Annotated in this window: 55 protein-coding genes and 1 pseudogene; 23 read left to right on the plus strand and 33 right to left on the minus strand. The window is 71.6% G+C overall.

From position 1 onward, the window contains the following. Positions 1–126 precede the first annotated feature (126 nt). Positions 127–555 (minus strand): VOC family protein, encoded by a 429-nt coding sequence (locus ABZ880_RS03055; RefSeq protein ID WP_361255917.1) that lies wholly within the window; start codon positions 553–555, stop codon positions 127–129. A 67-nt stretch (positions 556–622) separates the two neighbouring features. Next, positions 623–1,417, minus strand: a complete 795-nt coding sequence (locus ABZ880_RS03060) for a methyltransferase domain-containing protein (protein ID WP_361255920.1) — start codon at positions 1,415–1,417, stop codon at positions 623–625. A 257-nt stretch (positions 1,418–1,674) separates the two neighbouring features. Between ABZ880_RS03060 and ABZ880_RS03065 the strand changes: the two genes are divergently transcribed. Beyond that, positions 1,675–2,802 carry a magnesium and cobalt transport protein CorA gene (locus tag ABZ880_RS03065; protein WP_361255923.1) on the plus strand — a complete coding sequence of 376 codons (1,128 nt, stop codon included), beginning with the start codon at positions 1,675–1,677 and terminating at the stop codon, positions 2,800–2,802. A 54-nt stretch (positions 2,803–2,856) separates the two neighbouring features. On the opposite strand, the gene ABZ880_RS03070 is transcribed toward ABZ880_RS03065, so the two are convergent. The 3 genes from ABZ880_RS03070 to ABZ880_RS03080 form a co-directional block, all read right to left on the minus strand. After that, entirely contained in the window at positions 2,857–3,285 is a 429-nt protein-coding gene (locus ABZ880_RS03070; protein WP_361255925.1) for a CBS domain-containing protein, read from the minus strand. 207 nt (positions 3,286–3,492) lie between these two features. After that, entirely contained in the window at positions 3,493–3,924 is a 432-nt protein-coding gene (locus ABZ880_RS03075) for a PPOX class F420-dependent oxidoreductase (RefSeq protein ID WP_361255927.1), read from the minus strand. A 47-nt stretch (positions 3,925–3,971) separates the two neighbouring features. Next, the gene (locus ABZ880_RS03080) at positions 3,972–4,613 is read right to left on the minus strand and encodes a uridine kinase (protein WP_361255929.1); all 642 of its coding nucleotides are present in this window, start codon (positions 4,611–4,613) and stop codon (positions 3,972–3,974) included. A 132-nt stretch (positions 4,614–4,745) separates the two neighbouring features. On the opposite strand from ABZ880_RS03080, the gene ABZ880_RS03085 reads away from it, so the two are divergent. The 3 genes from ABZ880_RS03085 (at position 4,746) to ABZ880_RS03095 (ending at position 8,316) form a co-directional block, all read left to right on the plus strand. Continuing rightward, entirely contained in the window at positions 4,746–5,441 is a 696-nt protein-coding gene (locus ABZ880_RS03085; RefSeq protein ID WP_361255932.1) for a DUF2293 domain-containing protein, read from the plus strand. A gap of 741 nt (positions 5,442–6,182) precedes the next feature. Continuing rightward, positions 6,183–6,662: an anthrone oxygenase family protein gene (locus ABZ880_RS03090; protein ID WP_361255935.1), complete on the plus strand. Its 480-nt coding sequence runs from the start codon at positions 6,183–6,185 to the stop codon at positions 6,660–6,662. Between the two features lie 166 nt (positions 6,663–6,828). Next, on the plus strand, positions 6,829–8,316 hold the full coding sequence (locus ABZ880_RS03095; protein ID WP_361255938.1) for a glutamate synthase subunit beta: 1,488 nt from the start codon (positions 6,829–6,831) through the stop codon (positions 8,314–8,316). A gap of 38 nt (positions 8,317–8,354) precedes the next feature. Here the strand turns inward: ABZ880_RS03095 and ABZ880_RS03100 are convergent, their stop codons facing one another. After that, the gene (locus tag ABZ880_RS03100) at positions 8,355–8,858 is read right to left on the minus strand and encodes a carboxymuconolactone decarboxylase family protein (protein ID WP_361255941.1); all 504 of its coding nucleotides are present in this window, start codon (positions 8,856–8,858) and stop codon (positions 8,355–8,357) included. Between the two features lie 47 nt (positions 8,859–8,905). Here ABZ880_RS03100 and ABZ880_RS03105 point away from each other — a divergent pair, with 47 nt between their 5' ends. The 4 genes from ABZ880_RS03105 to ABZ880_RS03120 all read left to right on the plus strand — a co-directional run bounded on the left by ABZ880_RS03105 (position 8,906) and on the right by ABZ880_RS03120 (position 14,542). Beyond that, positions 8,906–10,351: a PLP-dependent aminotransferase family protein gene (locus ABZ880_RS03105; RefSeq protein WP_361255944.1), complete on the plus strand. Its 1,446-nt coding sequence runs from the start codon at positions 8,906–8,908 to the stop codon at positions 10,349–10,351. Between the two features lie 313 nt (positions 10,352–10,664). Continuing rightward, on the plus strand, positions 10,665–12,794 hold the full coding sequence (locus ABZ880_RS03110) for a PEP/pyruvate-binding domain-containing protein (RefSeq protein ID WP_361255947.1): 2,130 nt from the start codon (positions 10,665–10,667) through the stop codon (positions 12,792–12,794). Further along, positions 12,791–13,708 carry a hypothetical protein gene (locus ABZ880_RS03115; protein WP_361255950.1) on the plus strand — a complete coding sequence of 306 codons (918 nt, stop codon included), beginning with the start codon at positions 12,791–12,793 and terminating at the stop codon, positions 13,706–13,708. The genes ABZ880_RS03110 and ABZ880_RS03115 overlap by 4 nt, the downstream gene beginning before the upstream one ends. Positions 13,709–13,837: 129 nt before the next feature. After that, the gene (locus ABZ880_RS03120; RefSeq protein WP_361255953.1) at positions 13,838–14,542 is read left to right on the plus strand and encodes a dual specificity protein phosphatase family protein; all 705 of its coding nucleotides are present in this window, start codon (positions 13,838–13,840) and stop codon (positions 14,540–14,542) included. A gap of 7 nt (positions 14,543–14,549) precedes the next feature. On the opposite strand, the gene ABZ880_RS03125 is transcribed toward ABZ880_RS03120, so the two are convergent. The 3 genes from ABZ880_RS03125 to ABZ880_RS03135 form a co-directional block, all read right to left on the minus strand. Beyond that, positions 14,550–15,338, minus strand: a complete 789-nt coding sequence (locus ABZ880_RS03125; protein WP_361255956.1) for an SAM-dependent methyltransferase — start codon at positions 15,336–15,338, stop codon at positions 14,550–14,552. 63 nt (positions 15,339–15,401) lie between these two features. Continuing rightward, positions 15,402–15,656: a DUF397 domain-containing protein gene (locus ABZ880_RS03130; RefSeq protein WP_361255959.1), complete on the minus strand. Its 255-nt coding sequence runs from the start codon at positions 15,654–15,656 to the stop codon at positions 15,402–15,404. Then, positions 15,657–16,517 (minus strand): helix-turn-helix transcriptional regulator, encoded by an 861-nt coding sequence (locus ABZ880_RS03135; RefSeq protein ID WP_361255962.1) that lies wholly within the window; start codon positions 16,515–16,517, stop codon positions 15,657–15,659. 219 nt (positions 16,518–16,736) lie between these two features. Between ABZ880_RS03135 and ABZ880_RS03140 the strand changes: the two genes are divergently transcribed. The 3 genes from ABZ880_RS03140 (at position 16,737) to ABZ880_RS03150 (ending at position 19,928) form a co-directional block, all read left to right on the plus strand. Next, positions 16,737–17,372, plus strand: a complete 636-nt coding sequence (locus tag ABZ880_RS03140; RefSeq protein WP_361255965.1) for an ATP-binding protein — start codon at positions 16,737–16,739, stop codon at positions 17,370–17,372. Next, positions 17,369–17,803, plus strand: coding sequence for a hypothetical protein (locus ABZ880_RS03145; protein ID WP_361255968.1), 435 nt, complete (start codon positions 17,369–17,371; stop codon positions 17,801–17,803). The genes ABZ880_RS03140 and ABZ880_RS03145 overlap by 4 nt, the downstream gene beginning before the upstream one ends. Before the next feature lie 160 nt (positions 17,804–17,963). Next, positions 17,964–19,928 carry an ABC transporter ATP-binding protein gene (locus tag ABZ880_RS03150; protein WP_361255970.1) on the plus strand — a complete coding sequence of 655 codons (1,965 nt, stop codon included), beginning with the start codon at positions 17,964–17,966 and terminating at the stop codon, positions 19,926–19,928. Between the two features lie 39 nt (positions 19,929–19,967). On the opposite strand, the gene ABZ880_RS03155 is transcribed toward ABZ880_RS03150, so the two are convergent. The 4 genes from ABZ880_RS03155 to ABZ880_RS03170 all read right to left on the minus strand — a co-directional run bounded on the left by ABZ880_RS03155 (position 19,968) and on the right by ABZ880_RS03170 (position 23,461). Next, positions 19,968–20,153 carry a hypothetical protein gene (locus ABZ880_RS03155; protein ID WP_361255973.1) on the minus strand — a complete coding sequence of 62 codons (186 nt, stop codon included), beginning with the start codon at positions 20,151–20,153 and terminating at the stop codon, positions 19,968–19,970. A 206-nt stretch (positions 20,154–20,359) separates the two neighbouring features. After that, positions 20,360–21,541 (minus strand): cytochrome P450, encoded by a 1,182-nt coding sequence (locus ABZ880_RS03160; protein ID WP_361255976.1) that lies wholly within the window; start codon positions 21,539–21,541, stop codon positions 20,360–20,362. Between the two features lie 212 nt (positions 21,542–21,753). Beyond that, positions 21,754–22,017, minus strand: a complete 264-nt coding sequence (locus ABZ880_RS03165; protein WP_361255979.1) for a hypothetical protein — start codon at positions 22,015–22,017, stop codon at positions 21,754–21,756. Positions 22,018–22,093: 76 nt separating this feature from the next. Continuing rightward, the gene (locus ABZ880_RS03170; RefSeq protein ID WP_361255982.1) at positions 22,094–23,461 is read right to left on the minus strand and encodes an amidohydrolase; all 1,368 of its coding nucleotides are present in this window, start codon (positions 23,459–23,461) and stop codon (positions 22,094–22,096) included. 316 nt (positions 23,462–23,777) lie between these two features. Here ABZ880_RS03170 and ABZ880_RS03175 point away from each other — a divergent pair, with 316 nt between their 5' ends. Further along, positions 23,778–24,731: an endonuclease/exonuclease/phosphatase family protein gene (locus ABZ880_RS03175; protein WP_361257056.1), complete on the plus strand. Its 954-nt coding sequence runs from the start codon at positions 23,778–23,780 to the stop codon at positions 24,729–24,731. 11 nt (positions 24,732–24,742) lie between these two features. Here the strand turns inward: ABZ880_RS03175 and ABZ880_RS03180 are convergent, their stop codons facing one another. Continuing rightward, a complete protein-coding gene (locus tag ABZ880_RS03180; protein ID WP_361255985.1) occupies positions 24,743–25,516 on the minus strand; it encodes a class I SAM-dependent methyltransferase in 774 nt (257 codons plus the stop codon). Between the two features lie 167 nt (positions 25,517–25,683). On the opposite strand from ABZ880_RS03180, the gene ABZ880_RS03185 reads away from it, so the two are divergent. Both ABZ880_RS03185 and ABZ880_RS03190 read left to right on the plus strand, forming a co-directional pair. After that, positions 25,684–26,889, plus strand: coding sequence for a sensor histidine kinase (locus ABZ880_RS03185; RefSeq protein WP_361255987.1), 1,206 nt, complete (start codon positions 25,684–25,686; stop codon positions 26,887–26,889). Then, positions 26,886–27,530 carry a response regulator transcription factor gene (locus ABZ880_RS03190; RefSeq protein ID WP_361255990.1) on the plus strand — a complete coding sequence of 215 codons (645 nt, stop codon included), beginning with the start codon at positions 26,886–26,888 and terminating at the stop codon, positions 27,528–27,530. Before ABZ880_RS03185 ends, ABZ880_RS03190 begins: the two co-directional genes overlap by 4 nt. 71 nt (positions 27,531–27,601) lie before the next feature. Here the strand turns inward: ABZ880_RS03190 and ABZ880_RS03195 are convergent, their stop codons facing one another. The 5 genes from ABZ880_RS03195 to ABZ880_RS03215 form a co-directional block, all read right to left on the minus strand. Next, a complete protein-coding gene (locus tag ABZ880_RS03195) occupies positions 27,602–29,500 on the minus strand; it encodes an FUSC family protein (RefSeq protein WP_361255993.1) in 1,899 nt (632 codons plus the stop codon). 595 nt (positions 29,501–30,095) lie between these two features. Beyond that, positions 30,096–30,827, minus strand: coding sequence for a hypothetical protein (locus ABZ880_RS03200; RefSeq protein ID WP_361255996.1), 732 nt, complete (start codon positions 30,825–30,827; stop codon positions 30,096–30,098). Between the two features lie 349 nt (positions 30,828–31,176). Further along, on the minus strand, positions 31,177–31,941 hold the full coding sequence (locus tag ABZ880_RS03205; protein WP_361256000.1) for a nucleotidyltransferase domain-containing protein: 765 nt from the start codon (positions 31,939–31,941) through the stop codon (positions 31,177–31,179). A 49-nt stretch (positions 31,942–31,990) separates the two neighbouring features. Beyond that, a complete protein-coding gene (locus ABZ880_RS03210) occupies positions 31,991–32,380 on the minus strand; it encodes a hypothetical protein (protein ID WP_361256003.1) in 390 nt (129 codons plus the stop codon). A 3-nt stretch (positions 32,381–32,383) separates the two neighbouring features. After that, entirely contained in the window at positions 32,384–32,767 is a 384-nt protein-coding gene (locus ABZ880_RS03215; protein ID WP_361256006.1) for a hypothetical protein, read from the minus strand. A 300-nt stretch (positions 32,768–33,067) separates the two neighbouring features. Here ABZ880_RS03215 and ABZ880_RS03220 point away from each other — a divergent pair, with 300 nt between their 5' ends. Genes ABZ880_RS03220 through ABZ880_RS03230 form a run of 3 tightly spaced genes read left to right on the plus strand, consistent with a single transcriptional unit; the run spans position 33,068 to position 34,673 of the window. Beyond that, positions 33,068–33,475 carry a RidA family protein gene (locus ABZ880_RS03220; RefSeq protein ID WP_361256009.1) on the plus strand — a complete coding sequence of 136 codons (408 nt, stop codon included), beginning with the start codon at positions 33,068–33,070 and terminating at the stop codon, positions 33,473–33,475. Between the two features lie 60 nt (positions 33,476–33,535). After that, a complete protein-coding gene (locus tag ABZ880_RS03225) occupies positions 33,536–34,135 on the plus strand; it encodes a gamma carbonic anhydrase family protein (RefSeq protein ID WP_361256011.1) in 600 nt (199 codons plus the stop codon). A 49-nt stretch (positions 34,136–34,184) separates the two neighbouring features. Further along, complete coding sequence (locus ABZ880_RS03230; protein WP_361256013.1) at positions 34,185–34,673, plus strand: GNAT family N-acetyltransferase; 489 nt, start codon at positions 34,185–34,187, stop codon at positions 34,671–34,673. On the opposite strand, the gene ABZ880_RS03235 is transcribed toward ABZ880_RS03230, so the two are convergent. The 3 genes from ABZ880_RS03235 to ABZ880_RS03245 are packed head-to-tail and all read right to left on the minus strand — an operon-like array spanning position 34,670 to position 37,940. Beyond that, positions 34,670–35,692: an MBL fold metallo-hydrolase gene (locus ABZ880_RS03235; RefSeq protein ID WP_361256016.1), complete on the minus strand. Its 1,023-nt coding sequence runs from the start codon at positions 35,690–35,692 to the stop codon at positions 34,670–34,672. The two genes, ABZ880_RS03230 and ABZ880_RS03235, sit on opposite strands and share 4 nt — an antisense overlap. A gap of 5 nt (positions 35,693–35,697) precedes the next feature. Then, the gene (locus ABZ880_RS03240; RefSeq protein WP_361256019.1) at positions 35,698–36,474 is read right to left on the minus strand and encodes an aspartate/glutamate racemase family protein; all 777 of its coding nucleotides are present in this window, start codon (positions 36,472–36,474) and stop codon (positions 35,698–35,700) included. A gap of 5 nt (positions 36,475–36,479) precedes the next feature. After that, complete coding sequence (locus ABZ880_RS03245; RefSeq protein ID WP_361256022.1) at positions 36,480–37,940, minus strand: NCS1 family nucleobase:cation symporter-1; 1,461 nt, start codon at positions 37,938–37,940, stop codon at positions 36,480–36,482. Between the two features lie 182 nt (positions 37,941–38,122). On the opposite strand from ABZ880_RS03245, the gene ABZ880_RS03250 reads away from it, so the two are divergent. After that, on the plus strand, positions 38,123–38,785 hold the full coding sequence (locus ABZ880_RS03250) for a GntR family transcriptional regulator (RefSeq protein WP_361256025.1): 663 nt from the start codon (positions 38,123–38,125) through the stop codon (positions 38,783–38,785). Between the two features lie 15 nt (positions 38,786–38,800). Next, complete coding sequence (locus ABZ880_RS03255) at positions 38,801–40,144, plus strand: LamG domain-containing protein (protein ID WP_361256028.1); 1,344 nt, start codon at positions 38,801–38,803, stop codon at positions 40,142–40,144. Positions 40,145–40,169: 25 nt separating this feature from the next. Here ABZ880_RS03255 and pip read toward each other — a convergent pair whose 3' ends face one another. Both pip and ABZ880_RS03265 read right to left on the minus strand, forming a co-directional pair. Beyond that, positions 40,170–41,132, minus strand: coding sequence for a prolyl aminopeptidase (gene pip / locus ABZ880_RS03260; RefSeq protein ID WP_361256031.1), 963 nt, complete (start codon positions 41,130–41,132; stop codon positions 40,170–40,172). Positions 41,133–41,169: 37 nt separating this feature from the next. Then, positions 41,170–41,874: a uracil-DNA glycosylase gene (locus ABZ880_RS03265; RefSeq protein WP_361256034.1), complete on the minus strand. Its 705-nt coding sequence runs from the start codon at positions 41,872–41,874 to the stop codon at positions 41,170–41,172. A gap of 38 nt (positions 41,875–41,912) precedes the next feature. Between ABZ880_RS03265 and ABZ880_RS03270 the strand changes: the two genes are divergently transcribed. Then, positions 41,913–42,446, plus strand: a complete 534-nt coding sequence (locus ABZ880_RS03270; protein WP_361256037.1) for an RNA-binding S4 domain-containing protein — start codon at positions 41,913–41,915, stop codon at positions 42,444–42,446. Between the two features lie 66 nt (positions 42,447–42,512). Here the strand turns inward: ABZ880_RS03270 and ABZ880_RS03275 are convergent, their stop codons facing one another. Continuing rightward, positions 42,513–42,947 (minus strand): DoxX family protein, encoded by a 435-nt coding sequence (locus ABZ880_RS03275; RefSeq protein ID WP_361256040.1) that lies wholly within the window; start codon positions 42,945–42,947, stop codon positions 42,513–42,515. A gap of 113 nt (positions 42,948–43,060) precedes the next feature. Continuing rightward, the gene (locus ABZ880_RS03280) at positions 43,061–43,960 is read right to left on the minus strand and encodes an acyltransferase domain-containing protein (RefSeq protein ID WP_361256043.1); all 900 of its coding nucleotides are present in this window, start codon (positions 43,958–43,960) and stop codon (positions 43,061–43,063) included. Positions 43,961–44,037: 77 nt separating this feature from the next. Between ABZ880_RS03280 and ABZ880_RS03285 the strand changes: the two genes are divergently transcribed. Then, positions 44,038–44,304 carry a DUF6343 family protein gene (locus tag ABZ880_RS03285; protein ID WP_361256046.1) on the plus strand — a complete coding sequence of 89 codons (267 nt, stop codon included), beginning with the start codon at positions 44,038–44,040 and terminating at the stop codon, positions 44,302–44,304. Between the two features lie 7 nt (positions 44,305–44,311). Here the strand turns inward: ABZ880_RS03285 and ABZ880_RS03290 are convergent, their stop codons facing one another. The 4 genes from ABZ880_RS03290 to rpsA form a co-directional block, all read right to left on the minus strand. Then, complete coding sequence (locus ABZ880_RS03290) at positions 44,312–44,692, minus strand: tetratricopeptide repeat protein (RefSeq protein WP_361256049.1); 381 nt, start codon at positions 44,690–44,692, stop codon at positions 44,312–44,314. A gap of 50 nt (positions 44,693–44,742) precedes the next feature. After that, on the minus strand, positions 44,743–45,372 hold the full coding sequence (gene coaE, locus ABZ880_RS03295; protein ID WP_361256051.1) for a dephospho-CoA kinase: 630 nt from the start codon (positions 45,370–45,372) through the stop codon (positions 44,743–44,745). A 45-nt stretch (positions 45,373–45,417) separates the two neighbouring features. Continuing rightward, the gene (locus ABZ880_RS03300; RefSeq protein WP_361256054.1) at positions 45,418–46,356 is read right to left on the minus strand and encodes a PAC2 family protein; all 939 of its coding nucleotides are present in this window, start codon (positions 46,354–46,356) and stop codon (positions 45,418–45,420) included. Between the two features lie 171 nt (positions 46,357–46,527). Next, complete coding sequence (rpsA, locus tag ABZ880_RS03305) at positions 46,528–48,024, minus strand: 30S ribosomal protein S1 (protein ID WP_351705100.1); 1,497 nt, start codon at positions 48,022–48,024, stop codon at positions 46,528–46,530. A gap of 380 nt (positions 48,025–48,404) precedes the next feature. Between rpsA and ABZ880_RS03310 the strand changes: the two genes are divergently transcribed. Then, positions 48,405–49,217, plus strand: a complete 813-nt coding sequence (locus ABZ880_RS03310) for a class I SAM-dependent methyltransferase (RefSeq protein WP_361257059.1) — start codon at positions 48,405–48,407, stop codon at positions 49,215–49,217. Positions 49,218–49,221: 4 nt separating this feature from the next. Continuing rightward, positions 49,222–51,701, plus strand: a pseudogene (gene hrpB, locus ABZ880_RS03315) (ATP-dependent helicase HrpB). Here hrpB and ABZ880_RS03320 read toward each other — a convergent pair. The 3 genes from ABZ880_RS03320 to ABZ880_RS03330 all read right to left on the minus strand — a co-directional run bounded on the left by ABZ880_RS03320 (position 51,691) and on the right by ABZ880_RS03330 (position 54,706). After that, on the minus strand, positions 51,691–52,683 hold the full coding sequence (locus ABZ880_RS03320) for a DUF3068 domain-containing protein (protein WP_361256060.1): 993 nt from the start codon (positions 52,681–52,683) through the stop codon (positions 51,691–51,693). The pseudogene hrpB and the gene ABZ880_RS03320 sit on opposite strands and share 11 nt — an antisense overlap. Positions 52,684–52,704: 21 nt before the next feature. Then, positions 52,705–52,839 carry an SPW_0924 family protein gene (locus ABZ880_RS03325; protein ID WP_361256064.1) on the minus strand — a complete coding sequence of 45 codons (135 nt, stop codon included), beginning with the start codon at positions 52,837–52,839 and terminating at the stop codon, positions 52,705–52,707. Positions 52,840–52,999: 160 nt separating this feature from the next. Beyond that, positions 53,000–54,706, minus strand: a complete 1,707-nt coding sequence (locus ABZ880_RS03330; protein ID WP_361256066.1) for a lytic transglycosylase domain-containing protein — start codon at positions 54,704–54,706, stop codon at positions 53,000–53,002. Between the last annotated feature and the right edge of the window lie 148 nt (positions 54,707–54,854).

The following is a 54,854-nucleotide window of genomic DNA, read 5'->3' on the forward strand; positions in this document are numbered from 1 at the left end:
CCCACGGCCTGGTGGCCGTTTGGGGGGTGCCCCCCGTTTTCTTCGTTCACCTGGTGTGGGGGGGGTTTTCAAACTGCCTCGGGGGGCCCCCGGGTCCGGGGGGCCCACCCCTTTCTCCACCCCCGGCTAGTCGTAGTGCCGGGCCTCGAAGACGTTCCCGTCCGGGTCGCGGAAGTAGAAGCTGCGCCTGGCCTTTCCGCGGGCGCCGTAGGAGTCGTACGAGAACTCCGAGACGGGGACGGCGCGTTCCTCGAGGCGGCTGTGCAGGGTGTCGAAGTCGTCGCCGGGCAGGGCGAGGCAGACGTGGTTGACCGGGTGGCCCGAGCTGTCGGCGGCGCCGGGGAGCATCTTCATGCTCTCCGCCATGGAGTGGGGCATGAGGTCGAGGATGGTCTCGTCGTTGAGCCGCACGGAAGGGAAGGAGACCTTCCCCGCGGCGAACTCGGTGAGCCTCAGGGGCCGCAGCCCGACCGCCTTCTCGTAGAAGTCGGCCGCGGCGACCGGGTCGTGTACCCACAGGACCACATGATCCAGACGTGTCGTGTTGTCCGTCATACTCCCCAGGCTGGTGTCGTCCGCCACGGGCCGCAAGGCTTCGGCCGGGTACCGACGCCCCGCACGACTACGCCTTGCGGCCCCAGGCCGAGATCATCGGAGCTGTCGCCAGGTCCATCCCCCCGGCCTCGACGTTCGCCAGGTGGCGGTCGATGTCCTCGTCCGTGGCGAGGTCCGCGGCGACGAGCTGAGCGCGGATCTGGCGGACGGTGGCGGATTCGAGGGCGGCGCAGGCCGGGGAGGCGAGCGGGAAGTAGGCGTCGGCCTGCACCTGGCGCAGCCCGGCCTCCCGGAGCAGGCGTGGCGCGCGGCGGCCGTAGGAGAGGTCGGCGCCCCGGTCGGCGAGCAGCCGGCGGAAGCCGTTGCGCAGGCGGTTGGCGAGCTGCTGCTCGGGGCCGTGTTCGTCCGGGCAGACCAGGGGCTGGAGGGCGGGGTCGGCGTCCTCGATCAGGATCCGGCCGCCGGGGCGCAGTGCCTTGATCATCGACCGCAGCGCCCGTTCACGGTCCGGCACATGGACGAGCACCAGCCGGGCGTGCACCAGGTCGAAGCCCTCCCCCGGCGGCTCCTCGGCGCCCACATCGTGGACGCGGACGTCCACCGGCGGTCGGGCGACGGAGGCGAGCAGGGACGTGTCGATGTCGCTGGCGACGACCTTTCCGGTCGGACCTACCTTCTTGGCCAGCCAGGACACCACCGAGGTGCCGCCCGCGCCGACCTCCCAGCAGCGCCAGCCGGGGCCGACGCCGAACCCGGCGAGATGGCGGAAGGTCGTGGGGTCGAAGAGGGTGGCGAAGGCGTCGAAACGCTCGTTCGCCTCGCGCTGCCCGTTGTCGAGGAGATACCCGTCGGATCGCGTCATGCCGCGATCATCCCAGTTGCCCGCCTTGTCGGGAGGGGGCGACGCGGCGCCGGGACGAGACGGCGGCGACGACACGGCCGATGTCTTCGCCGGCGAAGCCCGTTGTCCACAGGCGGGAACCAAGCGGAATGCTCTGTTCCCACAGGCTCACCTGCCGCTTACGTGGAACTGGCAGACTGATCCGCCAAGACGCAGGAACACGGCACAGTGCGCCGGATCACGCGTCAGGTCCGGGAGATCCACGCAAGGAGATCCAGATGTCCATGGCAGGGAATCTGCGGAAGGTCACGAGCCTCGGCGGGGTCGGCGGCCTTCGCAAGGTGGCACGGCTGGCCCGGCGACGCCCCCGCGTCGACCTGAGCCACCCGGCCAGGTCCCCGCTGGGCTCCTCGGTGGTCAACTGCGTGACGTACCGGGAGGGTGTGCGGGTGCCCGGCGGCAGCGATCTCGTCGACGCCGTCGAACGGGTGCGCAAGAACGGGGACGGGTTCGTGTGGCTCGGTCTGCACGAGCCGACGGACCAGGAGTTCGCGGGCATCGCCGAGCTCTTCGACCTGCATCCGCTGGCGGTCGAGGACGCGGTCGAGGCTCATCAGCGCCCGAAGCTGGAGCGCTACGGCGAGACGTTGTTCGCGGTGTTCAAGACGGTCTGCTACGTCGAGCACGAGCAGCTCACGGCGACGAGCGAGGTGGTGAACACCGGTGAGATCATGGTGTTCGTCGGCGAGGACTTCGTGATCACGGTGCGGCACGGCAGGCACGGCTCGCTGGGCCCGCTGCGCGAGGGGCTGGAGGCCGACCCCGATCAGCTCGCGAAGGGGCCGGCGGCGGTGCTGCACGCGATCGCGGACCACGTGGTCGACGACTATCTGAACGTCACCGACTCGGTCCAGGCGGACATCGACCAGGTCGAGGCGGACGTGTTCGCGGAGAACGGCGCGCGGGCCGACCCGGGGCGGATCTACCAGATGAAGCGCGAGCTCCTCGAGCTGAAGCGGGCCGTGGTGCCGCTCGCCCGCCCGGTCGAGGACCTGGCGACCCGGCCGATCCGGGTGATCGACCCGGAGATACAGGCCTACTTCCGCGACGTCCTCGACCACCTGATGCGGGCGAAGGAACAGATCGCCTCCTTCGACGAACTTCTCAACTCGATCCTGCAGGCCCACCTCGCGCAGGTCACGGTCGCGCAGAACGAGGACATGCGGAAGATCACGGCGTGGGCCGCGGTGATCGCCGTGCCGACGATGGTCTGCGGGGTGTACGGCATGAACTTCGATCACATGCCGGAGCTGCACTGGAGGTTCGGCTACCCCCTGGTCATAGGCGTGATATCCGTGGCGTGTCTGGCGCTGTACCGCGGCTTCCGGCGCAACGGCTGGCTGTGAGGCGTCGGGCCGACCGGTTCAGCCCGTCCGAGCGGTTCAGCCCGTCCGACCGGTTCAGCGCGTTGTCGTCCTGGCGTAGACGCTGTGAGCGAAGTCGGCGATCTGGTCCTCCGTCAGATGCCGGGCCAGGTCGGCCTCGCTGATCATGCCGACCAGCCGCTTGTTCTCGATGACGGGGAGCCGGCGGATCTGGTGCTCCTGCATCTCGTGGAGCACGTCGCTGACGTCCGCGCCCGCGTCGATCCAGCGTGGGGTTCCGTGGGCCATCTCGCCGGCGGTGACCTTGGCCGGGTCGTGGCCCATGGCCACACAGCCGATGACGATGTCGCGGTCGGTCAGAATGCCGCAGAGCCGCTCGTTCTGGTCGCTGATGGGCAGGGCTCCGACGTTCAGCTCGCGCATCAGCTGGGCCGCGCGGTCCAGCGTCTCGTGGGCGGGGATCCACTGGGCGCCACGGTGCATGATGTCTCCGGCGGTGGTCATGGAATACCTCCCGGTGCCGGGCGGCCGGCGCGGCGCGGGACGCACCGCTGAAACCGGCGCCCTACATTCTCGCCGCGCGGCACGCGCGGTGCACCCGGAACTCGGCGGTAGCAGCGGGGGGGCCGAGAGAGTCTCGCCCCGACGCCCCGACGCCCCGACACCCCGACACCCCGACGCCCACGCGCCAGATGCCCAGGCGCCAGGCACTCAGGCCGAGAACCCCACGATCTTCCGCGGGACGATGCGGATGATCACGCGGACCTCGTCGTCCTTCTCCGCGGGCGGGTCGATGCCGAGGTACTTGTGCGAGAGCTCGTACGGGAGCCGCTTGCCCTCGTCGGGGAGGATCTCGGCGGTGCCGCGGATCTCGACCGAGGTGTAGGGGTTGGCGAGGTCGAAGACCGAGAGGCTGATGCGGGGGTCGCGGCGGAGGTTGCGCACCTTCTGACGTCCGTCGGTGGAGGAGAAGAGCACGGTGTCGCCCTCGCGCTTGATCCAGACCACCGAGTTCTGCGGGGCGCCGTCGGGGCCGAGGGTGGCGACGCTGGCGAAGTTCTTGCCGTCGAGGAGGACGCGGACCGAGTCGGCGAAGGGGACGGGATCAGCAGCGGGGACGGGATTGCTCGGGGAGGTCGTCATGGGACCAGGTTAACTACATGCACGCGCATACAAAAGAGGTTTTCCGATCAACCCCTCCACGCCGGGTGACGCGGATCGTCGGTGCGCACCAGGACGTCGGCCGCGGCGGCCGGGTCGGTCTCGGCCTCGTAGCGCTCGTAGGCGGGGAGGGTCCAGTGGTCGGACTCGGGGGTGCGGCGGCGCAGCGCGCCGGGTGAGAGGAGGAGATGGACGGTCAGGTCGAAGGGGAACCAGTGGCGCAGCAGGAGGGGGCCGTGCAGCAACAGGAAGCCGCCGGGCGGGAGTTGGACGTAGGGGCTGCGGGTGGCGCGGTCGGTGACCGGGTCCCACAGGTCGGGCAGGACGCGTCCGTCGCCGCCCGGTTCGAGGGGGCCGAACACCTCGCGCCACAGGGCGCCGGTGTCCAACCAGCCGTCGTAGAACGAGTCGATGTCCTGGTGGCCGTATTCCAGACGGAGCGAGGCGGGTCGCAGGAAGCCTTCCGCACCGACGGTCAGCGAGGGGCGGCCGCGTATGCGCAGCGCCTCGGCGACGCGCTCGGCGAGGTCGCCCGGGCGGGCCGCGGGAGCGCCGTCGAAGGCGATGCGGGGCCAGGGACTGCCGTCGGCCGGCTTCAGGTCGAGCAGACGCTCGGCCAGGAGGTCGCCGAGCCGGTCCCAGGTGATCGCTTCGAGTCGCACACGGCCCATGATGCGTCAGCCGCAGGCCGGGGTGCGCCCCGGCCCGGCGGTGGGGCGATGTGCGGGAGTGGTGGCAGCCGAGGACGCAGAGGGCGTGATTTCGCGGTAGTCCGGAGTGCCTGCAGGGGGAAGGAAACACCTATGGCACGTCTCGCAATTCCCCCGCCGCGCACCGGGATTCTTGTCTTTCAGCCGCTCAAGAGACGGCACTGCGGGGACTGTCATGCGGGGCCGCTGCCGCTGCTGGTGCTCGAAGAAGGGGCGCCGCGGTGTCTCGACTGTGCCGACCTCGGGCATCTGGTGTTCCTGCCGCGCGGGGACACGGCGCTGACCCGGCGGGCGCGGGAGGAGAGTGCGCTGTCTGCGGTGGTGGTGCGGTTCAACCGGCGCAAGGGGCGCTACGAGCGGCAGGGCGTCCTGGTCGAGGAGGCGGGGCTCGCGCGGGCCGAGGAACGGTGCCTGGCGGACGCGGAGGCGCGGCGGCGACGCCGGGTGCGGGACGCGCGGCGGCGGGCCGCGGAGGACGTGCGGTTCGGGGAGGCCTTCGCGGCGGAGATACGGCGGCTGTTTCCCGGGTGCCCCGAGGAGCGGGCGCGGGCCATCGCCGGGCACGCGTCCGTGCGGGGCAGCGGGCGGGTGGGGCGGAGTGCGGCCGGGCGGGCGTTGTCGGAGACGGCCGTGGTCTCGGCGGTCGTGGCGTCCGTACGGCATCTGGACACGCCGTACGACCAGTTGCTGATGAGCGGGGTGCCACGGCACGAGGCGCGGCGTCGGATCGGGCCGGGGGTGGAGACGGTGCTGCGGGGGTGGCGGGCGGCGGGAGAGGAGGTCGGTTGACGATCGGCGACCGGGCGGCGGGCGGCAGCACAGGGGGCCGGTTGACGAACGGCAATCAGGCCGCCAGCAGCACAGGAGGCCGGCTACCGAACGGCAATGGGCAGCAGGCAGAAGCGCAAGGGCCGGTCGAAGAAGGGCGATCGGGGGCAGGCAGCAGCACAGGAGGCCGGCCAAGGAAGGGCGATCGGGTGGCTGGTGACAGGAAAGAGGGCCGGTCGACGAAGGACGATCGGATGGCGGGCGATGGGAGAGGGGGCCGGTTGACGAAGGGGGATCGGGCAGCGGGCGATCGGAGAGGAGGCCGGTTGACGAAGGACGATCGGGCGGCGGGCGATCGGAGAGGGGGCCGGTTGACGAAGGGGGATCGGGCGGCGGGCGATCGGAGAGGAGGCCGGTTGACGAAGGACGATCGGACGGCGGGCTGCGGTCGCACTCGCGGCAGGACCGCGGCGGATGTCTGGACGCTCGCGTATTGGACGGCGGCTCCCCGGACACTCACGCACGGGACGGCGGCGGCTCCCCGGACACTCACGCACGGGACGGCGGCGGCTCCCCGGACATTCGCGCACGGGACCCCGGTGGCTCCCCAGGCACTCGCGCATGGGTCGGCGGCGGTCATCTGGACGCTCGCGCATGGGGCCGCGTTCTTCGGCCATGGTCAGTGGGGGCGCGGCGAATTTCACTTGTGGGGACGGGAGGTGCCGGGGAAGATCTCGGCTCGATACGGGGAGTTGACCTGACGTGATCGATGGGCCGTATTTCTGGCTGACCGTGTTGGGAGTGCTCGGGACCGGTCTGGTGGCCGGCGTCTTCTGCGGGTTCTCGACATTCGTGATGAGGGGGCTCGCCGCGCTGCCGCCGGCGCAGGGTGTCGCCGCGATGAACGCGATCAACGTGACCGCGGTGATGCCGGCGTTCATGCTCGTGTTCGTGGGGTCGGCGGTGCTGTGCGCGGTGATAGCCGTGGTGACGTTCGTGCTGTGGCCGGACGACGGGCGGGTGGCGCTGCTGCTGGGCAGCGCACTGTATCTGTTCGGCTCGTTCGGGGTGACCATGGTGGCGAACGTGCCGCGCAACGACGCGCTGCTGAAGCTGGACCCGGGCACTCCGGAGGCCGCCGCGTACTGGCCGGCGTATGTGCGCGAGTGGACGTTCTGGAACCACGTCCGGATGGTCGCCTCGGCCGGTTCGGCGGTGGCGTATGTGCTGGCGCTGACCTGAGAGGGCGCTGAGAGGTTCCGGGTGAGGGCTGGGGGAATCCTGAGAAGAGTGGGCGGAAAGCGCTGTCCGTCCACTCTGCGCGGGTGGCCGAGGAGTCGTATCGTGGCCGAAAGAGTGCCGCCCGATGACGCACGGCTCGTCGTACGCGTAGGCAAGGAAGACGGCCATGGCCGATCCCAAGGGATTCATGACCACGCCCCGCCGGGAGTGGCCCCGCCGTCCGGTCGAGGAGCGGGTCCGGGACTGGGACGAGGTGTACGTGCCCGGGGCGTTGCTGCCCATCATCAACAAGCAGGCCGACCGCTGCATGGACTGCGGCATACCGTTCTGCCACGACGCCTGCCCGCTCGGCAATCTGATCCCCGAGTGGAACGACCTGGTCAGCCGGGACGACTGGCGGCAGGCGGCGGACCGGCTGCATGCGACGAACAACTTCCCCGAGTTCACGGGCAGGTTGTGTCCCGCGCCGTGCGAGGCGGGGTGTGTGCTCGCCATCAACCAGCCCGCGGTCACCATCAAGAACGTCGAGGTGGCCATCGCCGACAAGGCCTGGGAGCTGGGGTTCGCGCCGCCGCGGCCGCCGGACCGGTTGTCCGGGCGGACCGTCGCGGTGATCGGGTCGGGGCCGACCGGGCTGGCGGCGGCGCAGCAGTTGACCCGGGCCGGGCACACGGTCGCCGTGTACGAGAAGGACGACCGGCTCGGCGGGCTGATGCGGTACGGCATCCCCGAGTTCAAGATGGAGAAGCACCATCTGGAGCGGCGGATCGAGCAGATGCGGGCCGAGGGGACGAAGTTCCGTACGTCGACGGCAGTCGGGCGGGACGTCGGGGCGGCGGAGCTGCGGGCGCGCTACGACGCCTTGGTGATCGCGACCGGGGCGACGGCGTGGCGTGAACTGCCCGTGCCAGGGCGGGAGTTGGCCGGGATACAGCAGGCGATGGAGTATCTGCCACTGGCCAACCGGGTGCGCGAGGGGGACATGGAGAGTTCACCGATGTCCGCCGCCGGGAAGCACGTCGTCATCGTCGGCGGCGGCGACACGGGGGCGGACTGTCTGGGCACCGCGGTGCGTGAAGGGGCCGCGTCCGTCACGCAGTTGGACATCTACGCCCAGCCCGGCGCCGATCGCGACGAGGACGCCGAGCCCTGGCCGACGTATCCGAAGATCTACCGGCTGTCGGCCGCGCACGAGGAGGCGCGTGAGCTGGAGACCGCGCCGGCGGCGGACGCGGACGCGCGGCTGTTCGCGGCGTCCACGCTCCGCTTCACCGGCGACGAGAGCGGGCACGTGCGGTCGTTGCATCTCGTCGAGGTCGACGCGGCCCGGCGGCCGGTGGAGGGCACCGGGCGGACGTTGCCCGTCGACCTCGTGCTGCTCGCGCTCGGTTTCTCCGGGCCCGACCGGAAGGACGGGCTGATCGACCAGTTGGGGCTGGCGATGGAGGCCCGCGGGACGATCACGCGGGACGCCGGGTTCACGACGAGTGTGCCCGGCGTGTTCGCCGCGGGGGATGCCGCCCGTGGACAGTCCCTGATCGTGTGGGCGATCGCGGAGGGGCGGGCGGTGGCGGCGGCCGTCGACCGCTATCTGACGGGGAGTTCGCGGCTGCCGGCGCCGATCGGGCCTTACGACCGGCCGATGACCGTGTAGCCAAGGGCCGAACTGGGCGGCGGCAGCGGCACGTTGGGTCAGCGTCGCCGCTCGTCGGTTCCGGCCACCTTCGCCGTCGACAGGGCCACCCGGTTCCATGTGTTGATCGTGAGGATCAGGGACAGGACATGGGCCAGTTCCTCCTCGTCGAAGTGGGCGGCCGCCTCTGCGTAGACCCCGTCCGGGACGCCGCCGTCGGCCACCAGTGTCACCGCCTCCGTCAGGGCGAGGGCCGCCTGTTCCCGCTCGGTGAAGAAGTGGCGGGCCTCCCGCCAGAGGGCGACCATGTGCAGCCGGTCCTCGCTCTCACCGGCCTTGCGGGCGTCGTTCGTGTGCATGTGAAGGCAGTACGCGCAGTGGTTGAGGTGCGAGGCGCGGATCTGGATCAGTTCGACGAGGGCCGGGTCGAGGCCCTCGCGGGCGGCGGCGTCGAAGCCGATCAGGGCGCGGAAGACCTTCGGGGCGGACTTCGCGAAGTCCAGACGGGTCGTCGTCTCGGTGGTCGTGGCCGTCGTCGCGTTCGTGTTCGTGGTCGTCGTCATGTGCTTCAACCTACGGGGCTTAAAGACCCACTGTAGGGTGCATTTCCATGGCGAAATCGTGGGTCAATTCCGCCGAGCGGATCGGGGCCGACCTGCATCTGGAGCTGGCCGGGTCGGGTGGGCGGCGGGCCGCGCTCATCGGGGCGTTGCGCGAGGCCGTGCGCAGTGGGCGGCTCGCTCCCGGCACCCGGCTGCCGCCGTACCGCTCGCTCGCCGCGGACCTCGGCGTGGCCCGCAACACGGTCGCCGACGCGTACGCGGAGCTGGTCGCGGAGGGCTGGCTCACCGCCCGTCAGGGCTCGGGCACCAGAGTCGCGGAACGTACCGAACCCCTGCGACACGCCGCCCGAGTGCCCGAGAAGGCACCTCCACGCGCGCGTGGCCCCCGGCACGATCTGCGCCAGGGCACCCCGGACGCGTCCGCGTTCCCGCGTGCGGCCTGGCTCACCTCCTACCGGCGGGCCGTTCAGCAGGCGCCCAGCGAGGTGTTCGGGCCCGGCGACCCTGCCGGCCGCGTCGAACTGCGTGAGGCCCTCACCGAATACCTCGCACGGGCGCGTGGCGTACGCACCGAGCCGGACCGGATCGTGATCTGCTCCGGCTTCGCGCACGCCCTGCGGCTGCTCTTCGGCGGCCAGGATCGCGCCCGGAGCCGCGTCCTCGGGGGACCGCTGGCGGTGGAGGCGTACGGACTGCCCTTCCACTGGGAACTGCTGGCCGCCGCGGGCGTACGCACCGTACCGATCCCCCTGGACGAACACGGCGCCCGCGTCGACCGGTTGGCGCGCGAGCGGACCGTACTGCTCACTCCCGCGCACCAGTTCCCGACCGGCGGCCCGCTGCACGCCACCCGCCGCGCCGCCGTGATCGACTGGGCACGCGCGCGTGGCGGCGTGATCGTCGAGGACGACTACGACGGCGAGTTCCGCTACGACCGCAAGCCCGTCGGCGCGCTCCAGGGCCTGGACCCCGAGCGGGTGATCCACATCGGCTCGGTCAGCAAGAGTCTGTCGCCGGCGCTGCGGCTCGGGTGGATGGTCCTGCCGGAGCGGTACGTCGGCGACGTCCTCGCGGCCAAGGGCGAGCGGGAGGCGTGGGCGAGCGTCCTCGACCAGCTGAGCCTGGCGGACTTCATCACCAGTGGGTCGTACGACCGTCATGTGCGGCGCATGCGGCAGCGGTACCGGAGCCGGCGCGACCGCCTCGTCGCCGCGCTCGCCGAGCACGCGCCGTACATCGAGGTCACCGGGATCGCGGCCGGCCTCCACGCGGTGCTGCGGCTGCCGCCCGGCACCGAGCGGTCCGCGGTCCGGGCCGCGGCGTGGCAGGGCATCGCCCTGGACGGCCTGGCCGCCTTCCGTCACCCTCAGTCGCCGGAGACGGACATGCCGGCCCGCGACGGAATCGTCGTCGGGTATGCGACGCCCTCCGAGCATGCGTACGGGGCGGCGCTGGACGCGCTGTGCCAGGTGCTGCCGCCCGGCCCCCTGTAGGCCGCGCGGGCTGCCTCGTACTGCGGCAGCACACCGCAGCTCCTCCGCGGGCAGGACGGGGCGCGGGCACGTCGTCCGACGGCAGGAGGGGGCCCTCCTCCCGCCTCAGGAAATCTCCTCACACATGTCCGAAAAGTGGCTTACGGGCTACATGGATCGGAACAGCGGTGGGATCATCGACAACAGGAGGCGTGCTGTCGTCGTACCCGGAACCGGACCGGCAGCGGCTCGCCCCCATCCTTCGTTTCGCCGTCAGGCGCAGGGCCACCCCCGCGCGTCCCCCCTGTTGGCGGTCGGTCCTGGAGGGTGCTCGATGACGACGCTCGACGAACGTCACGGAGAGGGTGCACGCGACGGGGAAGGCCGTGGGGGCGAGACGGCCCTCGGCCTGGTCGAGGGCCACGGCCCGGTCACCGTCCCGCTGACCGAGCCCGGCGCCGCACTCCCGCGACTGGCAGGGTCCAAGGCCGCGAACCTCGCCCGCGCGGCCCGCGCCGGACTGCCGGTGCTCCCCGGCTTCGTGATCCCGGAGGGAGGGGACGGCGACACGGTCGCCCTGCGGCGCGCCTGGCACGAGCTGTCCGAGGGCGGTGTCCGCCCCCTGGTCGTGCGGTCCTCGTCGCCGCAGGAGGACATGGCGGAGTCGTCGCTGGCGGGCCGGTTCGCCTCCGTGCTCGACGTACGCGGCTGGCGGGCCTTCCGAGCGGCCGTGCAGACCGTGCTGGACTCGGCGCACCGGCCCGACGGGGCGACGGCGCCCATGGCCGTGCTCGTCCAGCCGATGCTCGCCGCGCAGGTGGGCGGGGTGCTGTTCGGCGCCGACCCCGTCGAGGGGCGGGCCGACCGGATGCTGGTGAGCGCGGTGCGCGGTGGTCCGCACAGCCTGGTCAGCGGAGCGCAGTCCGGCACCAACTACTGGCTCGGCGCGCGCGGACGGCTGCTGCGGACGGAGCCTGAGGACGCCGGCCCGCTGCTCATGCGTTCCGAGCTGGCCCGGCTGGCGCGGCTCGCGCGGCGCGCCCGGCGGGTCTTCGGCGGACCGCAGGACATCGAGTTCGGGTTCGACGAGGACGGGCGGCTGTGGCTGTTCCAGAGCCGCCCGATCACGGCGATGGCGGCGCGGCCCGCGCGCGGGACGCGGCTGCTGGGGCCCGGCCCGGTCGCGGAGACGCTGCCCGGGCAGCTGGCGCCGCTGGAGGAGGACCTGTGGGTGGCGCCCATGGCCCGCGGGCTCGCGGCCGCGCTGGACATCGGGGGCAGCGTGCCGCGCCGACTGCTGCGGACGACGCCGGTGGTCACGACGGTCGGCGGGCGGGCCGCCGCCGACCTGCGCCTCCTCGGCACGGCACCACCTCCGCACCGGTGGCTCGCGCTGCTCAACCCGGCGCCGGGCGCCCGCCGGCTCGGGGCGGCCTGGCGGCTGGGCCGGCTCACCTCGGCGCTGCCCGGCCTGGCGACGGACCTGGTGGCGGACGTCGACCGCCGCCTGGCGCAGACGCCGGCGCCCGCCGCACTCCCCGCCCCCGCCGTGGCCGCGGAGCTGCGCTGGACCCGCCTGGTCCTCGTGTCCCTGCACGCCCAGGAGGCCCTCGCGGGTGCCCTGCTGCGGGAACCGCCCAAGAGCCGCACGGCGGCGGGTACCGCGCTGACTTCCCTGGCCCAGGCCCGCGCCCACGGCATGTCGGACGACCGGGCGGTCGCCGCCGACCCGGTGATCCTCACCCTCACTGCACCGAGCCTGCGGGGCCGGGGACAGCTGCCGCGCACGGTGCTGCCGAGCCGGGAGAGCGGACTACCTCCCACCTCCCGGCCAACCGCCGCCCGCCCCCTCCCACAAGCAGGAAACCCCCACCGCTCCCCCACAACCCCCCTCCCGCCCCGCGAAGCCCTCCGCCTCCGCATCCGTTGGGTGCAGGAACTGCAGGTCCGGCTGGTGCGGGAGGCCGCCCGGCGGGTGGAGCTCGACCTGGAACGCGTCGGCTTGCTGCGCTGGCGGGAGCTCGTCGCCGTCCTCGACGGCGGGGCGCTGCCCGACGACCTCCACGCGCGCGTGCCGCCGCCCGAGTCGCCCCCGCTGCCGGACGCCTTCCGCCTCGCGGAGGGCAACGTGGTCGCCGAGCGGGGCAACGGCCGCGGCGACGGCGTACGGGGCGTGTCCGGCGGGCGGGCCGTCGGGACGGTGTGGGACGGGACGGAGCCCCGGCCCTCGGACCCGGTGCTCGTCGTGCGCACGCTGGACCCGGCGCTCGCCCCGCTGCTGCCCGGCCTCACCGGCCTGGTCGCGCAGACCGGCAGCCCGCTCTCCCATCTCGCGGTGCTGGCAAGGGAGTTCGGCCTCCCGGCGGTCGTCGGCGCCACGGACGCCGTACGCCGCTTCCCGCCCGGCTCCCGCATCGCCGTCGACGGGACGACCGGTGACCTACGGCCGGGTGGCGCGTCATGAAGAAGCTCGTCTACGTCTTCGGAGGGCTGGCCGCGGCCGGGGCGGGCACGTATCTCGTCATCTACCTGTACCGGTGGCAGTGGCAGCGGGCCATGCTCTGCGGGGTGCTGCTGCTGGTCGTCGAGGTGATGCTGTTCGGCCTGGTGACACTGGGGCGGCTGGGCCGGATCGAGGAGCGGCTGCGCGACACGGACCGGCGGCAGCGGGAGCTGACCGCCCGGCAGGAGGACGCGCTGGCCCGGCTGCGGCAGCCGTCCGCGGACCACGAGGAGGCGCGGTTCCGCTGGCTGGAGGACCCGGCGGACCGTACGTACGTCTTCGTACCGGTGCTGATGGTCACCGGCGTCCTGCTGTCCGGGCTCGCCTGGGTGGTGCAGCGGATCGCGTCGGCGACGGCCCGGCCGGCCGAGCGGCGGCTCGCCGGGCGGCTGACCGTGCTCACCGCGCCCGACCCGGTGGCCCACGACGACCTCGAGGACATGCCGCCGCTGATCGCCCCGCCCTCGCCGCGCCGCACCGCGCGCGTGGCCGCCGTCGGCCTCGTGGCCGTCGCCCTGCTCGGCGCGCTCGTCGTGGGGCTCGCCGACCTCACCCAGACCCGGGACGAGAGCCGGAACGACAGTGCGGCCACCTCCGTGATCCTCAAGGTCGACCTGCGGGGCCCGGACATGTCGGCCGAGCGCCGGTCGCTGGCCGCGCTGCAGGTGTGGGAGCGCTGCCGGGACTCCACGTCCGTGCCGCTGAGCCACGCGACCCTGGGGGATCTGCAGGACGGCGTGTTCGCCGGTGTCGTACGGCCCGCGCTCACCGGCCACGACCGGATGCGGCTGCGCGGCTGCCTGGAGGACGCGACCCTCGAGTACGCCCATCTGACGGTGGTCGGCATCGGCGACGCGGACACGGACGACGACTGACCGTCCGATCGCTCCGCGCGGTCCACGGTCCATACGGTCCACATAAACCTACGTACACGGACAAGACGGCCAATAGGGGCACGGGCTACCATGCCAGAGCGCCCACGTCCCCTAGTCCCCCGGGTCGCCATGGCTGTTCTCACCGCATCGCTCCCCCGTCCTGCCCTGCGCAAGCGCCCTCTCCCGCGGCGCGCGCTGCGTGTCCTCATCGCACTGGTCGTGGGATACGTGGTGCTCTGGGCCACCGGCGCGGGAGGCATCATGGCCCTGTCGTACTTGGTCAGGGAGGACACCCCGGCACCGCCGGGCACCCGCACCGTGCAGGGCGTCCACCACTTCCAGCCGGTCGACGCCGACGGCCGCCTGTGGCGCGGCGCCGCTCCGTCTCCCGCCGGGTACGGGGCACTGGCGGGCATGGGCTTCACCACGGTCGTCGACCTGCGCGCCGAGGACCTGAGCGCGACCCAGCTCGCCGAACCGCGTAAGGCCGGCCTCGATGTCGTACGTCTGCCCATCCGGGACGGGCAGACGCCGAAGCCCGAGCAGGTACGGCGGTTCCTGAACGTGGTCGCGCAGGCCTCCGGGCCGGTGTTCGTGCACTGCGGTGCGGGCGTCGGCCGTACCGGCACGATGGCGGCGGCCTATCTCGTCGAGACCGGACAGCAGTCGCCGTCGGCGGCGGTCCGGCGCAATCTCGCGGTCGGACCGCCGTCGATCGAGCAGATCTACTACGGGCTGAGCCTCGGTCCGGGGCGGACGGCGCAACCGCCGTTGCCGGTGGTGGCCGTCAGCCGGCTGGTGGACGCACCGCGCCGCATGTGGTCCTGGCTCTGAGACCGATCTACGGCTTCCGGGCCACCGCCCCGTAGCCCGGGATCACCCCGTCGTCCTGCCCGGGGACCGGCTCCCCCAGCTCGGGATGCCACAACTGCGGCACCTCGATGCCGGGTTCGACCAGTTCCAGGCCGTCGAAGAAGCGGCTGAACTCCTCGCGGGAGCGCAGCGCCAGCGTGACGCCGGCGGCCTTGAGCTTCTCGGTCGCCGCCTTGGACTCCTCGGGTGTGAAGTCGGCGGTCGCGTGGCTGACCACCAGGTAGCTGCCACTGGGCAGTTCGGACAGCAGTCTGCGGACCAGTTCGTGCGCGCCGTCCTCGTCGGAGACGAAGTGCAGCAGCGCGACGAGGGACAGGGCCACGGGACGGCGGAGGTCCAGGATCTTCCGGGCGCCTTCGAGGACGGCGTCCGGGTCGCGGACGTCGGCCTGCAGATACTCCGTCACGCCCTCGTCGGTGCCCCGCAGCAGGGCGGCGGCGTGGGCGAGCACGATCGGGTCGTTGTCGCAGTAGACGACGCGGGCGTCGGGTGCGATCTCCTGCGCGATCTGGTGGAGGTTGGGCTCGGTGGGTATGCCGGTGCCGACGTCGAGGAACTGCCGGACGCCCTCCTGGGCCAGCCGGCGGGTGGCCCGACGCATGAACGCCCGGTTGACTCGTGCCATCACCGGCACGCGCGGGTCGAGGGCGAGCATTTGCCTGCCCATCGCCTCGTCGACGGGGTAGTTGTCCTTGCCGCCGAGGTACCAGTCGTACATCCGCGCGGGATGCGGCTTGCTGGTGTCGATCTCAACCATTAATCGAGTGCCTGTCAATTCAGTACCAAACCAAGGGAGTTGAGCGAGCGTCGGACCATCACGTCACGACAGCAGGAAGTCCGCCTCCCCCGCCTTGGCGCCCTCGATGAACGCGGTCATCTCGTCGGTGGTGTAGATCAGCGCCGGCCCGTCCGGGTCGGTGGACTGGCGGACGGCGATGCGGCCGTCGGCGAGCTTCATCGCCTCCAGGCAGTTTCCGCCGTTGCCCCCGCTCCACGGCTTGTGCCAGCCCTCGCTGCCCAACTCCCGCGCGGGCATGCCGTTGTAGACCTGTTTGCGCGGCTTGATGCGTTCCATTCACAGCTCCTTGCGGAGATCCCGGAGGATCTCCTTCGTGCGATGTGCCGTAGCAGCCTGGGCCGCCATGCGGTCCATGACCTCGAGGTGGGTCGCCACCTCGGCGCGCGCGTCGAGGTAGACGGCGCCGGTCAGGTACTCGCTGTAGACCATGTCCGGCAGTTCTGACATGGCAAATCGGAACAGCACGAAGGGCCCGTACGTGCCGGGGTGCGGCCCGTTGGCGAACGGTGCGACCTGCAGGGTCACGTTGGGCAGCTTCGTGGCCTCGAGCAGCCTGTCGACCTGGGCACGCATCACCTCCGGGCCGCCGACCGGGCGGCGCAACGCGGTCTCGTCCATGACGGCCCAGAAGCGGGGCCCGTTCTGACGGGTGAGCAGTTCCTGGCGTTGTATGCGCAGGGCGACATGGCGCTCGATGTCCTCGGGACTGGTCTGGCCGACCGCGCCCGACAACAGGACTCCGCGCGCGTAGTCCTTGGTCTGCAGCAGGCCGGGGACGAAGTGCGGGTCGTAGGAGCGGATGAGGGAGGCCGCGCCCTCCAGGCTGACGTACATGGAGAACCAGCCCGGCAGGATGTCGTGGAACCGCTGCCACCAGCCGGGTTTGTTGGCCTCCTCGGCCAGCCGCACGAAGTCCTCGGCCTCCTCCTCGCCGACTCCGTAGGACTTCAGCAGCAGTTGGAGGTACGGGATCTTGAAGGCGACCTCGGCCATCTCCATACGGCGGACCGTGGCGGGGGCGACGCGGAGGATGCGGGCGGCCTCCTCGCGCTTGAGGCCCGCACGCTCCCGCAGGTCCAGCAGACGGCGCCCGAGGACGACCTGACCGACCGTCGGCGCGGACCGCGGTTCGCTCACGCTCCACCTCCAACGAAGTCCACCAGCATGCTGACAGCCATACGGCGCCATTCGAAGACCTATTCGAAGATCTGTACGAGTCCGTACGGATCTCCGTTGATCCCAACTGGCGCCGCTCGACGTGCTGTTGCGAGCAGTGTGCCACGGCATTTCACCGCGTCACACAGCACTCTGCATTTTTCAGAGTGACACTTGCCAAGTGTTCACGGCGGGGCGATAGTGGCAAGCGTGATTCCGTCCGCGCCCTTAGGAACAGACGCTGTCGAAGGCCACCGCCAGGGCTTCGGCGCAGCCGCGGGAGCAGGCCCCGACCAGGCCGCTGCCGAGCGCCGGTTCCGCTTCGAGCTGGCCGCACATCCGGGCTCTCCCGCGCAGGCCAGACGCCTGGCGAGGGCCCGGCTCGCCGTGTGGTCGGTGTGCGAGGACATCCGCGACACCGCGGCTCTGGTCGTCTCCGAACTGGTCACCAACGCCCTCGTGCACACGGCGAGCAGCCGCATAGTCTGCGAGCTGCACGACGGCGAGGACCAGGTGCGCATAGCCGTGCGTGACGAGGGCTGCTCACCGGGTGAGCCCCATCCGTCGCGGGCGCGGCCCGAGGAGGAGCACGGGAGGGGGTTGCTCCTCATCGATGCCCTCTGTGACGCCTGGGGCGCCCACGAGCACGGGCCCGGTCTGCTGGTCTGGGCCCAGCTGCCACGCAAGGCGGACACTCCGCGTCACGACTGCGGGCCCTGCAACGACCTGGGCTGGGGAGCCCGCCCGAAACCCGGTCCCGCCGGCGGTTCGGGCGACGAGGACGAGGCGGAGGCCCGGCACGACTTCGCGGGCGACCGGGACGGGGGGCGGTCGTGAGGAGCGCGTCCGGCGGCCGGGTGCTGAACCTGGACACGCTGGTCCGCCTGCGGCGCGAGCTGCACTCGCCGGGCACTCCCCGGCGGCTGCCCGTGCCCGAGGGCATGACGGCCCCGCTGGGCTGCGACGCGGTGGCGGTGCCCGCCCGCTTCGGCCCGCTGGTGCTGCCGCGGCTGCCGCGCGTGGGGTGCGTCTACGCCGACCGGGCGCACTGGTGGTGGCTCGTCCCGTCCGACTCCGACTACGCACTCGAGTGGCCGGCGCCCGCTCAGTACGCCGCCGGGGCGATTGTTCCGGACGCCCCGGCGGTCCCCGACCTCATCCACCGGCCGACCGGCACCTTTCCGTACACCCCGCCCATCCCGCTGTATCTGGCGCTGTGCCGGGTGACCGGTACGACGCCCTCCTGGTCGCGGCCCGTGGTTGCTTAGGCCCTTCGTGGTTGCGTAAACATCGCGCCGTTGCAGGCCCTGTCGCAAGGCGTACGCCCGCGCGCTCACCCCCCTCCGACATGCGCCCTGCCCCCGAGGACCCGGCCCCGCGATAGTGGCCGTTCGTCGACATGGCGACGCGGATCGGGGGAGGCCGGCGATGGGGAAATCGCGGGGCTGGGGCGGGCGCAAGAAGAGGGGCGACTCGGGCAGTCCCGAGGTGTCCGAGTCCGAGCAGCTGCTCTTCGGGGGGCCGCTGCGCTACGACATGGGCTGGAACCAGCACACGGACGCGTTCCTCGAGCTGAACTTCCGGGCCATGGTGACGCGGCTGCCGGCCCTGCTGGGGTCGAGTTTCCGGCTGGCCTGGCAGGCCGACCGGCGGGCGGCGCGGATCGTGCTGGCGGCCGAGGCGGGCCGGGGTGTGGCGCAGGCGGTGAGCCTGCTCGCCATGAACAGCGTGCTGGGGCGGCTGATCGGCGGCGGTTCGATCGGGGACCGGCTGCGCGGTGCCGTACCGGTACTGGCCGCGCTGGCCGCCGTGGCCCTGGTCGGGGCGCTGCTGCGGGCCGCGTCGACGTATGCGACCGGGCGGCTGGAGCCCAAGGTGGAGCGGGTGGCGACCGAGCTGTATCTGGAGCGGGCGGCCGCGGTGGAGCTGGCCGCGATCGAGGACCACGCCTTCCACAAGCTGCTGGACACCGCCCAGTACGGCGCCGGATCGGCGCGCCGGATGATCTCGTACGCCACGCGCGTGGTGAGCGCGCTGATCTCGCTGATCGCGGCGGCGGGCGTGCTGACCGTGCTGCACCCGGTGCTGCTGCCGCTACTGGCGACGATGACGCTGCCGACCGCGTGGAGCGCGCTGACCAACGCCCGGCGGCACTACGAGTCCTGGCACACCTGGGTGCAGCATGTGCGCGCCGGCCATCTGCTCAGCAGTCTGCTCACGGAACCGGACGCGGCGCCCGAGATCCGGGTGCACGGGGTCGGACCCTTCCTGCTGCGGCACTACCGCGCCATGGCGGAGACGGCGGAGGCCGAGCAGGCGCGGCTGGCCCGGCTGGCGGCGCGCACCGGGGTGATCGCGTCGGCCTGGACGGGCCTGGCGAGCGTGGCGACGTACGCGACACTCGCCGGGCTGCTGCTCGCCGGGGCGATGGCGCTGTCGGTGGCGGGTACGGCGGTGATCGCGATCCGGACGGGCTCGTCGAGCCTGGACAACCTGGTCGTGGCGGTCAACTCGCTCCATGAGGACGCCCTGTTCGTGGGCGACCTGCAGAAGCTGTACGTCGAGGCGGCCCAGCGGGCGATCCCGGCCGGCGGTGCGGCGCTGCCCGAGGAGCCGCGGGAGATCCGTTTCGAGAACGTCACGTTCAGCTACCCCGGTGAGTCCGCGCGCCCCGCCCTGGACGATGTCACCCTCACCGTCCCCCTCGGCCGGATCGTGGCACTGGTCGGCGAGAACGGCTCCGGCAAGACGACCCTGGTCAAGCTGCTGGCGGGCCTGTACAAACCGGACAGCGGCCGGATCCTGTGGGACGACGTGGACGCGGCCACCGCCGACCGGTTCCAACTGGCCGAACGGGTCGCGATGGTGGCCCAGGACTTCAAGCGCTGGCCCTTCACTGCCCGGGTCAATGTGGCGATCGGCCGCTCCTCCGCGCCCCTCACCGAGGAGCGCATGGGAGCCTCGCTCGTGGAGGCCGGCGCCGGGGACGTGGTGGCCGATCTGCCGCGTGGCCTGGACACCCTGCTGGCCCGCCAGTTCAGCGGCGGGCACGAGCTGTCCGGCGGTCAGTGGCAGCGGCTGGGCATCGCGCGGGCCGCCTACCGGCGAGGCCGGATCCTGGTGGTGGACGAGCCGACTGCGGCGCTGGACGCGCGGGCCGAGCTGGAGGTCTTCGAGAAGATCCGCGCTCTGGCCTCGGCCGGCCAGACCGTCATCCTCATCACCCACCGGCTGGCGTCGGTGCGCCATGCGGACCTGGTGCACGTGCTCGACCAGGGCCGGCTCGCGGAGACCGGCACCCCGGACGAACTGCTGGCCAGCGGCGGCATCTACGCGGAGCTGTACTCGCTCCAGGCGGAGCAGTTCACGGCGCCGGTGCCGAAGGCAAGCTGAAGGGGAGGGAATGCCCGCCCCGGGGGCGGGCTCACCTCGTCAGGCGACCACGTCGGCGGTCATGTCGCTGCGGACGACCACCAGGAAGGTGTCCGTCGCGAGGTCCATGACGACCTCGGCGGCCAGTCCTTCCAGTCGTCGCGCGTGCGCGAACTCCTCCGCCGGCCACGAGCCTCGCGGCCCACCTGCGGGAAAGCGTTCGAGCACTGTTCGCCCGTTCACCATCTCGCACCTCCAGAAAGCGTCGTCCTTGTAGGAGTTAACGCCTTCCAGGGGCCGAAAGCCTCGCTCAGTTGCGGGACTGAGACGTAGTTGACACTGGTTCAACGCGGAGCGTGAGGATCCGGTCACTTAGTGAAGATCTTTGCCGTATTCCGACTACTTTCTGTTTCATTCCTCGTACTCGTCGTGACACCTGATGCGTTCGACACTCAGCGCGTCACTGCGTACGTCACCCGGAGCTCGACCAGGCCGCGGGCGCGCAGGGAGCGGCGCCACCGCAGGTCTCCGCCCGCGAGGGTGATTTCGGGGAACCGTTCCAGGAGGGCGGCGACGGCGATCTCGGTCTCGGCACGGGCCAGGGGTGCGCCCAGGCAGTAGTGGATGCCGTGACCGAGAGCGAGGTGACCGGAGGCGTCGCGGGTGATGTCGAGGCGGTCCGGGTCGGGGAAGCGGGCCGGATCCCGGTGGGCGGAGCCGGGGGCCACCCAGACCGTCTCGCCGGCGGGGACCGTGACGCCGCCGATGGTCACGTCCTCGACGGGGAAGCGCCGGATCGCGAGCAGCGCGGGGCCTTCGTAGCGCAGGAACTCCTCCACGGCGGCCGGGAGTTGCGTCATGTCCTTGCGCAGGGCGGCCAGTTGCTCGGGGTGCTGGAGCAGGGCGAGCACGGCGTTGCCGATGAGCTGGACGGTGTTCTCGTACCCGGCGAAGAGGATGAGGAAGGCCAGCGACATCAGCTCGTCCTCGCTGAGCCGGTCGCCCTCCTCGCGCACGGCGATCAGGTCGGAGAGCAGGTCGTCCGCGGGCTCGCGACGCTTGTCGGCAAGGAGCCGGGAGAAGTAGCCGAGCATGGCCACGACCGCCTCCTTGGCGGCCTCGGGCGGTGCGGCCGGGTCCGGGGCGACAAGGGCGTCGGTCCAGACGCGGAAGTCCATGCGGTGCCGGTCCGGGATGCCGAGCAGGTCGCAGATGACGGTGATGGGCAGGGGCGCGGCGTAGGCGGCGACCAGGTCGGCGGTGCCGTGCGGGCCGAGGGCGTCGAGGAGTTGGTCGGCGGTGCGGCGGATGGGTGCGCGGAGCTGCTGGATCCTGCGCGAGGTGAAGGCCCGGCCGACCAGGCGGCGGATACGGGTGTGGTCCGGCGGATCCATGTTGAGGAGGTTGGCGTCGAGCGCGGGCGGCAGGGAGAAGCCCTTGTAGGTACCCGCCGTGGCCTGCCGCTTGTCGAGAGAGAGCCGCGGGTCGGCGAGCGCAGCCCGGACGTCGTCGTAGCGGGTGACGAGCCAGGCGGGCGTACCGTCCGGCCCGGCAATGCGGTGCACCGGCGCGGTGTCGCGCAGTCGCCGGTACACGTCGTACGGGTGGTCGAGGAGGCCGTCGGCGGGATCCATGGGGTCAGCCTAGGGTCTGCCCGGCGGATCAGGCCGACTGCAAGAAACAGCTCCTCGCCGCCGCCCCGAGCGGGCCCTGGTGCGTGCAACTGCAAGGCGGAGGAGAGCGTCGACGCAGTCGGCAACCGACGACGACGCCGCTGGGGCCCCCTCTGGGGGAGCGCGCACCAGGGCCCGCGACGTCGGCCTGATCCGCCGGGCAGGCCCTGGGGTCACGGGGTGCCCGACTGGGTTACGCCCTGGGCGAGTTGACCGACGACGTTGAACACGCCCTGGCCGAAGGCGGTCGGGGCGATCAGTACGCCGAAGGCCAGGGCGATGAAGACGGTCAGCCACTGGTCGGAACGGCTGCGGGCCTGCACCTTGCGCCGTATCCGCACGTAGATGATGACAGCGAGCAGTAACGCGACGTCGATCGTCAGCTCCACCCGGCCGGCCCTCCCCGTCACGACGAGTACGTACGTCCCGGCCTTCATGTGTAGCGTGAAACCACTTAGTGCGACGGTCCAGTTACCCGGGGTTGGCGTCAAAGTGCTTCTCCCGGACCGGATTTCAGGTCTTGTAATCCTGGATCCGCCGCCCATGGCCCCGATCGAGCAACGCAGGCATCCGCTCCCCCAACTCCCGTACCACCGCCGGGACATCGAGGGTGAGCAGTTGCCGATCCCGCATCAGTACCCGGCCGTCGACGATCGTCGTCCGTACGTCGGAGGAGCGGGCGCTGTGGACCAGGGTCGCGGCGAGGTCGTGGACGGGCTGGGTGTGCGGGCCCGTGAGGTCGACGAGGATGATGTCCGCGCGGTGGCCGGGCCGGAGGGCGCCGAGGGTGTCGCCGTGGCCGACCGCCCGGGCGCTCTGCAGGGTTGCGTGGTGCAGGGCCTGACGTGACGTCAGCCAGCGGGGGTCGCCCGTGGTGGACTTCTGGATGAGGGCGGTGAGCGCCATCGACTCCCATACGTCGAGGGAGTTGTTGGAGGCGGCGCCGTCCGTGGCGAGGCCGACGGGGACTCCGATGTCGTACAGCGCACGGATCGGCGTGGTCGTGGGCCAGGCGAACTTGAGGTAGCCGCGGGGTGCGGAGGCGACGGCCACGCGACCGGCGGCGTTCTCGAGAACGGGCAGGTCGCGCTCGGCGATGCCGGTGCCGTGGGCGATGAGGACGTCGGCGTCGAGGATGCCGGTGCGCTGCAGGACCTCGATGGGTGTGACGCCGTGGCGGTCGATGCTGACAGCGGTCTGGTCGCGGTTCTCGGCGGCGTGGATGTGGACGGCCAGGCCGTGTTCGCGGGCGAGTTCGGCGGTGGCGGTGAGGTCGGCGTCGTCGACGGTGTAGGGCGCGTGCGGGGCGAGGGCGGTGGTGATGCGGCCGCCGGCGCCGTCTTGGTGTCGTAGCGCGAACTCCAGTGATTTCTCCAGGCCTTGAGGGCCCTGGGAGGAGAAGTACGCCTCGCCGAGGTGGGCCCGCAGTCCGCTCTCGTCGACCACGGCGGCGACCGCGTCCATGGCGAAGTAGTGGTCCGCGAAGCAGGTGACGCCGCCGCGGATCATCTCGGCGCAGGCCAGTCGGGCGCCCAACTCCACGTCTTTTTCGGTGAGGTTGGACTCGATGGGCCAGACGACGTCGTTGAACCACTCCTCGGTGGGCAGGTCCTCGGCGACGCCGCGCAGCGCGACCATCGGTGCGTGCGTGTGACAGTTGATCAGGCCGGGCATCGCGACCTGGCCGCGGGCGTCGATGCGCTCGGCCGCGGCGAGGTCCGTCACCGCGGCGGCGGTCGTCACCGATTCGACGACTCCGTTGCGTACGACGACGGCCGCGTCCTCCTCGAAGCCGATCCGCTCCTGATCGTCGTGCACGAGGACGGTGCATCCGGTGATGATGAGATCGGCGGGGAGGTGACCGGCGGGAGAGTCCGTCATCCCGCCACGTACGACGCGGTCGCCGGGCTGCGTGCCCCGAACCGCGCATCCTGTCGTGGCTGAGTCGCGGAATCGGCCGGGCGAGAGGCCTGGCCGGCGGACCCGGCGAGGGAAGGCGGCGGTGTCTCATCCGCTGCTGAGATGAGCGGGGTTCGGAGCGTGCGGCTGCAAGGCGGAGGAAGGCGTCGACGCGATGGGGGTCACCCCTCTGGGGGAGTTCGTGCCCAACCCCGCGTCCCCGGCCTGGTCCGCCGGCAGAGCCTCGGGCACCCTGGGCTCACTCGGCTCGCGCTACGGCTCTGGAAAGGGGCCCGGCATGCTCCTCGGCACCTGGAACCTGGAGAATCTGTACCGGCCCGGCGGCCCCTTCGGGCCCAGGGACAAGGCCGCCTACGAGACGAAGCTCGCCGCTCTCGCCGCCGTGATCACGGAGCTCGATCCGACGCTGCTCGGTGTGCAGGAGGTCGGGGAGCCCGAGGCGCTGGACGACCTGGTCGGCATGCTGGACGGCGACTGGCACCTCGCCCTGTCCGGGCACCCGGACGACCGGGGCATCCGGGTCGGCTTCCTGAGCCGTACGGCGATGGAGGTGGTCGCCGACACGAACGCCTTCCCGGCGAAGCTGCGGCCCGTGCAGGAGGACGACTCCGGTGCCGAGGTGTCGGCGGCGGGGCGCGGCTTCCTGGCCGTCGAGGTGGCGGCCGAGGCCGGCCCCGCGCGGGTCGCGGTGGCCCACCTCAAGTCGAAGCTGCTGTCGTATCCGGGAGGCCGTTTCTTCCCCCGCGACGAGGGCGAGCGGGCCCGCTACGGCGCCTACGCCCTCTACCGTCGGGCCGCCGAGGCGACGACCCTGCGCGCGCTGGCCGACGAGCTGCTGGCCGGGGACGGACGCGAGCGGGACGTGGCCGTGCTGGGCGACCTGAACGACGAGGTGCAGGCCGCGACCACGCAGATCCTGCTGGGCCCGCCGGGCTCCGAGATCGGCACGCCGGGCTACGACAAGCCGGACAAGGGCGACGCCGAGCGGCTGTGGGACATGGCTCCGCTGATCCCCGCCGAGCAGCGCTACTCCCGCATCAACTCCGGGCGCCGGGAGCTGATCGACCACATCCTGGTGAGCCACCGCCTGGTCCGCCGGGTGACGGCGGCCGGGACGGGGCTGCCGGGCGACGGGACCCTGCGGCTGCCGTCGGTGGGGCAGGATCCGGGCGAGCGGCGGGGCGCGCCGGGGTCGGACCATGCGCCGGTGTGGGTGCGGGTGGGGCCGTAGGCACCGGGCTCTCAGGGTGCGGTGACCCGGATCTTGGACTGGCCGTGCGGGAGTTCCTCCCAGTCGTCCATGAACCGGGCCCGCAGCCCGTACGTCTCGGCCAGTGCCACGAGGGTCTCGGTGCGGTAGTAGAAGTCCTCCCGCAGCACGTGGTGTTCCTCGCCCTCGGTCCGGTCGAAGGTGAAGTCGAACCAGCCGCCCGGTGCGAGCACCCGGCCGACGCCGGCGAGACACTCCTCGATGACCGGCAGCGGGGAGTGCGAGAAGACGCTGTGTGCGTGTACGACGTCGAAGTGCGCGTCGGGCAGGAAGCGCAGCGTCAGGTCGCGCACCGGGGTCAGCGTGGGCAGCCGTTTCTGCAGGCCCATGTCGACGACGGTGTCCTGCGCGGCGAAGAGGATGTCCGGCGAGATGTCGATGCCGTAGTAGTGGCCGGGCTCCAGGTGGCGGATGAACCGCCAGCCGCCGCGCAGGTTGCCGCAGCCGATCTCCAGCATGCGGTGCTCGGGCTTCAGTCCGTGGCCGACGAGGTAGTCGAACTGCATCGCGCCGAGCGCCAGCCAGCGCTCCCGGTTGCGGCTGCCGACCGCCGCGTCCGGATCGGTGCGGGTGTCGGAGCGCATCACGGCACGGTAGTAGGAGATGTGGTCCGGGTGTCGGCGGCTCAGCCACATGTCCCGGGCGGCGCGGGCGAGATGACGGGGCACGCGGTCGGGATGGCGCAGGGCGTAGGCGATGCGGTGGGTGAGGGCGGAACGGTCGGCGGTGAGGTTCTTGGCGGGCATGGTTCCCGGGCCTTCCGAGGCGGTGGTGTGGGTACTGCTGCCAGCCTCGGTGCGGGAACGCGGTGTCCGGCTCGGTCGATGGGCGCCGCTCGCCGCGCGGTTCGGGCGATCGCGATGTCAGCCGATCGGTTGATGCGATCCGGTCCCGGCCGCGTTAGACACGGAACATGGACAACACCACCGATCCGGACGAGCGCCGGCTGACCGCGGTCGTGCACGCCGCGTTCTTCCTGCTGCTGTGCTCCTCGTTCGTCCGTTACCTCTCCCGCGACCAGGGCGGTGCGCGGGCCGGATGGGTGGTGGCGCTGTTCGCGGCCTTCGCGGTGCTCTACGTGCTCGGTCACTTCCTCGCCCCGCCCCCGCGCGCCGGAACCCCGCCCACCACACGCCATCTGGCCTGGCTGGCTTCGGTGTCCGCGGTCTGGGCCGCGCTGCTGGCCCTCGCGCCGAGCGCGACCTGGTGTGCGATGCCGCTGCTGTTCGCCGGCCTGTACGCGCTGCCGCCGCGGATCGCGGTGCCGCTGGCCGCCGTACTCACCGCACTGGTCGTGATCTCCGAAGTGCGGGTGGCGGACGGCCCGTTGAACCCCAACATGGTCGTGGCCCCGGTCGCCGTGGCCGCGGTCGCCACCGCCGTCTTCGTCCATCTGCAGCGCCAGGCGACCCGGCAGCGCGCACTGATCGACGACCTGGTCCGCACCCGCCGCGACCTCGCGGCGACCGAACGACGGGCGGGCGTACTGGCAGAACGGCAGCGGTTGTCGACGGAGATCCACGACACCCTCGCGCAGAGCCTGTCCAGTCAGCAGATGCTGCTGCAGGCCGCCGAGCGCGTGTGGGAGACGGACCCGGAGGCGGCCCGCGGGCACATCCGCAAGGCGGCCGGGATCACCTCCCGCAGCCTCACCGAGGCCCGGCGTTTCGTCCACGACCTGGCCCCGGCCGACCTCGCGGAGCAGTCACTGCCCGCGGCGCTCAGCGCACTCGCCGAGCGGGAGAGCGGGCCGGGTCTGACGGTCGGCTTCCGGCTCGACGGCGACCCCGGCCGGCTCCCGGAGCGGCTCGAGGCCGCCCTTCTGCGCATCGCCCAGGGCGCACTGGCCAACGTACGCGAACATGCGGCGGCGACCCGGGCCGCGCTGACGCTGACCTGCCTCGACGACCAGATCTCGCTGGACGTCGCCGACAACGGCCGCGGCTTCGACACGGCCGCGCTGCCGACGGAACCGGACCGCACCCGCGGGCACGGGCTGCCCGCCATGCGCATCCGGGCCCGGCAGTCGGGCGGTGCCCTCACGGTGGAGTCCACGCCGGGCGAGGGCACGGTCGTGTCGGCGGCGATCCCGCTGGCCCTGCGGGAGGCGGTCTCGTGACCACGTCCTTCCGTACTACGCCCGTACGGCTGCTGTTGTGCGACGACCACGCGGTGGTCCGCGCCGGGCTCCGCGCTCTGCTGTCCAGTGCCGACGGCATCGAGGTGGTCGGCGAGGCGGGCAGCGGCGAGGAGGCACTTGCGACCGCCGCGCGCCTGCGCCCCGACGTGGTGCTGATGGACCTCCAGCTCGGCGAGGGGATGGACGGAGTTACGGCGACCAGGAAGCTGACGGCCGCTGAACCGGCCCCGCGCGTACTGGTGTTGACGATGTTCGACACCGACGCCGACATCACCCGCGCCATCGAGGCGGGCGCCACGGGGTATCTGTTGAAGGCGGAACGCCCGGACGAGCTCTTCGCGGCGATCCACAGCGCCGCATCGGGCCGTACGGCGCTGTCGGCGCCCGTGGCCGACCGTCTGCTGGCCCAGATGCGCAGCCCACGCCCGGCGTTGTCCGACCGCGAGCACGAGATCCTCGGCCAACTCGCCCGCGGCCTGGGCAACCGGGAGATCGCCCGGGCGCTGTTCATCAGCGAGGCGACGGTGAAGACCCATCTCGGGCGGATCTACGGGAAGTTGGGGGTGGAGACGCGGGCGGGGGCGGTGGCCGTGGCCAAGGAGCGGCGGTTGTTGCGGTGAGGGGGCGGTGCAGTGCTATGTCACATTGCACCGCCTGTGGCATGTGACATAGCACTGCACCGAACCGCGCGCTACACGGCCAACGGCAGCTCAGGCAGCCGTAGCCCCGTCCGCTCCCGATCCCTCGCCAACTCGTCCAGCAGCTCGACCAGTTGCTCCCGGTCTCCGGCCGAAAGGCGGCCCGAGTCGTCGAGGTGCACGGCGCATGCGGTGGTCGCGTCCACGAGCCGTTCCAGGGTGTCCACGACCTCGTCGGCACCCTCCGAGTGCCGGGCGAGCGCGGGCAGTTCGGCGGCGGCGAGGGCGATGGCGGTACGGGCCTCGGCGAGTGTGCGGTAGGCCTCGCGGCGCAGGGTCCAGCGGGTGGCGCGGGAGTCGGGGGCGGTGACGGGGGCGCGGGATTCGCGCAGGACGTGGGCGAGGTAGGCGTGCGCGGCGCTCCCCGCGGCGGTCAGCCGGGCCCGCACTCCCCCGGCCTGCTGCCCCGGCATCGGCAGATGCCCGACGATGAGCACGATCGCGCAGGCGAGCAGCGTCTCGCCGATCCGTCCGGCGGAGGCCTGCGGCTCCCCGCCGACCATCACCAGGGCCAGGACCAGCACGGTGACGACCGCGGTCTGGGCGGCGAAGTGCCGCGTGGCGACGGGGATCAGGGCGCCGCTGACGGCGACGAGCGCGATGAGCCCTTCGGGCCGGGGCAGTACGGCGGCGAACCCGGCGAAGACAAGAGCCCCCAGCACGGTCCCGGCCGCCCGGCACAGCACCCGCGAGACGAGCGGCCCGAGGTCGGGCTTGACGAGGAAGACGGCGGTGGCGGGCAGCCAGTACCAGTGCTCGTGCTGCCCGTACCAGCGGGCGTGGTGCAGGGCCTGGGCGACGGCCGCGCTGGCCCCGAAGCAGAGGGCGACCCGCAGCCCGTACTCCCGCCCGCCAGCCCCGAAGGCGACCCGGAGCAGGTCCCGCGGCGACCGCCTCCGCGTGTGCAGATCGCCGCCCTTGCCCCGGTCGAAGGCCTCGGCGGCGTGCAGCAGGGCGTCGTCGAGGGCGCGCAGCGCGGGAGCCGACCGGTGGGGCGCGGGCAGCGGCCCGGTGTGCGTGTTCTCCCGTACGGCGGCGGCGAGTCGCCGTGGCCCCTCGGCCGCCCGCCCGGTCACGGCCTCCCCGGCCCAGGCGAGCGCGGTCGCGGCCTCGGCGAGCGGCAGCGCGGCGGCGTACTGCGCGTGCAGCCGCCGCTCGGCGGAAGATGAGGCGTACCTCCGCAGCCGCGGCCCGGCGAGGGCGTCCTGCGCATGGTCGAGCGCGGCGGTGAGTGCGGCACGGCGGGCGGTGCCCTCGTCCGACCCGGCCGCGTCGAGAAGATCGGCGACGGCGTCGTAGACCGCCGCCACGGCGTCCCGCTCCCCGTCGAACCGGAAGTCGCCGACGGTGCCGCCGGGGGTGGGCAGCACGAGCCGGAGCGCCAGCAGCCATCCGGCACCCGCGAGGAAGGCGAGGGCGCGCAGCCAGCCCGCCTCCGGGACGGGCATCCCGGCCCCGATGGCGGAGGCGACGAGCAACTGCGTACCGGCGCCGGAGGCCACGGGCCCGACAGCGCTGATGCCACCGGCAATCAGCCCGATCCCGGTGAGAAGAAGGGTGAGTACGACGGCTCCCGCGTGCTCCCCGGCATACGTCCCGACGAGCAGCCCGGCACCTCCCGCGAGCGCGGGTCCCCCGATCCGCTCGACGGACGCCCGCCGGCTGCCGGGCCGGTCGTTGATCCCGGCGAGCATGGCGGCGATGGCGGCGACGACACCGAGGGAGGTGCGGTCGAGGAGGAGGGCGGCGAGGAGGAGCGGCCCGCCGGCCAGCGCCCCTCGCACCACGGCGTTCCAGGGAACGGGGCCGCGCTGGGCACGGAGGGCGTGGGCCAGCCAGGGCGGCAGGGCAAAGGTACGACGGTCACCGGTGCGGGCGGTGGGGCGGGACACGGGGCTCCTGTCCGGACGAGGGCGTGGGTGTGTCTTCGGGCGACGGTGGCCGAATTTCGGGATGTGCTGCCCACGGTAGATCGCGTTCCTGGAGCGAACGGGACGATCGTGTTTCCGGAGTGTGACGGTTGGCCTGAGAGGCGCTTTCTTTATGAACGCAATCGCGGTACGGCGGCTGCGCGAGCGCGGAAAGGAAGGCGGACCCGGGGGCGTAGCCTGCCCCCGGGCCCTGTGATGCCGTCCATATTCACACGCCGGCACGCTTGAGAACACAGGTCAGTCGTTATGTCGTCGCGTCCTGCCTTTGGACCACCGCACATCGAGCTGTGCGGACTGGACTTGAACCAGCATTTCGACGCGCTGGGGCCTGAGCCCGGTCGATCCGGCGATCGACGGCGAATGCTGAGTCTGGAGCGAGAATCTGAGATTGATCGCGGTCTGCCTCTGCCGATTGGGCTACCGCGGCAAGGGAATTGCTCTTGATGCCGCGGGGAGGACTCGAACCTCCACTGGAACCGCGCAGTCACGCCAAGCTTCAGCTTCAGCTTGCGCTCTTCGCGCACCCCGGCCGCAAGGGGCCGGGGAGTCTTCGAGGCTACCCGAACAGGTAGCCGAACACGGCGTCCCCGACCCGCTGGTCGACGACGTCGGCGCCGTTCGCCTCTTCCCTGGCGAACTTCACGGCCTGCTGCAACTTCTCGACACGGTCGAGGAGTTCATTGACGCGACGGGCGGGAAGCGCACCGGAGAACTTCACGGTGGTCCAGTACCCGACGGGGATGTCCTCGTAGTAGACATCGACCTGGGCGGGATGCTTCTCGGTCGCCTCGGCCTTCACGTGGTTGCGGGGCACTTTCTTCGTACGGAGCGTCCGCACCGGCTCGGTCTTCCAGGCATCGGTGGACGGGTCCTGGACCCACGACTCGGAGGCGTCGAGTACGGGCAGCTTCCGTACGAAGGTGTTGAGATCGACGAGCTGCTTCTCGAGGAACAGCAGATAGGACACGGGGACATCCGCCACGAGTACCCGCCCGTCCACCTTCACGTCGGCACGGGCGGTGCAGTTGGCCCAGTCCTTGGTGGCGGTCACGTCGAACAGCCGGGTCAGGGTCGCCGCGGTCTCCCGCAACACGTCCTCGGCCTGCACTTGCACCCGCGTCGACTCGGGCGGCAGTTGCTCGCCCTCCTCGTCCTTCGGCTGGTACGTACGCGAGATACCGGCCAGCAACGCGGGCTTCTGCAGCCCGTGATGAGCGGCCGTCAGGTCCTGGTGCGCCTTGGACTTGATGCCCTTCTCTACTGCGATGATCTGATTGAGTTTCGCCACGAGTGGGACGTTAGCAGCGACAACTGCACAATCTCGAAGGATTATTCACCCGCCCCAAGGGAGCGCACCCCTGTTCGCCGCCGCACGCGCCCTCCCGCTCCACCACCTCGGGGCCTACGTTCCTCACGATGAACTGGCGGACGGTCTTGCCTTATTGGGGACTCATCGCCTTGGCCATAGCCGTCACAGGATGGATGACGTCCGACATCGGCCCGATCGGCCTGACGGCCCTTTTCGGGCTCAGCTTTCTCCGGTTCCTCTGGTCTGCACGCTGACGACCACGACGCTGGCGTTGAGGGGAAAGGGAGGGGGCGGTGGCTGAAGATCACGTGGAAGCGAAGGTGCAGACTCACGCGAAGGCGGAGGCGAAACGCGCCTCCGCACCGGTGATCGCCTGAGCCAACACCTCCGGATCCGCGGTGAGCTGCTCAAACACTGCGTCGACCCCCCGCAGCCCGGCACGCTCCAGCAACCGCTTCTCGTTCGTCACCCACTCCCCCCGCGCCGCCAGCACGGCGTGCCCGGTCTGTACGGCGGCCGTGGCGATGGCGCCGACGGCCTCCGTGAGGCGGCCCGCCGGGGCGTGGTTGGTCTTCGCGTAGGCGAGGGTGGCGCGGGCGGTGCCGTGCCAGCGTTCGGCGGCGGAGACACGCAGCTTCTGCGGATACGAGGCCGGCCTCGGCAGCTCGCCCCGGAGCACCCGGTTGATCGCCAACTCGGCAACGACCAAGTAGCTCGGGATCCCCGCCAAGTGGAACATCAGCGGCTCCACCCGGAACCGCCCCCGCTCCGCCTCGGCCAACTCGTGCTCCACGACGTCGAGATCGCGGTAGTGCACGTCGACCCGTCGCCCGCCGATCGTCAGCCAGGCGCCTCCGTTGAACACGCCACCGCCCCACCCCCCGACCTCGGAGATCTCGCCCTCCCAGCCCACGGCACGGAGGTCGGCGGGGTGGAAGGGGCCGCGGTAGTAGATCGCCAAGTCCCAGTCGCTGTCCGGCCTCTGGGTGCCCTGGGCCCGGGAGCCGCCGAGGGCCACGGCCTGCACGGTGGGGAGGGCGGCGAGGAGGTCGGCGGTGGAGTCGAGGAAGTCGGAGTCGGTGAGGGCGGGCACGGTTGCGCTCCTGTCGGTTCGGACTGCTGCGTGTTCTGTGTGCCTGGACCTAGCGGAGGAGGCGAGCCATGAGCGCCGCATACGCCTCCGCCGGCGTGTCGCCCCCTCCCGCCGCGTGGGGGTTCTCGGCCCAGAACCTCATACAGGGAACGTCCTGCTCGTCCCAGCCCTCCGGGAGATCGTCGAGAGGGCACGGGAACGCAAGCCAGGCACCGGGCTCGTAGGCGCCGCCGTAACGGGACTCGACGACGGTCACCGGGTGGAGGGGCGGCACGGGAGTCCGCCCGGGGCAGACCGCTGCGACGAAGGGTTCGTCGACGGGGACGTAGACCTCGGGCCAGTCGACGCCCGTCGTCCAGAGCAGGGTGTCCAAGGGGGCGGCGGCGAGGTGATCGACCACGCGGCCTGCGATCTCGTTCGGTTCCGCTTCGGCGGACATCGTTCAGAGCTCCCAGAGATTTCGGTGCCGGTGGCGGGTCGGCGGATGGTCCAGCTCTTCGGCGGCCGGGAGGAGGCTGCCGGGCGGCGCCGCGCGCAGGTGCTTGCGGGCGGACGTACGGAAGGCCTGGAGCGCGGCCCTGGCGGTCGACTCGTGCGGCCCGTTCGGCCGCGCGTTCAGTGCACGTGGGTACGTGTACGCGGCGAAGTTCCGCACGACGACAGTCGGTACGGGGCGGCGGCCGGCATGCTCGGCACGGGTCAACTCCTTCTGGGAATAACGGAGTTCGCAGACGGCGTGGGCGGTGCAGGCGCCCGGCAGGCCCAGCGGCCAGTAGGCGGGGCCGGTGCGGTGTCGGCTGGGGACGTGGTGGACGGTGCGTGCCATGGCGGACCTCCGCAGGCCCACCGGACTTTCCGGTGCGGCCCGCTAGAAATCCGCCGCCGTGAAGCGTCCCAGGTGCTTCGTGCGCATGGGGGCAAGGGTGGCCGCTGGGTGCGGGGGCTGTCGAACGGTTATCCGCCCGCCCTCGGTCTCGAACCTCGGGTGATTGCTGATGGGGCGCGCTGCGATGCGGGGCTCCGGATGCAAGGGAAATTCGGATGCGCGCCCGGCCGACTGCGCCGAGGATCGGTGGGTTCTCGTGTGTCCGACTCACGCGCGCGTGTCCACCAAGGAGCAGATCTCTTGATCCGGCGTGTCACCTCCCCCGCCCTCTTCCCGCCGCCCACCTACTCCCACGCCTCCGTCGTCGAGGCCGGTACGAGACTCGCCTTCCTCGCCGGATCCGTCCCCCTCGACGCCGACGGGCAGCTGGTCGGGGAGGGCGATCCCGTGCGGCAGGCCGAGCAGGTGCTGGTGAATCTCGAAGAGCAACTGCGTGCCGTCGGCAGCGACTTGGCGCATGTCGTGTCGACCGACGTGTACGTCGTGAGCAGTGACACCGCCGCGCTGTCCGCCGTCTGGGACGTCGTCGAGGCCTCCGGGCTCAGCCTCGGTCCGCACTCATCGACGCTGATCGGCGTGGCGTGTCTCGGGTACACCGGGCAATTGGTGGAGATTACGGCGACCGCCGTGGTTCCCGAGGTCCGGTAGGGGCCCGGCCGCCCGCGACGGCCCCGGCAGCCATACGCCCCAGCCCTCAGGAGGAACCCCATGTTGATCGAGCACCGCGGGCGCCGCCCCGTCGTCCCCGACTCCGCGTACGTCGCCCCGACGGCCGTCCTGTGCGGTGCCGTGACCCTCGGAGAGCGCGCCCGGGTGCTGCACGGTGCCGTGCTCACCGCCGAGGACGGGGAGATCCGCGTCGGCTCGGACGTCGTCATCATGGAGAACGCGCTGGTCCGCGGCCGGTCCGGGCACCCCGCCTTCATCGGCGACGCCGTGCTCGTCGGACCGCACGCCCACGTCAACGGAGCGACCGTCGAGGACGAGGTCTTCGTCGCCACCGGGGCCTCCGTCTTCCCGGGAGCCGTCGCGGGCACCGGCTCCGAGCTGCGGATCAACAGCGTGCTGCACGTCAACTCCGTGCTGCCGCCCGGCACCGTCGTACCGATCGGCTGGATCGCGGCGGGTGCCCCGACGGCCCGGCTCTTCGCGCCCGGAGAGCACGACGAACTATGGGCCGTACAGAAGGAGTTGGACTTCCCCGGCACGGTCTACGGCGCCTCGCGCAGCGCCTCCATGCGGGACATCATGGCGCGCCAGGTCGACTTCTACGGCGCCCATCAGCACGACCGGCGCATCGACGACTGAAGCATCGACGACTGAACCGAACGACCGAGACGACCGAAGGGATCCGTCCTTGCGTTCCGAACCGTCCGCCGCACCGTCCCCCGTGACCCTCCGCCGGGCCTCGCCCCCGGACGCCGCCGCCGCGGCCGACGTCTGGCTGCGCTCCTTCGCCGCCGCACTGCCCACCGTCGTCAGTCCCCGGTCCGCCGACGAGGTGCGCGACCACTTCCGGGACGTGGTGGTGCCGTTTCGGGAGACGTGGGTGGCGGATGCCGGGGACGGGGGCGGGATCGTCGGGGTCATGGTGCTCAACGACGACGAGCTCTCCCAGCTCTATCTCCGGCCCGACTGGCGTGGCCGCGGCATCGGAGATCGGTTCGTCGCGCTCGCCAAGGAGCGCAGTCCGGACGGGCTGAGTCTCTGGACCTTTCAGGTCAACAAGCCCGCCCACCGGTTCTACGAGCGACACGGCTTCGTCGCCGCGGAACGCACGGACGGCAGTGGGAACGAGGAGCGGGAGCCGGATGTGCGGTACGTGTGGCGCCCGCTGATCTCCTAGCCCACGACACTCCCGGAAGGCTCCCCCGCCGGCCCCGGCACCATCGGCCGGGTCCGACCCGGCCCGTGCTGCCGGTACGCCCAGGCCGCCGCCTGTGCCGCCAGGCCCACGAGGTCGGGTTCGGCGGTGTCGCCGTCGAGGTGGCGGTACTCGACCGCCGTGAGGATGACGATCCGCTCCCGCAGGCCCAGGTGCTCGTGGAACCCGGAGTCGAGGATGTCCGCCGCGGCTTCGCCCGCCGGTACGCCCGCCGCGTGCCGGGCATGGACGAGGGCTTCGAGTTCGCGCAGATAGGTGACGTGGTCCCGTACGTCCTGCGGGCTCATCGAACCGCCGTGCCCCGGGACGATCACCTCGGGATCGAGCGCGAGGATCGTCTCGCAGGCGGCGGCGATCCGCTCGAGAGGGCCGTCCCAGTGGACGGGGTGGTCGTCGGCGAACAGGACGTCCCCGGCGCAGACGACCCGCTGTGCGGGCAGGTGGACGATGAGGTCGCCGGCCGAGTGCGCCGGTCCCACCTCGATCAGCTCGGCCTCGATGTCGCCCACCGTCAGCTCGTAGCGGCCGGAGAAGGTGGTGGTGGGCGGGACGGCCTCCACGCCTTCGTACGTGTAGCGGCCGAAGTGCTCGCGCGCGTACCGGCCGAGGGGCTGGTCGGCCGGCGTCTGGTGGGTGAGGAAGTGCATCTGCTGCGGGGAGGGTTCGCGGCAGAGGTGCTCCGCGCTCGCCTTCGTGGCGATGATCTCGGCGCCCGGGAAGCAGCCGTTGCCGAAGGTGTGGTCGCCGTTGACGTGGGTGTTGACGATCGTGTGCACGGCGGCGGCGCCCGCCGGCAGGACCGGCCGGGCGGCGGCGATCAGGGCCTCGGTCATGGGCCGGTCGTAGGGGGTGTCGACGAGGGCGGCCTGCTCGCCGGAGGTGATGAGCAGACAGTTCGCGAAGCCCCAGGTGCCCGCGTGGCCCGGCGCCCACAGGTGGAGTCCGTCGGCGACCGGGGTGAGTCCGTCAGGAAGGTTCATGGCGGTCATTGTGGGTGACCGTGATCGCGGACCCGGTGGTCGCCCCCTGCGGAACCCGTCTCTCCGTCCACCGGCCTCCCCCACACCCGCCGCTTCGGCACCGGATTCGCATAGCTCCCCGCCCGGCTGGTCGTCAGCCCCATGGTCACCAGCGCCTCCGCCAGCTTCACGGCCGCCGCGACCCCGTCGACCACCGGCAGCCCGAGCTTCTCCCCCACCGCCCGTTGGAGCCCGGTCATCCCGGCGCACCCGAGCACCAGGACCTCCGCCCCGGCCTCCCGCGCCCGTTCGGCGGCCGTCAGAAAGGCCGCCTCCGTGCGGTCGGCGTCGCCCAGGTCGAGGACGCCCAGCCCCGTCCCGACGACGGCGGCGCAGTTGCGCCCCACTCCCGCCAGCTCCAGGCTGTCCTCGATCTGGCCGCAGGACCGCTCCAGCGTCGTGACGACCCCGTATCTCCGGCCCAACAAGCACGCCAGATGCGCCGCGGCCTCCGTGATGTCGACCACCGGCACGTCCACCAACTCCCGTACGCCTTCCCGCCCGTGCTCCCCGAAGCCGGCCATGACGACGGCGTCGTAGGCAGGGCCCTTGTACGTCCGCAGCAGATCGATGACGGCCGCGGCCGACAGATAGCTGTCGAGCCAGCCCTCCGCGGACTCCGGGCCCCAGGTGGGGGTCAGCCCGAGCACGGTGGTGCCCGGGCCTGCCGCGGCCCGGGCACCTCGTACGATCTCCTCGGTCATCTCCTGCGTGGTGTTGCAGTTGGTGACGACGATCCGCACGTCCGTCAGACCTCCACAGGGGCGGGAGCGGTTCGCTCGGAGCGGCAGATCACCAGGTACAGCCCGGCCGCGAGCGCCGTGCCGATGAACCAGGAGTACGGGGCCACGTCGCTGAAGGTCTTCACCAGCGCCAGCACCGCCGCGACCGCCGCCGAGGGCAGGAACGCCGCCAGGGCCTTGGGGTTGACGCCCTTGCGGTAGTAGTAGCGGGAGCCGGGGGCGGCGTCGAAGAGCTCGTTGACGTCGACGCGGCCGCGCTTGATCAGGTAGTAGTCGACCATGATCACGCCGAACAGCGGGCCCAGGAAGGCGCCGAGGCCGCCGAGGAAGTAGTTGACGACCGTGGGGTTGGAGAAGAGGTTCCACGGGGTCACGACCAGCGCGGCCACCGTGCTGATCATGCCGCCGACCTTGAAGGTGATCTTCTGCGGCCAGACGTTGGCCAGGTCGTACGCCGGCGAGACGAAGTTGGCGACGATGTTGACGCCCATGGTGGCCACGGCGAAGGTGAAGGCCGCGATGACCAGGACCCAGGTGTTGCCGATCTTCGCGACGAGTTCGGCCGGGTCGGTGATGGCCGTGCCGAAGACCTCCAGCGAGCCCGCCGTCACGATCACCGAAACGACCACGAACGCCGTGGAGTTGATGGGCAGACCCCAGAAGTTGCCGCGCCGCACGGTCCGGTAGTCGGGCGCGAAGCGCGAGAAGTCGCAGAAGTTGAGCATCAGCGTGCCGTACGTGGCCAGAATCAGTCCGATCGCGCCGAACCACTGCCGCCACTGCTCGCCGACCGGGACCGGGTGCGGGGTGGAGGTGAGCGAGATGCTCCAGTCGGCCTTCGCCAGCACCCAGATCGCCAGCGCGATCATCACCAGCCAGATCGCCGGGCCGCAGAAGTCCTGGAACTTCCGTACGGACTCCATGCCCTGACTGATGATCAGCGCCTGGATCAGCCACAGCGACACGAAGGACACCCAGCCGAGCGCGTCAAGTCCCAGGAAGGAGTGGGTGGTCCAGGACTTCAGCCCCGGCCAGGCGGCCAGCAGCATCACGTTAACGGCGACCGAGGCCAGATAGGTCTGGATGCCGTACCACATGATGGCGATCACGGCCCGGATGAGCGCCGGGATGTTCGCACCCCAGACGCCGAAGCTGATGCGGCTGACGACCGGGAAGGGCACCCCGTGGCGCTGGCCGATCCTCCCCATCCAGTTCATGCCGACGTAGATGATCACGAAGCCGACGAGCAGGGACGTGAAGACCTGCCAGACGTTCATGCCGAGGACCAGCAGGCCGGCGGCGAAGGTGTAGTTGCCGAGGTTGTGGACGTCGGACATCCACATGGCGAAGAGGTCGAAGACCTTCCAGTTGCGCTTCTCGGCCGGCGCGAGGTCTTCGTTGGTGAGCCGGGGGTCGGGGACGAACGCTGGTGCACCGGTGGCTTCGGCGCGGTCGGCGAGGGACACGGGGCCTCCATGGACAAGGGGACGGAGGAGGACTGCTTCCGGCCATTCGGTAAGCCGTGTTTGGTATACCAAACTGCGGTCATGGTGCCTTCGTCAAGCGTTCTGACCGATGTCGCTGTTGTTAACGCTTCGTAAAACAGCCCCGGAGTCGGAGAAGATGGCCCCATGAGGATGATGGCGGCATGAGCTCCATGACGAAGATCGAACCGCTGGGCGCGGTCCGCGAGCGTGTCCTGGCGGGCCTGCGGCAGGAGATCATCGCGGGCAGCCTCCGCCCCGGCGACCGCCTGGTCGAGCGGGAGCTGGCCGACCGCTTCGGGGTCTCCCGGGTGCCGGTCCGCGAGGCGATCCGCGCGCTGGTCGCCGAGGGGTTCGTCCACTTCGAGACCCCGCGCCGCACGGTCGTACGCCGTCTCACCCCGCACGACGTGCAGGAGCTCTTCGAGCTGCGCGAGGCCCTGGAGGTCTACGCCGCCGGGCTCGCCGCCGAGCGCGCCACACCGGAGGACCTGGCCGAGTGCGAGGAGCTGCTCGCTCTCGCGGCCACCGCGACCGCGGCCGGGGACGCCGAGGTGATCACGGACGTCAACAGCCGGCTGCACGACCGGATCGTGGCGATGGCGGGCAACACCCTGCTCACCGAGGCCCTGGAACCGGTCGCCGGCCGGCTGCGCTGGATGACCCGGCGGAACGAGGAGTGGCCCCAACTCCTCGTGGAACACCGCGAGCTGTACGAGGCGATCGCCTCCGGCGACCCGGACCGCGCCCGCGCCCACGCACTCGCCCATGTGCGGACCAACTACCGGTCGACGGTGCGGCATCTGTTCGGGGACGCGGAGGAGTAGCGGCGGGGGGCGGGCATGACGCCGCATCTCGTGGAGGCCGAGCGGATGGTGCGGTACCAGCGGCTGCTGGCCGCCGGGTATCTGCCGACCGGCCTGGTGGGGCACTGGCCGCTGGACGGCACGGGCGCCGACCGCTCCGGCCGGGACCTCCCCGTCGCCCCGGGCCCGGGCACGGCCTGGACGACCCTGCGCGCGGGCGGCGGCCTGAGCCTCGACGGGACCGCGGGCGCATACGCCGCCACCGCATCCGTCCTGGACACCACGGCTCCCTTCACGGTCGCGGCGTGGGTGCGCCTGGCGGCCGACGCCGACCCGGCGGCCAGGTACACCGCGGTGAGCCAGGACGGCCCGACGACCAGCCGCTTCCTGCTGCAGTACGACCCGACCGCCGGCACCTGGGCATTCGAGCTCCACGGCGAGGACGGATCCGGCAGGGTCTCCGCCGTCGCCACGGCACGGTCCGCACCCGGCATCCGCACCCACCTGACCGGCGTCCGGGACGCCACACACATCCGGCTGTACGTGGACGGACAGCCGGCAGGCAGCGCCGAGACCACCGTCTCCCAGGCTTCGACGCAAGGCTTCACCATCGGCCGCGCCCGCCTCGGCACCGCACCCGTCAACCACTTCAAGGGCACGATCGACGACGTGCGGGCCTACGACCGCGCCCTGACCGCCGACGAGATCGCCCTGGTCAGCGGCGGTACGGCCCGCCGGAACAACGTCTATCTGACCGACTCGGTGGCGACCCTCACCTGGGGTGCGCCGGGCGACCCGGCCGGCTGGATCGCCCGCGCCCGCTGCGCCTCCTTCGTCACGCGGGTCCTGAAGCACACGTACGACTGGGCGACCGACGCCTACTTCCGGCGCTACTTCCGGGCAAGAGGCCCGGAGTCCGCCGGGTACTGCACGGCGTTCCGGCAAAGCACCGCCGGCCCGCGTTTCCGCCGCATCCGCAAGGTCACCGACCTCGTGCCCGGCGACATCGTCGCGATCGACTACCGCGGCGCCGACCCCCGCAGCACCGGGCACATCGTGTTCGTCCGCGAGGTCAAGGGCGTGTTCAGCGGCACGGCGGACTTCCACGGCGAGACCCAGTACGCCGTGGAGATCGTCGACTGCACCTCCGACCCGCACGGCGTGTACGGGCTCACCAACTACCCCAAATACCCCGACACCCGCATCGTGAGCGACATCGCCGCCGAGAACTTCGAGGGCGTCGGCTTCGGCCACATGATGTTCTACGCCTCCGACGCCACCGGCGAGTTCTCGCGGTACCGGTGGAGCGTCAACTCCTCGAGGGCCAGGCGCACTTACGACATCTCACAGCGCCCGGTCGCGGCGGCTCGCGTCGTCTGACGGATCAACCGCTGCGACATGCCGGTCACCGTCCGGCGTACTTGTCCGTCGCCGCCACCAGCGCCTCGGTCATGTCCGGCGCCCCCGCGTTGTGGCCCACGTCGTCCACGATCACCAACTCGCTGCCCGGCCAGGCGTGCTGGAGCCGCCAGACGATGCCGAGGAGGTTGCCGAAGTCGAGGCCGCCCTGGACGAGCGTGCCCGGGATGTCCTTCAGCAGGTGCGCGTCGCGCAGCACCACGCCCTCGTCGTTGCCCTCGCCCATGAAGTGGTCGTGGCCGAAGTAGTGGGTGACGGTGCGGGCGAAGCCCATGCGGAACGCCGGGTCCTCGAACCGCTCGACCGACCGCGGCGGCGCGGGAATCGTCGCCGTCTCCCAGTCGGTCCAGGCCCGCGCCGCCCGCGCCCGCACCTCGGGCTCGGGCGACTCGATGAGCCGGTTGCAGGCGAGGGCGAGGTTGCCGTCGCGCTCGCCGGCGGGCAGTTCGCCGAGGAACCGCTCGAAGGCCTCCGGGAAGATCTGCCCAAGTCCCTTGGTCAACAAGTCCACTTCGGGATTGGAGCCGGTCGCGACCCCGGTCAGCACCAGCTCGCTCACCACTCCCGGATGCGTCTGCGCGTACCGCAGCCCCAGCACCGACCCCCACGACACGCCCCACACCAGCCATCGCCCGATCCCCAAGTGCCGCCGCAGCAGCTCCAGATCGGCGATGAGGTGAGCGGTCGTGTTGACGCTCATGTCGGTGTCGTACGCGCCCGCATGGGGAGTGGAACGACCGCAGCCGCGCTGGTCGAGCAGGACGATCCGGTAGGCGGCGGGGTCGAAGAGGCGCCGGAAGTAGGGGGTGCAGCCGGAGCCCGGTCCGCCGTGCAGTACCAGCGCGGGCTTGCCGTGCGGGTTTCCGCAGGTCTCCCAGTACACGCGGTTGCCGTCGCCGACGTCGAGCATGCCGTGGTCGTACGGTTCGATCTGCGGGTATCGGCCCATCCGGGCACCGTAACTTCGGTACGGCCGCGCCGTCGCCTCATTTCCCGGCGGTCCGCACGGGCAGCCCGGCCGCCTCGCCCGCCGTGCGCAGCACGTCCCGCAGCATCTCGGGGGTGAGCTTGCCGGTGAAGGTGTTGCGCTGGCTGACGTGGAAGCAGCCGAAGAGGTCGAGGCCGTCGAGCGGCACGCGCGTGCCGTGCGCGAAGACGGGCCGCGGCCGGGGCACCGGCCAGCCCGCCTCGGCGAACGCCGGCAGCGCGGCCTGCCAGCCGAAGGCGCCCAGCACGACGACCGCACGCAGCGTGGGCCGCAGCAGCTTCAGCTCCTGGACCAGCCAGGGCCGGCAGGTGTCCCGCTCGCCCGGGGTGGGCTTGTTCTCGGGCGGGGCGCAGTGCACGGGCGAGGTGACGCGGACGCCGTACAGCTCGAGCCCGTCGTCGGCGGAGACGGAGGTCGGCTGCGAGGCCAGCCCCACCTCGTACAGCGCCCGGTACAGCACGTCCCCGGAACGGTCGCCGGTGAACATACGGCCGGTGCGGTTGCCGCCGTGGGCCGCGGGCGCGAGTCCGACGATCAGCAGCGACGCATCGGCGGGCCCGAACCCGGGCACCGGCCGCGCCCAGTACGTCCAGTCCTGGAAGGCCGCCCGCTTCGCCCGCCCGACCTCCTCACGCCACTGCACGAGCCGAGGACACGCGACGCATCCGGCGATACGGGCGTCAAGATCGGCCAGGCTGTCCATGCCTCAACGGTACGGCGGTGAGAGCTAAGGTCGGGGGCATGGCTTCCGAAGGTGACGAAGAGAAGGCCGGGCAGGGCGCCGCCGAGGCCGGGGCTGCCGAGGCGGGAGCTGCCGAGGCCGTGGACCCGAAGGTCGCCGCCGCGATCGCCGCCGCCGAGGCGGCCGGACCCGCGGACGGCGGGAGCGTGCGGGCCGACAGCTGGATCTGGGCCGTACGCCTGGTCAAGACCCGCTCGCTCGGCGCCACCGCCTGCAAGGGCGGGCATGTGCGCGTGAACGGCCAGAACGTGAAGCCCTCGCACACCCTCCGCGTCGGCGACGAGGTGCGGCTCAGGCACGAGGGCCGGGAGCGGATCGTGATCGTCAAGCGCCTGATCCGCAAGCGGGTCGGCGCCCCGGTGGCGGTTCAGTGCTATGTCGACAATTCACCTCCCCCGCCCCCGCGCGAGGCCGTCGCCCCGATCGGCATCCGCGACCGCGGCACGGGCCGCCCGACCAAGCGCGACCGCCGCGAGCTGGAGCGTCTGCGCGGGCTCGTGGAGGGCGGCAGGCCGAAGCCGGACGGGCGATGACAGACGGCGGCGGCGCCCGGCCCGGACCTCTCGGTCCCGCCGGGCGCCGTCGCCGTCGCAGGGGCGTCACGCCCGTCGTCGTACCAGTCGCAGCAGATCCGCGTTGGACCCGCGCCGGGCCCGGGCGATGAGGGCCAGCGGCACGATCAGGATGAGCGGGGTCGCGGCGTTCTCGCCGCCGAAGACGATGACCTGTACGAAGAACGCGCCGACCATCAGGGCGCTCAGCGCGACCGCGGCCACGGACTGCAGCACCGGGATCAACAGGGCCACCGCGCCCGCCAGTTCGAGCGCGCCGATGGTGTACATGCCCGCGCTGCCCCAGCCGATCTTGTCGAAGGCGTCGGCGGCGTAGGAGTTGCCGATCAGCTTGGGCAGGGCGCTGGCGATGCCGTAGAAGAGGGCGAGCAGCACCTGCACGGTGCGCAGGGCGATCCGGGCACGGCGGCCGCGGGCGGAGGAGGAGGCGACGGAGGCGACGGGGAGGGTGGTCTCGGACATGGGGTTCTCCTGTGGTGAGCGGTTCGTCGTGCTGTCACAGGGGTAGACCGGCCCTCGCTCCGGAACTCATCGCCGCCGAGCGGAATTTCGTGGGCGTCCTGCAGCGGGCCGTCCTACAGCGGAAACCATCCGTGCCCGATGTACCAGTGGCCGCCCGCCCGCAGATGGTCGCCGACCGCCCGCTCCACGGCGCTGCGCCTGGGCAGGGTCTCGACCGGCAACTCCGGGTCCCCGAACACGAATTGCACCGGTTCGGTGTCGGCCGGCTCGGTGTCCGCGCGGGCGACCCGGAAGCGCTCCTGGAAGCGGACGATGTTGGAGTCGGCGGGCAGGTACTGCTTCAACTGCGGGTCCAGCAGCCAGGAATGGCAGAGCGCGGCCCGGTACTTCTCCTCGGGGAAGTACCGCGCGAAGAACTCCGTGGCCAGCGCGAGCGAGCGTTCGCAGGCCCGCGGTGACAGCGGGCCCAGGAAGTCGGGGATGTGGAGGTTGAGGCAGGGCGTGCCGGGGGCCGCGTCGAGGCCGGCCGCCGCGAGTGTCCGGGCCGTGCGCTGCCCGTGCCGGGCCCGCTCGAACTGGAGCCGCCCCAGCTGGTACAGCTCGCCCCGGAAGTGGTGGACGAGCCACCAGGGGGCCTGCACGCCGGCCCGGCCGTAGCGCCTTCGGTGGACGGCCATGTTCCGTCCCAGGTCGGCGAGTGTGCGCCGGGCGACGTCGTCCGGGACGCCCCGCGCGCGGTGGTACGCGCGCGTGTACGGCAGCGCGGCCACGAAGACGTACACGGGGAAGCAGCGCTGCAGCGGTCCCGCCGCCCAGTCGAGCTCGGGCAGGTCGACCGGGCTGCCCACCTCTCCCATGTCCTGGACGAGCTCCTCGACCGACCTCTCCAGGACCCGCTTCAGCTCGGGGTCGTCGACCACCCGTCGGCCCATCCGGACGAGTTCGTTGATGTCCTCGTGCGGTACGGCGAGGTCGACCAGCACCTCGGCCAGCTCATCGGCATCCGGCAGCACGCGTTCTCCCCTGGCGAAGACCTCTTTGGTGAACGTCCGTCCCGAAGAGTACGTTGCAAAGAGGAGTAGTGATCGGGATGCGTACGGGCAGTGAGCCGACGACCGCGCGCAGTGCACTGCGGGCGCGCTTCTGGCTGAGCGTGTGGGGGCTGCTCTGGGCGATCTTCGGTACGGCCGCGTTCGCGCTCGCCGGGCGCCCCGGCTGGGCGGCGGCCTGCGGGGTGCTGTGGCTGGTGATCACCGTGGACATGACCGTCATCCTCAAGCACATCCGCGACGGCCCGCACTACCAGCCGGGCCGGGACGTGCCGCCGTACCGGCCGCCGGAGAGCCGGCCGCGCTGACCGGCGCTCACGAGTCGAAGCGCGCTGCCTTCAGATACTGCGGGTTGGGGTCCAGCGCGGCCGCCAGCCTGAAGTGGCGCTTGGCCTGGTCGCGTTCCCCGCGTCGCTCGTAGGTGCGGGCGAGTGCGAAGTGCGCGAACGCGTTGTCCGGCTCGCGCTCCAGGACGATGGTGAACTCCAGCTCCGCGGGCCGCAGTTGGGCGGCGGCGAAGAAGGCTCGCGCGCGCAGCAGCCGGGCGGCGGTGTTCTCGGGGTGCGCGGCTATGACTGAGTCGAGCAGCTTCACCGCGCCCCGCGGGTCCCGTGCGTTGAGCAGCTGCTCGGCGGCACGGAAGTCGATGACATTCGTCTCCGGAGTACGTCCGGTCGAACCGCTGGTCTCGGGCACGGCAGAGTCCTTCCCTCACTCGACGGGTTCAACGCCCAAGAAGGGGACTGCTATTCCTGTGACTGCCGGGACGACTCCGCCTGCGCCTGCGCTCTGCGGACGAGGTCCGCCCAGACGTCCTTGACTCTGCGCTGCAGCTCTTCCAGCGGCACGTCGTTGTCGATGAGGACGTCGGCGATCTCCCGGCGCTTCACGCGCGTCGCCTGCGCGGCCATGCGCGCGCGTGCGTCCTCCTCGGTCATACCGCGCAGCCGTACGAGCCGGTCGAGCTGGGTCTCGGGGCTCGCGTCGACGACGATCACGAGGTCGTAGAGCGGGGCGAGGGAGTTCTCGGCGAGGAGGGGGACGTCATGGATGATGACCGAGTCCTCGGAGGCGGCGGATTCCAGCTCGCGGGAACGCGCGCCGACCAGCGGGTGCACGATCGAGTTCAGCAGCGCCAGCTTCTCCGGGTCGGCGAAGACGATCGAGCCGAGCTTCGGCCGGTCCAGGGTGCCGTCCGGGGCGAGCACGTCGCCGCCGAAGGCGTCCACGACGGCGGCCAGCCCCGGGGTGCCCGGTTCGACGACCTCGCGCGCGATGCGATCCGCGTCGATCAGCACGGCCCCGCACTCCACGAGCAGCCGCGACACCTCGCTCTTACCGGCACCGATGCCCCCGGTCAGGCCGACTTTCAACATGACCGGAAGCTTACGGCCCGCCTCTGACAACCCGCCTCTCGGGACTCAGTTGTCTCCTTCCCGCTCCGCCAGGAACCGCTCGAACTCGAGCCCGATCTCGTCGGCCGACGGGATGTCGACCGGCTCGGCGAGCATGTTGCCGCGGGACTCGGCGCCGGCGACGGCGTCGTACTGGTTCTCCAGGCCCGTGACGAGGGAGGTGAGCTCCTCGTCGCCCTCCTGGATCTGGCGGTCGATCTCGGTCTGTGTGCGGTGCGCCTCCGTGCGCAGGGAGTGCGCGATGCCGGGGAGCACCAGACCGGTGGCCGCCGTGATGGCCTCCAGGACGGTGAGCGCCGCGTCCGGGTACGGGGAGCGGGCGATGTAGTGCGGGACGTGCGCGGCGACGCCGAGGACGTCGTGGCCGGCCTCCATGAGGCGGTACTCGACCAGGGACTCGGCGCTGCCGGGGACCTGGGCCTCGTCGAAGGGGCTGCGGTGGCCCGGCACCAGGTCGTTGCGGTTGCCGTGCGGGGTCAGGCCCACCGGGCGGGTGTGCGGCACGCCCATCGGGATGCCGTGGAAGTTCACGGACAGGCGCACGCCGAGCCGCTCCACGATCTGCTGGACGGCCGCGGCGAAGCGCTCCCACTCCACGTCCGGCTCGGGCCCGGACAGCAGCAGGAAGGGCGCTCCGGTGGCGTCCTGGACCAGCCGCACGTCGATGGTGGGCTCCTCGTACTCGGTCCACCGGTCGCGCTTGAAGGTCAGCAGCGGGCGGCGGGCGCGGTAGTCCACGAGCCGGTCGTGGTCGAACCGGGCCACGACCTGGTGGGGCTGCGAGTCGAAGAGCCGCTCGACGATCTGGTCGCCGGTCTCGCCCGCGTCGATGTATCCGTCGAAGTGGTAGAGCATGACAAGACCGGCCGACTCCTGGGCGAGCGCCATGTCGACGACGGCCAGCCCCTTCGGCTCCCATGCGTACAAACCCTGCGGATCAAGCACAGTGACCGCTCCTCCTCGTGTTCGTACGTTTCAACGCCCCCTGGACCAGGGGCATTCCCGCTCGGGGCGCTGATCAGGCATCTCTTACGGCCTTCTCATGGCGAACACGGCTGAGGGGCCGCACCTCGAAAGGTACGGCCCCTCAGTCAGGAGCTACTGCTCAGTGAGCGTTCAGCTCTGGCCACCCGCGAGCTTCTCGCGGAGCGCGGCCAGCGCCTCGTCCGAGGCCAGCGCACCGGAGGTGTCCGCGCCCTCGGAGGAGTACGAACCGCCACCCGCGGCCGGCGCCGCACCCGCGGCGTCGCCGCCCTCGGCGGCAGCGGCAGCGTCGGCCTCGCGGCTCTTGATGACCTGCTGCTGGTGCTGCTCGAAGCGCTGCTGCGCCTCGGCGTACTGGTGCTCCCACGCCTCGCGCTGGGTCTCGTAGCCCTCGAGCCAGTCGTTGGTCTCGGGGTCGAAGCCCTCGGGGTAGATGTAGTTGCCCTGGTCGTCGTACGAGGCAGCCATGCCGTACAGGGTCGGGTCGAACTCGACCGAGGCCGGGTCGGCACCGAAGGACTCGTTGGCCTGCTTCAGCGAGAGGCTGATGCGACGGCGCTCGAGGTCGATGTCGATGACCTTGACGAAGATCTCGTCGTTGACCTGGACGACCTGCTCCGGGATCTCCACGTGGCGCTCGGCCAGCTCGGAGATGTGGACCAGACCCTCGATGCCCTCGTCCACGCGGACGAACGCACCGAACGGAACCAGCTTGGTGACCTTGCCCGGGACGACCTGACCGATCTGGTGCGTGCGGGCGAACTGCTGCCACGGGTCTTCCTGGGTCGCCTTCAGCGACAGGGAGACACGCTCGCGGTCCATGTCGACGTCGAGGACCTCGACGGTGACCTCCTGGCCGACCTCGACCACCTCGGAGGGGTGGTCGATGTGCTTCCAGGACAGCTCGGAGACGTGGACCAGACCGTCGACGCCACCCAGGTCCACGAAGGCACCGAAGTTGACGATCGAGGAGACCACACCGGAGCGGACCTGACCCTTCTGCAGGGTCGTGAGGAACGTCTGGCGGACCTCGGACTGGGTCTGCTCCAGCCAGGCACGGCGGGACAGGACCACGTTGTTGCGGTTCTTGTCCAGCTCGATGATCTTGGCCTCGAGCTCCTTGCCCACGTAGGGCTGGAGGTCGCGGACGCGGCGCATCTCGACCAGGGAGGCCGGGAGGAAGCCACGGAGGCCGATGTCGAGGATGAGACCACCCTTGACGACCTCGATGACGGTACCGGTGACGATGCCGTCCTCTTCCTTGATCTTCTCGATGGTGCCCCAGGCACGCTCGTACTGGGCGCGCTTCTTCGAGAGGATCAGGCGGCCTTCCTTGTCCTCCTTCTGGAGAACAAGGGCCTCGATCTCGTCACCCACGGCGACGACCTCGTTGGGGTCGACGTCGTGCTTGATCGAGAGCTCGCGGCTCGGGATGACACCTTCGGTCTTGTAACCGATGTCGAGCAGGACCTCGTCCCGGTCGACCTTCACGATGACGCCGTCGACGATGTCGCCGTCGTTGAAGTACTTGATCGTCTCGTCGATCGCGGCGAGGAAGGCTTCCTCGTTACCGATGTCGTTGACCGCAACCTGCGGGGTGGTGGCGGTGGTCTCGGTGCTGCTCGTCATGTGGGAAAGGGCTCCGGTACGGACATTGAAGTCGTAGGTACTGCTACGCCGGGAGCCCGTATCGCTCTGAAGAAGCCGGACAGCCAAGGAAGCGCCCCACCAGACAACGGTGATGGCGCCTCGACAACCGAGGGGACATACAACAGATGCGAGCGCAGCCTGCTACGTCTGAGGTGCGCAGGCCCGCAGCGCAACTTGTAGCATACGGGGGCAGCCGGACAGGGTCAATGCGCGAAGGCGCACACCCGGGGCGGATCGCCGCAATCCCGGCACAAGAACTGTCTCACGAGGCCACGCAGGCCCATGAGACCTCTTCCCTGACGCCTCCGAGAGGGCCGACTGCGTCAGCGAGGTGACGGAAGAGTACGACGAGGGAGCCGATCATCCAAGAGCCCGAAGCGTTCGAACCGGAAGCCACCCGGCGCGCGGCCGACGTCGCGGAGAGCGCCCGTGCCAACCGTGGCTGGTGGGACAGGAACGCGGACGAATACCAGGTCGAGCACGGCACGTTCCTCGGCGACGACCGCTTCGTGTGGGGTCCCGAGGGCCTCGACGAAGTGGAGGCCGAGCTGCTGGGCCGACCGGAGGACCTGAAGGGCAGGGACGTCCTGGAGATAGGCGCGGGCGCGGCGCAGTGCGCGCGCTGGCTGGCCGCCCAGGGCGCCCGCCCGGTCGCCCTGGACATCTCGCACCGCCAGCTCCAGCACGCGCTGCGCATCGGCCGAACGTTCCCGCTGGTGTGCGCCGACGCGGGCGCGCTGCCCTTCGCGGACGGCTCCTTCGACCTGGCGTGCTCGGCGTACGGTGCGCTGCCGTTCGTCGCCGACCCGGTACGCGTGCTCACCGAGGTGCGGCGGGTGCTGCGTCCGGGCGGGCGCTTCGTCTTCTCTGTCACGCACCCCATCCGCTGGGCCTTCCCCGACGAGCCCGGCCCCGAGGGGCTGAGCGTCTCCGCCTCCTACTTCGACCGCACGCCGTACGTCGAGCAGGACGAGGAGGGCCGCGCGGTCTACGTCGAGCACCACAGGACGATCGGCGACCGGGTGCGCGACGTGGTGGCCGGCGGCTTCCGGCTGGTCGACCTGGTCGAGCCGGAGTGGCCGGCCTGGAACACCTCGGAGTGGGGCGGCTGGTCGCCGTTGCGCGGGAACCTGATTCCGGGGACGGCCATCTTCGTATGCGTACGAGACTGAGCATGTGATCCGTTACGACGCCCTGGCCGCGCTGCCCGTGCGCGGTGCGCTGCCCGCCCTGAACGACGCCCTGGACGGGCACGGCACGGCCGTGCTCGTGGCGCCTCCGGGCACGGGCAAGACGACGCTGGTGCCGCTGGAGCTGGCCGGGCTGCTCGGGGACGGCCCGGCGCGTCGCGTGGTCGTCGCCGAGCCGCGCCGTATCGCCGCGCGCGCGGCCGCCCGGCGGATGGCGTGGCTGCTGGGCGAGAAGCCCGGCGAGAGCGTCGGGTACACCGTGCGCGGCGAGCGGGTCGTGGGGCGCCGCGCGCGCGTGGAGGTCGTGACGACCGGTGTGCTGCTGCAGCGGCTGCAGCGGGACCAGGAGCTGGCCGGCGTGGACGTGGTGGTGCTGGACGAGTGCCACGAGCGGCATCTGGACGCCGACACCACGGCGGCCTTCCTGTGGGACGTACGGGAGACCCTGCGGCCGGAGCTGCGGCTGGTGGCCGCGTCGGCGACGACGGATGCGCAGGGGTGGGCGCGGCTGCTGGGCGGGGCGCCGGTGGTCGAGGCGGAGGGCGTCTCGCATCCGGTGGAGGTGGTCTGGTCGCCTCCGGCACGGCCGGTACGGCCGCCGCACGGCATGCGGGTGGACCCGGCGCTGCTGACGCATGTGGCGTCGACGGTACGGCGGGCGCTGGCCGAGCGGGACGGGGACGTGCTGTGCTTCCTGCCGGGCGTGGGCGAAATCGCGCGCGTGGCCGGGCAGCTGGGGGACCTGGGTGAGGTAGAGGTGCTCTCCAGGTGCACGGGCGGGCGCCGGCTGCCGTGCAGGACGCGGTGCTCGCTCCGGGCGCCCGGCGCCGGGTGGTGCTGGCGACGGCGGTGGCCGAGTCGTCGCTGACGGTTCCGGGGGTGCGGGTCGTCGTCGACTCGGGGCTGGCGCGGGAGCCGCGGGTCGATCACGCGCGAGGGCTGAGCGCGCTGACGACGGTACGGGCCTCGCAGGCCGCCGGGCGGCAGCGGGCGGGGCGGGCCGGGCGCGAGGCGCCGGGGGCCGTGTACCGGTGCTGGGCGGAGGCCGAGGACCCGCGTCTGCCCCGTTTCCCGTCGCCGGAGATCAAGGTGGCCGACCTGACGGCGTTCGCCCTGCAGACCGCGTGCTGGGGCGATCCGGACGCGTCCGGACTGGCGCTGCTGGATCCGCCGCCGGGTGGAGCGATGGCGGCGGCGAGGGCGGTGCTGACGGCCATCGGGGCGGTGGACTCCGCCGGTCACGCCACCGAGCGGGGGGTTCTGCTGGCCCGGCTGGGGTTGCATCCGCGGCTGGGGCGGGCGCTGCTGGACACCTCCGGCAGGGGCGCCGAGGTGGTCGCCCTTCTGTCCGAGGAGGCACCCAGGGAGTACGGGGACGATCTGGCGGCCGCTCTGCGAGCCGCCCGGCGTGGGGGTGACGCCTATGCGGGGCGGTGGCGGGCGGAGGTACGGAGGCTGCAGGCACACGGCGAGCGCACGTCCGCGTACAGCGCGGACGACCGCACGGTCGGGCTCGTCGCCGCCCTCGCCTTCCCCGAGCGCGTCGCCCGAGCCGACGGCGGTTCCTATCTCATGGCCTCCGGCACCCGCGCGGAACTCGGTGACGCCAGTCCCCTGCGCGGTGCTCCGTGGATCGCCATGGCCGTCACGGACCGGCCCGTCGGCAAGGGGCACGCGCGTGTGCAGCTCGCTGCCGTGGTGGACGAGGAGACGGCCCGGTCGGCGGCTGCGTCGCTGTACTCCGAGAGCCAGGAGGTCCACTGGGCCGACGGCGACGTCGTGGCGCGGCAGGTGGAGCGGCTGGGGGCGATCGAGCTCGCGGTGCGCCCCCTGACGGACGCCGACCCCGTACTCGTACGCAATGCGCTTCTCGAAGGGCTGCGGCAGGAAGGGTTCGGGCTGCTGCGGTGGTCGCCCGACGCCCTCGTGCTGCGGCAGCGGCTGGCCTTCCTGTGCCTGCATCTCGGGGAGCCGTGGCCCGATGTGTCCGACGATGCGCTGCACGCGCGCGTGGACGAGTGTCTGGAGCCCGAGTTGAGCCGGGCCCGGCGGCGCGCGCATCTTGCGCGGATCGATGCGGGGCAGGCGCTCGCACGGTTGCTGCCCTGGGCCTCCGGAGAGGCCGCGCGGCTCGACGAGTTGGCGCCGGAGCGGATCGTCGTACCGAGCGGGTCCAGGATCCGGATCGACTACGGCAATCCCGAACAGCCCGTTCTCGCCGTGAAGTTGCAGGAGATGTTCGGGCTGCAGGAGTCGCCCGCCGTCGCGGGGGTGCCGCTGCTCGTGCATCTGCTCTCCCCCGCCGGGCGGCCGGCCGCCGTCACCGCCGACCTCGCCTCCTTCTGGAAGGACGGCTACAAGGGCGTACGGGCGGAGTTGCGCGGCCGGTATCCGAAGCATCCGTGGCCCGAGGACCCCGCGAGTGCCGAGCCGACGCGGTACACCAACGCGCGGCTCAGGCGCTGACCGGTTCCGGCGTCGAGGACTTGGCCGGTTCCGGGTCGGCCGGGCGGCGGCTGCGGGCCTCCAGCCACAGCGACAGGCCAAGCAGCAGGGCGCCGAGGACCAGGAAGCCCCAGGGCAGGTACGACGTCATCAGCAGGACCAGGGTGCGGTTGGACTTGACCAGGTCGACCGTGTGCTCGATGTAGTCCTCGCGCATCTTCACGTGGCCGGCGAAGGCCGTGACCTTGTCGCGGCCGCCGAGCAGGGTGCCGCCGCGGAGTTCCTCCTTGTGGATCTCCTCGCCGTAGACGGGGGCGCCGGTGACGGGCTCGACCCAGAACCTGCGGACCGTGGTGTACCAGCGGGTGGTGCCGGTCTTGGCGACCGACTCGGGGGTGATGCCCTTCACCGGCATGGTCCTGGGGAACGCGACCTTGGTCCAGGGGATGGTCTGCTCGAAGTAGTAGACCTTCAGGCCGCGGAAGTTCTGGGTGCCCTTGTAGTGGATGGGGTTGGTGGTGCGGGTCTGGGCGTCGAAGTACTCGTAGTCCCGTTTCTGGGTCAGGAAGGGCCACTTGAACTCGATGCCGGTCCGCTTGACCGGATCGCCGTCGACCATCTCGCCGGTGGCGTGGACCGGGGCCTGGCTGTGGGCGTCGAAGATGTAGCGCTCGGGGATCTTGGAGACCACCTTGCCGTCGGGTCCCTGGACGTAGGAGAGGCCGTCCCAGACGACGACGTCCCGGCCCGCCGTCCTCTCTATCTTCTGCGCGGCCTCCACGTTGCCCTTGAGGGTCTGCACGATGGTGACCTTGGAGACCTTGCGCGCCTTCATCGTGCCGTAGTCCAGGAGGGTCGCGCCCTTCGCCTCCAGGACCATGTCCTGGTACTGGTTCGCGGGGATCTTGGCCAGGCGCGGGAAGGCGTACCAGCGCAGCAGCGGGGACAGTGCCGCGAAGAACACGGCGAAGGCGAGCAGGACCAGACTGGCCTTGCGGCGCATCTCGGCCTCCCGGGCGGGCGGTTACGGGTGTGCGGGCACCGTCGTCAGCAGCGGCTTCGGGGACGTCTTGCCGGTCGGGGAGCCCATCGCGGTGATCGTGAAGACCAACGCGAACGCGAGGGCGAGACCGGTCGCGGCGGCGATCAGGGCACGCATGACTGCCTCCCGACGGACGTGGAGCCGACTGGAACTGATACATCGTCAGGTCCGGCACCGTAGCAACGGGTGGGCGAGATGAGAACACGTTGCACAGACAACGACGGCGGCGCCCTCTGCTCGAGAGGACGCCGCCGTCGTACGGAGAACTGACGGAGAACTACGCGCTGGGACTTGCCGACGGGCTCGGGCTGGCCGAGGAGTCGGGCGCGTTCACGGTCAGCGGGACGTTGATGGCCGCGCCGCCCGCGGTGGTGATGCGGAGCATGAAGGTGCCGGTGTTGTCGTCCGAGTACAGCTTCGGCAGCGTCAGCAGGCCCTTGGCGTCCGTCTTCAGGCCGGTCAGGGTGCGGACGGTCTTGCCGTCGGCGTCCTTGAAGTACGGGCCCTTGTCGTTCTCGGTGGGGTCGAGGACCGATTTGATCAGGGTGGCGGTGACCGCGACCTTGTCGGCGACGGCGCCCTTGTAGGTGGCCTTCACCTCGACCTGGTCGGCAAACGTGCCGTCCGGGGTGCAGGTCATCGTGGTGTCGCTGGTGCGGACGACGGTGTCGGCGACGCGCTCGGTGACCGTGGCCGTGTAGTCGAGGCCGGTGACCGCGCGGCCCACGACGGTGGCGCGGACGGTGAAGTCGCCGGTCTTCTCGCCCGCCTGCAGGGTGGGTGCGACCGCGACGCCGGAGCTGTCGGTGACGACCGTCGCGACGCTCTCGCCGCCGGTGAAGGTGGTGTCGGTGTCGCCGACGAGGGTGAAGCGGACGCGGACCTTGGCGACGGCCTTGCCGGCCTTGGTCTCGGCCTTGGTGCTGATCTTCTTGGTGAACGCGTCGCCGGCCATCGCGGTGAGCTTGGCGGTGCCCGCGTCCTCCAGGTGGTCCACCGTGTCGGTGGGCGTGGGGGACGGACTGCCCGGCGTCGACGGGGTGCTGGGGGTGTCCGACGGCGGCGAACTGGGGCTCGGGGAGCCGGGGGTGGTCGGCGGCTTCGAGGGCGTCGTCGGCGACGGCTTGGGGTTGGCCTTCTCGTCGTCGTCGCTGCGGCCCGAGGGCACGGAGCCGGAGCCGTCCGGGATCTCGTGGGTGCCCTTGCGGTAGTACTCCAGCCACGACAGGACGAGGTTCAGGTAGTCCTGCGAGTTGTTGTAGCTGAGGATCGCGCTGTTGAGGTCGGACTGGTTCGACAGGTCCCAGCCGTTGCGGCACAGGTAGTGGCCGGCGGCGAGGGCGGCGTCGTAGACGTTGTTGGGGTCCTTGACCCCGTCGCCGTTGCCGTCGCGGCCCGCCCACGCCCAGGTGGACGGGATGAACTGCATGGGACCGACGGCCTGGTCGTAGCTGCTGTTGCCGTCGTACTCGCCGCCGTCGGTGTCCTTGATGAGCGCGAAGCCGTTGCCGTCGAGCTGCGGGCCGAGGATCGGGGAGACGGTGGTGCCGTCCGCGGTGACGCGGCCGCCGCGGGCCTGGCCCGACTCGACCTTGCCGATGGCGGCGAGCAGCTGCCAGGGCAGGTTGCAGCCGGGCTTGGAGGAGCGCAGCTCGGTCTCGGCCTTCTTGTAGGCGTCCAGGACGGTGGCGGGAATGCCGGACTCGGCCTCGCCCTGCGCGACGGGGGTGCCGGTGCCCGTACTCGGGGACGGGCTGGGGCTGTTGAGCGGCGGCAGGTCCGTGTAGTACGGCGAGTTGCCGGTCGCCGCGCCCGCGTCGGCGGTGGCGTCGGGTGAGGACGTGGCGTCGGAGGCGGTCTGTCTGCCGTGGTCGTCGACCGTGACCCCAGGGGCCTGGGACGCGGACAGAGCTGCGACCGCAAGGGCCGCCACGGCGGTGGTTGCCGCTCCCTTGGCCAGCCTCCGGCCGAATTGCGCCGCCATAGAGTGAACCCCTCCCGTGGACGCCCGAGCGCCCGTCTCTGTCTGCCTGCTCGCCTTGTTGTGACGATCGACCCACGGTGCTGGTTGCCCCCGCGGGGACGCTTTTCGTGTGCTGTTCGCCTGTTCGTCAGTTCGACCGCGCGCCCGG

The organism is Streptomyces sp. NPDC047043 (genome assembly GCF_040644055.1).
GTDB lineage: Bacteria > Actinomycetota > Actinomycetes > Streptomycetales > Streptomycetaceae > Streptomyces.

Excerpts from the sequence above, each read along its gene's own strand:
- ABZ880_RS03055 (WP_361255917.1), bottom strand. The coding sequence starts at position 555 with ATGACGGACAACACGACACGTCTGGATCATGTGGTCCTGTGGGTACAC.
- ABZ880_RS03060 (WP_361255920.1), bottom strand. The coding sequence starts at position 1,417 with ATGACGCGATCCGACGGGTATCTCCTCGACAACGGGCAGCGCGAGGCG.
- ABZ880_RS03065 (WP_361255923.1), top strand. The coding sequence starts at position 1,675 with ATGTCCATGGCAGGGAATCTGCGGAAGGTCACGAGCCTCGGCGGGGTC.
- ABZ880_RS03070 (WP_361255925.1), bottom strand. The coding sequence starts at position 3,285 with ATGACCACCGCCGGAGACATCATGCACCGTGGCGCCCAGTGGATCCCC.
- ABZ880_RS03075 (WP_361255927.1), bottom strand. The coding sequence starts at position 3,924 with ATGACGACCTCCCCGAGCAATCCCGTCCCCGCTGCTGATCCCGTCCCC.
- ABZ880_RS03080 (WP_361255929.1), bottom strand. The coding sequence starts at position 4,613 with ATGGGCCGTGTGCGACTCGAAGCGATCACCTGGGACCGGCTCGGCGAC.
- ABZ880_RS03085 (WP_361255932.1), top strand. The coding sequence starts at position 4,746 with ATGGCACGTCTCGCAATTCCCCCGCCGCGCACCGGGATTCTTGTCTTT.
- ABZ880_RS03095 (WP_361255938.1), top strand. The coding sequence starts at position 6,829 with ATGGCCGATCCCAAGGGATTCATGACCACGCCCCGCCGGGAGTGGCCC.
- ABZ880_RS03100 (WP_361255941.1), bottom strand. The coding sequence starts at position 8,858 with ATGACGACGACCACGAACACGAACGCGACGACGGCCACGACCACCGAG.
- ABZ880_RS03105 (WP_361255944.1), top strand. The coding sequence starts at position 8,906 with ATGGCGAAATCGTGGGTCAATTCCGCCGAGCGGATCGGGGCCGACCTG.
- ABZ880_RS03110 (WP_361255947.1), top strand. The coding sequence starts at position 10,665 with ATGACGACGCTCGACGAACGTCACGGAGAGGGTGCACGCGACGGGGAA.
- ABZ880_RS03115 (WP_361255950.1), top strand. The coding sequence starts at position 12,791 with ATGAAGAAGCTCGTCTACGTCTTCGGAGGGCTGGCCGCGGCCGGGGCG.
- ABZ880_RS03120 (WP_361255953.1), top strand. The coding sequence starts at position 13,838 with ATGGCTGTTCTCACCGCATCGCTCCCCCGTCCTGCCCTGCGCAAGCGC.
- ABZ880_RS03125 (WP_361255956.1), bottom strand. The coding sequence starts at position 15,338 with ATGGTTGAGATCGACACCAGCAAGCCGCATCCCGCGCGGATGTACGAC.
- ABZ880_RS03130 (WP_361255959.1), bottom strand. The coding sequence starts at position 15,656 with ATGGAACGCATCAAGCCGCGCAAACAGGTCTACAACGGCATGCCCGCG.
- ABZ880_RS03150 (WP_361255970.1), top strand. The coding sequence starts at position 17,964 with ATGGGGAAATCGCGGGGCTGGGGCGGGCGCAAGAAGAGGGGCGACTCG.
- ABZ880_RS03155 (WP_361255973.1), bottom strand. The coding sequence starts at position 20,153 with ATGGTGAACGGGCGAACAGTGCTCGAACGCTTTCCCGCAGGTGGGCCG.
- ABZ880_RS03160 (WP_361255976.1), bottom strand. The coding sequence starts at position 21,541 with ATGGATCCCGCCGACGGCCTCCTCGACCACCCGTACGACGTGTACCGG.
- ABZ880_RS03165 (WP_361255979.1), bottom strand. The coding sequence starts at position 22,017 with ATGAAGGCCGGGACGTACGTACTCGTCGTGACGGGGAGGGCCGGCCGG.
- ABZ880_RS03170 (WP_361255982.1), bottom strand. The coding sequence starts at position 23,461 with ATGACGGACTCTCCCGCCGGTCACCTCCCCGCCGATCTCATCATCACC.
- ABZ880_RS03175 (WP_361257056.1), top strand. The coding sequence starts at position 23,778 with ATGCTCCTCGGCACCTGGAACCTGGAGAATCTGTACCGGCCCGGCGGC.
- ABZ880_RS03180 (WP_361255985.1), bottom strand. The coding sequence starts at position 25,516 with ATGCCCGCCAAGAACCTCACCGCCGACCGTTCCGCCCTCACCCACCGC.
- ABZ880_RS03185 (WP_361255987.1), top strand. The coding sequence starts at position 25,684 with ATGGACAACACCACCGATCCGGACGAGCGCCGGCTGACCGCGGTCGTG.
- ABZ880_RS03210 (WP_361256003.1), bottom strand. The coding sequence starts at position 32,380 with ATGTCCGCCGAAGCGGAACCGAACGAGATCGCAGGCCGCGTGGTCGAT.
- ABZ880_RS03215 (WP_361256006.1), bottom strand. The coding sequence starts at position 32,767 with ATGGCACGCACCGTCCACCACGTCCCCAGCCGACACCGCACCGGCCCC.
- ABZ880_RS03225 (WP_361256011.1), top strand. The coding sequence starts at position 33,536 with ATGTTGATCGAGCACCGCGGGCGCCGCCCCGTCGTCCCCGACTCCGCG.
- ABZ880_RS03235 (WP_361256016.1), bottom strand. The coding sequence starts at position 35,692 with ATGAACCTTCCTGACGGACTCACCCCGGTCGCCGACGGACTCCACCTG.
- ABZ880_RS03250 (WP_361256025.1), top strand. The coding sequence starts at position 38,123 with ATGAGCTCCATGACGAAGATCGAACCGCTGGGCGCGGTCCGCGAGCGT.
- ABZ880_RS03255 (WP_361256028.1), top strand. The coding sequence starts at position 38,801 with ATGACGCCGCATCTCGTGGAGGCCGAGCGGATGGTGCGGTACCAGCGG.
- pip (WP_361256031.1), bottom strand. The coding sequence starts at position 41,132 with ATGGGCCGATACCCGCAGATCGAACCGTACGACCACGGCATGCTCGAC.
- ABZ880_RS03265 (WP_361256034.1), bottom strand. The coding sequence starts at position 41,874 with ATGGACAGCCTGGCCGATCTTGACGCCCGTATCGCCGGATGCGTCGCG.
- ABZ880_RS03270 (WP_361256037.1), top strand. The coding sequence starts at position 41,913 with ATGGCTTCCGAAGGTGACGAAGAGAAGGCCGGGCAGGGCGCCGCCGAG.
- ABZ880_RS03275 (WP_361256040.1), bottom strand. The coding sequence starts at position 42,947 with ATGTCCGAGACCACCCTCCCCGTCGCCTCCGTCGCCTCCTCCTCCGCC.
- ABZ880_RS03285 (WP_361256046.1), top strand. The coding sequence starts at position 44,038 with ATGCGTACGGGCAGTGAGCCGACGACCGCGCGCAGTGCACTGCGGGCG.
- coaE (WP_361256051.1), bottom strand. The coding sequence starts at position 45,372 with ATGTTGAAAGTCGGCCTGACCGGGGGCATCGGTGCCGGTAAGAGCGAG.
- rpsA (WP_351705100.1), bottom strand. The coding sequence starts at position 48,024 with ATGACGAGCAGCACCGAGACCACCGCCACCACCCCGCAGGTTGCGGTC.
- ABZ880_RS03320 (WP_361256060.1), bottom strand. The coding sequence starts at position 52,683 with ATGCGCCGCAAGGCCAGTCTGGTCCTGCTCGCCTTCGCCGTGTTCTTC.
- ABZ880_RS03325 (WP_361256064.1), bottom strand. The coding sequence starts at position 52,839 with ATGCGTGCCCTGATCGCCGCCGCGACCGGTCTCGCCCTCGCGTTCGCG.
- ABZ880_RS03330 (WP_361256066.1), bottom strand. The coding sequence starts at position 54,706 with ATGGCGGCGCAATTCGGCCGGAGGCTGGCCAAGGGAGCGGCAACCACC.